56 protein-coding genes and 1 pseudogene (1 of these 57 cut by a window edge) are annotated in these 57,671 nt (G+C 39.7%); 42 read left to right on the forward strand and 15 right to left on the reverse strand.

The annotated features are described in order from the left end of the window. Positions 1-88 precede the first annotated feature (88 nt). Together J7W16_RS16320 and J7W16_RS16325 are read right to left on the reverse strand one after the other, a co-directional pair. Complete coding sequence (locus J7W16_RS16320; RefSeq protein WP_210598542.1) at positions 89-1,375, reverse strand: MFS transporter; 1,287 nt, start codon at positions 1,373-1,375, stop codon at positions 89-91. 845 nt (positions 1,376-2,220) lie between these two features. Continuing rightward, positions 2,221-2,484, reverse strand: a complete 264-nt coding sequence (locus J7W16_RS16325; protein WP_210598543.1) for a hypothetical protein — start codon at positions 2,482-2,484, stop codon at positions 2,221-2,223. 261 nt (positions 2,485-2,745) lie between these two features. On the opposite strand from J7W16_RS16325, the gene J7W16_RS16330 reads away from it, so the two are divergent. The 15 genes from J7W16_RS16330 (at position 2,746) to J7W16_RS16400 (ending at position 15,507) form a co-directional block, all read left to right on the forward strand. Beyond that, positions 2,746-3,468 carry a GntR family transcriptional regulator gene (locus tag J7W16_RS16330; protein ID WP_210598544.1) on the forward strand — a complete coding sequence of 241 codons (723 nt, stop codon included), beginning with the start codon at positions 2,746-2,748 and terminating at the stop codon, positions 3,466-3,468. A 70-nt stretch (positions 3,469-3,538) separates the two neighbouring features. Next, the gene (locus tag J7W16_RS16335) at positions 3,539-4,630 is read left to right on the forward strand and encodes a PhnD/SsuA/transferrin family substrate-binding protein (RefSeq protein ID WP_346726949.1); all 1,092 of its coding nucleotides are present in this window, start codon (positions 3,539-3,541) and stop codon (positions 4,628-4,630) included. Positions 4,631-4,658: 28 nt separating this feature from the next. Next, complete coding sequence (gene phnC / locus J7W16_RS16340; protein ID WP_210598545.1) at positions 4,659-5,447, forward strand: phosphonate ABC transporter ATP-binding protein; 789 nt, start codon at positions 4,659-4,661, stop codon at positions 5,445-5,447. Then, on the forward strand, positions 5,437-6,222 hold the full coding sequence (locus tag J7W16_RS16345) for an ABC transporter permease subunit (RefSeq protein WP_210598546.1): 786 nt from the start codon (positions 5,437-5,439) through the stop codon (positions 6,220-6,222). The genes phnC and J7W16_RS16345 overlap by 11 nt, the downstream gene beginning before the upstream one ends. 47 nt (positions 6,223-6,269) lie before the next feature. Then, complete coding sequence (locus J7W16_RS16350) at positions 6,270-7,091, forward strand: PhnE/PtxC family ABC transporter permease (RefSeq protein WP_246880077.1); 822 nt, start codon at positions 6,270-6,272, stop codon at positions 7,089-7,091. A 711-nt stretch (positions 7,092-7,802) separates the two neighbouring features. After that, the gene (gene phnG, locus J7W16_RS16355; protein ID WP_210598547.1) at positions 7,803-8,240 is read left to right on the forward strand and encodes a phosphonate C-P lyase system protein PhnG; all 438 of its coding nucleotides are present in this window, start codon (positions 7,803-7,805) and stop codon (positions 8,238-8,240) included. Beyond that, positions 8,227-8,841, forward strand: a complete 615-nt coding sequence (gene phnH / locus J7W16_RS16360) for a phosphonate C-P lyase system protein PhnH (RefSeq protein WP_210598548.1) — start codon at positions 8,227-8,229, stop codon at positions 8,839-8,841. The genes phnG and phnH overlap by 14 nt, the downstream gene beginning before the upstream one ends. Then, the gene (locus J7W16_RS16365; protein ID WP_210598549.1) at positions 8,829-9,956 is read left to right on the forward strand and encodes a carbon-phosphorus lyase complex subunit PhnI; all 1,128 of its coding nucleotides are present in this window, start codon (positions 8,829-8,831) and stop codon (positions 9,954-9,956) included. Before phnH ends, J7W16_RS16365 begins: the two co-directional genes overlap by 13 nt. 24 nt (positions 9,957-9,980) lie before the next feature. Then, positions 9,981-10,850: an alpha-D-ribose 1-methylphosphonate 5-phosphate C-P-lyase PhnJ gene (locus tag J7W16_RS16370; protein ID WP_210598550.1), complete on the forward strand. Its 870-nt coding sequence runs from the start codon at positions 9,981-9,983 to the stop codon at positions 10,848-10,850. Beyond that, on the forward strand, positions 10,822-11,664 hold the full coding sequence (locus J7W16_RS16375) for an ATP-binding cassette domain-containing protein (protein WP_210598551.1): 843 nt from the start codon (positions 10,822-10,824) through the stop codon (positions 11,662-11,664). The genes J7W16_RS16370 and J7W16_RS16375 overlap by 29 nt, the downstream gene beginning before the upstream one ends. A gap of 20 nt (positions 11,665-11,684) precedes the next feature. Next, positions 11,685-12,866, forward strand: coding sequence for a phosphonate metabolism protein PhnM (gene phnM, locus J7W16_RS16380; protein WP_210598552.1), 1,182 nt, complete (start codon positions 11,685-11,687; stop codon positions 12,864-12,866). Positions 12,867-12,880: 14 nt separating this feature from the next. Then, the gene (locus J7W16_RS16385; protein ID WP_210598553.1) at positions 12,881-13,504 is read left to right on the forward strand and encodes a DapH/DapD/GlmU-related protein; all 624 of its coding nucleotides are present in this window, start codon (positions 12,881-12,883) and stop codon (positions 13,502-13,504) included. Continuing rightward, on the forward strand, positions 13,501-14,214 hold the full coding sequence (gene phnL / locus J7W16_RS16390; RefSeq protein ID WP_210598554.1) for a phosphonate C-P lyase system protein PhnL: 714 nt from the start codon (positions 13,501-13,503) through the stop codon (positions 14,212-14,214). The genes J7W16_RS16385 and phnL overlap by 4 nt, the downstream gene beginning before the upstream one ends. Next, complete coding sequence (locus J7W16_RS16395; protein ID WP_210598555.1) at positions 14,211-14,657, forward strand: GNAT family N-acetyltransferase; 447 nt, start codon at positions 14,211-14,213, stop codon at positions 14,655-14,657. Before phnL ends, J7W16_RS16395 begins: the two co-directional genes overlap by 4 nt. Further along, positions 14,650-15,507 carry a PHP domain-containing protein gene (locus tag J7W16_RS16400; RefSeq protein WP_210598556.1) on the forward strand — a complete coding sequence of 286 codons (858 nt, stop codon included), beginning with the start codon at positions 14,650-14,652 and terminating at the stop codon, positions 15,505-15,507. The genes J7W16_RS16395 and J7W16_RS16400 overlap by 8 nt, the downstream gene beginning before the upstream one ends. A 411-nt stretch (positions 15,508-15,918) precedes the next feature. Here the strand turns inward: J7W16_RS16400 and J7W16_RS16405 are convergent, their stop codons facing one another. Next, on the reverse strand, positions 15,919-16,443 hold the full coding sequence (locus J7W16_RS16405; RefSeq protein WP_210598557.1) for a YpiB family protein: 525 nt from the start codon (positions 16,441-16,443) through the stop codon (positions 15,919-15,921). A gap of 127 nt (positions 16,444-16,570) precedes the next feature. On the opposite strand from J7W16_RS16405, the gene J7W16_RS16410 reads away from it, so the two are divergent. The 3 genes from J7W16_RS16410 (at position 16,571) to J7W16_RS22205 (ending at position 18,225) form a co-directional block, all read left to right on the forward strand. Then, entirely contained in the window at positions 16,571-16,993 is a 423-nt protein-coding gene (locus tag J7W16_RS16410; protein WP_210598558.1) for a GNAT family N-acetyltransferase, read from the forward strand. 93 nt (positions 16,994-17,086) lie between these two features. Next, positions 17,087-18,061 carry a Gfo/Idh/MocA family protein gene (locus J7W16_RS16415; protein WP_210598559.1) on the forward strand — a complete coding sequence of 325 codons (975 nt, stop codon included), beginning with the start codon at positions 17,087-17,089 and terminating at the stop codon, positions 18,059-18,061. Between the two features lie 29 nt (positions 18,062-18,090). Beyond that, positions 18,091-18,225: a hypothetical protein gene (locus J7W16_RS22205; protein WP_283246053.1), complete on the forward strand. Its 135-nt coding sequence runs from the start codon at positions 18,091-18,093 to the stop codon at positions 18,223-18,225. Positions 18,226-18,609: 384 nt separating this feature from the next. On the opposite strand, the gene J7W16_RS16420 is transcribed toward J7W16_RS22205, so the two are convergent. Next, positions 18,610-20,505, reverse strand: a complete 1,896-nt coding sequence (locus tag J7W16_RS16420; protein WP_210598560.1) for an alkaline phosphatase D family protein — start codon at positions 20,503-20,505, stop codon at positions 18,610-18,612. Positions 20,506-20,603: 98 nt separating this feature from the next. Between J7W16_RS16420 and J7W16_RS16425 the strand changes: the two genes are divergently transcribed. The 3 genes from J7W16_RS16425 to aguB all read left to right on the forward strand — a co-directional run bounded on the left by J7W16_RS16425 (position 20,604) and on the right by aguB (position 23,182). After that, a complete protein-coding gene (locus J7W16_RS16425; protein WP_210598561.1) occupies positions 20,604-21,185 on the forward strand; it encodes a DNA-3-methyladenine glycosylase in 582 nt (193 codons plus the stop codon). Positions 21,186-21,272: 87 nt separating this feature from the next. After that, complete coding sequence (locus J7W16_RS16430) at positions 21,273-22,292, forward strand: agmatine deiminase family protein (RefSeq protein WP_210598562.1); 1,020 nt, start codon at positions 21,273-21,275, stop codon at positions 22,290-22,292. A 14-nt stretch (positions 22,293-22,306) separates the two neighbouring features. Further along, a complete protein-coding gene (aguB, locus tag J7W16_RS16435; RefSeq protein WP_210598563.1) occupies positions 22,307-23,182 on the forward strand; it encodes an N-carbamoylputrescine amidase in 876 nt (291 codons plus the stop codon). A 746-nt stretch (positions 23,183-23,928) separates the two neighbouring features. Here aguB and J7W16_RS16440 read toward each other — a convergent pair. The 3 genes from J7W16_RS16440 to proV are packed head-to-tail and all read right to left on the reverse strand — an operon-like array spanning position 23,929 to position 26,938. Further along, positions 23,929-24,858 (reverse strand): glycine betaine ABC transporter substrate-binding protein, encoded by a 930-nt coding sequence (locus tag J7W16_RS16440; protein ID WP_210598564.1) that lies wholly within the window; start codon positions 24,856-24,858, stop codon positions 23,929-23,931. Continuing rightward, positions 24,858-25,703, reverse strand: a complete 846-nt coding sequence (locus tag J7W16_RS16445) for an ABC transporter permease (RefSeq protein WP_210598565.1) — start codon at positions 25,701-25,703, stop codon at positions 24,858-24,860. Before J7W16_RS16445 ends, J7W16_RS16440 begins: the two co-directional genes overlap by 1 nt. Continuing rightward, positions 25,703-26,938 carry a glycine betaine/L-proline ABC transporter ATP-binding protein ProV gene (gene proV, locus J7W16_RS16450; protein ID WP_210598566.1) on the reverse strand — a complete coding sequence of 412 codons (1,236 nt, stop codon included), beginning with the start codon at positions 26,936-26,938 and terminating at the stop codon, positions 25,703-25,705. Before proV ends, J7W16_RS16445 begins: the two co-directional genes overlap by 1 nt. A 233-nt stretch (positions 26,939-27,171) precedes the next feature. Between proV and J7W16_RS16455 the strand changes: the two genes are divergently transcribed. Next, positions 27,172-27,714 carry a GbsR/MarR family transcriptional regulator gene (locus J7W16_RS16455; protein WP_210598567.1) on the forward strand — a complete coding sequence of 181 codons (543 nt, stop codon included), beginning with the start codon at positions 27,172-27,174 and terminating at the stop codon, positions 27,712-27,714. Between the two features lie 575 nt (positions 27,715-28,289). On the opposite strand, the gene J7W16_RS16460 is transcribed toward J7W16_RS16455, so the two are convergent. Further along, a complete protein-coding gene (locus J7W16_RS16460; RefSeq protein ID WP_210598568.1) occupies positions 28,290-28,595 on the reverse strand; it encodes a DUF3817 domain-containing protein in 306 nt (101 codons plus the stop codon). Between the two features lie 193 nt (positions 28,596-28,788). On the opposite strand from J7W16_RS16460, the gene J7W16_RS16465 reads away from it, so the two are divergent. From J7W16_RS16465 to pssA, 4 genes are all read left to right on the forward strand, one after another. Then, a complete protein-coding gene (locus tag J7W16_RS16465; protein ID WP_246880065.1) occupies positions 28,789-29,688 on the forward strand; it encodes an SDR family oxidoreductase in 900 nt (299 codons plus the stop codon). Between the two features lie 107 nt (positions 29,689-29,795). Then, positions 29,796-30,134: a CHY zinc finger protein gene (locus J7W16_RS16470; protein ID WP_210598648.1), complete on the forward strand. Its 339-nt coding sequence runs from the start codon at positions 29,796-29,798 to the stop codon at positions 30,132-30,134. Positions 30,135-30,228: 94 nt separating this feature from the next. Further along, on the forward strand, positions 30,229-31,890 hold the full coding sequence (locus tag J7W16_RS16475) for an EAL domain-containing protein (RefSeq protein WP_210598569.1): 1,662 nt from the start codon (positions 30,229-30,231) through the stop codon (positions 31,888-31,890). A 207-nt stretch (positions 31,891-32,097) separates the two neighbouring features. Beyond that, the gene (gene pssA / locus J7W16_RS16480; RefSeq protein ID WP_210598570.1) at positions 32,098-32,790 is read left to right on the forward strand and encodes a CDP-diacylglycerol--serine O-phosphatidyltransferase; all 693 of its coding nucleotides are present in this window, start codon (positions 32,098-32,100) and stop codon (positions 32,788-32,790) included. A 169-nt stretch (positions 32,791-32,959) separates the two neighbouring features. Here pssA and J7W16_RS16485 read toward each other — a convergent pair whose 3' ends face one another. From J7W16_RS16485 to J7W16_RS16500, 4 genes are all read right to left on the reverse strand, one after another. Continuing rightward, the gene (locus J7W16_RS16485) at positions 32,960-33,439 is read right to left on the reverse strand and encodes a CBO0543 family protein (protein WP_246880066.1); all 480 of its coding nucleotides are present in this window, start codon (positions 33,437-33,439) and stop codon (positions 32,960-32,962) included. A 117-nt stretch (positions 33,440-33,556) separates the two neighbouring features. After that, positions 33,557-34,015, reverse strand: coding sequence for a hypothetical protein (locus J7W16_RS16490; RefSeq protein WP_210598649.1), 459 nt, complete (start codon positions 34,013-34,015; stop codon positions 33,557-33,559). Between the two features lie 10 nt (positions 34,016-34,025). Continuing rightward, the gene (locus J7W16_RS16495; protein ID WP_210598572.1) at positions 34,026-34,793 is read right to left on the reverse strand and encodes a hypothetical protein; all 768 of its coding nucleotides are present in this window, start codon (positions 34,791-34,793) and stop codon (positions 34,026-34,028) included. A gap of 166 nt (positions 34,794-34,959) precedes the next feature. Beyond that, on the reverse strand, positions 34,960-36,339 hold the full coding sequence (locus J7W16_RS16500; RefSeq protein ID WP_210598573.1) for a bacterial transcriptional activator domain-containing protein: 1,380 nt from the start codon (positions 36,337-36,339) through the stop codon (positions 34,960-34,962). Positions 36,340-36,457: 118 nt separating this feature from the next. Between J7W16_RS16500 and J7W16_RS16505 the strand changes: the two genes are divergently transcribed. From J7W16_RS16505 to J7W16_RS16520, 4 genes are all read left to right on the forward strand, one after another. Then, positions 36,458-37,651 (forward strand): class I SAM-dependent rRNA methyltransferase, encoded by a 1,194-nt coding sequence (locus J7W16_RS16505; RefSeq protein ID WP_210598574.1) that lies wholly within the window; start codon positions 36,458-36,460, stop codon positions 37,649-37,651. Between the two features lie 18 nt (positions 37,652-37,669). Further along, on the forward strand, positions 37,670-38,497 hold the full coding sequence (locus J7W16_RS16510) for a glycosyltransferase family 2 protein (RefSeq protein ID WP_210598575.1): 828 nt from the start codon (positions 37,670-37,672) through the stop codon (positions 38,495-38,497). A 15-nt stretch (positions 38,498-38,512) separates the two neighbouring features. Then, a complete protein-coding gene (locus tag J7W16_RS16515; RefSeq protein WP_210598576.1) occupies positions 38,513-40,693 on the forward strand; it encodes a DNA topoisomerase III in 2,181 nt (726 codons plus the stop codon). 170 nt (positions 40,694-40,863) lie between these two features. Further along, entirely contained in the window at positions 40,864-41,259 is a 396-nt protein-coding gene (locus tag J7W16_RS16520; RefSeq protein ID WP_210598577.1) for a VOC family protein, read from the forward strand. Positions 41,260-41,510: 251 nt separating this feature from the next. On the opposite strand, the gene J7W16_RS16525 is transcribed toward J7W16_RS16520, so the two are convergent. Then, a complete protein-coding gene (locus J7W16_RS16525; protein WP_346726951.1) occupies positions 41,511-43,055 on the reverse strand; it encodes an FAD-dependent oxidoreductase in 1,545 nt (514 codons plus the stop codon). A 253-nt stretch (positions 43,056-43,308) separates the two neighbouring features. On the opposite strand from J7W16_RS16525, the gene cshA reads away from it, so the two are divergent. The 4 genes from cshA (at position 43,309) to J7W16_RS16545 (ending at position 49,859) form a co-directional block, all read left to right on the forward strand. Next, positions 43,309-44,826 (forward strand): degradosome RNA helicase CshA, encoded by a 1,518-nt coding sequence (gene cshA, locus J7W16_RS16530; RefSeq protein ID WP_246880067.1) that lies wholly within the window; start codon positions 43,309-43,311, stop codon positions 44,824-44,826. Positions 44,827-45,512: 686 nt separating this feature from the next. Next, positions 45,513-46,874, forward strand: coding sequence for a type I glutamate--ammonia ligase (glnA, locus tag J7W16_RS16535; RefSeq protein WP_210598578.1), 1,362 nt, complete (start codon positions 45,513-45,515; stop codon positions 46,872-46,874). Positions 46,875-47,220: 346 nt separating this feature from the next. After that, on the forward strand, positions 47,221-48,399 hold the full coding sequence (gene rodA, locus J7W16_RS16540) for a rod shape-determining protein RodA (protein WP_210598579.1): 1,179 nt from the start codon (positions 47,221-47,223) through the stop codon (positions 48,397-48,399). 128 nt (positions 48,400-48,527) lie between these two features. Beyond that, the gene (locus tag J7W16_RS16545; RefSeq protein ID WP_210598580.1) at positions 48,528-49,859 is read left to right on the forward strand and encodes a hemolysin family protein; all 1,332 of its coding nucleotides are present in this window, start codon (positions 48,528-48,530) and stop codon (positions 49,857-49,859) included. A 593-nt stretch (positions 49,860-50,452) separates the two neighbouring features. Here J7W16_RS16545 and rarD read toward each other — a convergent pair. Then, positions 50,453-51,400: an EamA family transporter RarD gene (gene rarD / locus J7W16_RS16550; protein WP_210598581.1), complete on the reverse strand. Its 948-nt coding sequence runs from the start codon at positions 51,398-51,400 to the stop codon at positions 50,453-50,455. Between the two features lie 90 nt (positions 51,401-51,490). Here rarD and pgmB point away from each other — a divergent pair, with 90 nt between their 5' ends. From pgmB to J7W16_RS16590, 8 genes and pseudogenes are all read left to right on the forward strand, one after another. Continuing rightward, on the forward strand, positions 51,491-52,168 hold the full coding sequence (gene pgmB, locus J7W16_RS16555) for a beta-phosphoglucomutase (protein ID WP_210598582.1): 678 nt from the start codon (positions 51,491-51,493) through the stop codon (positions 52,166-52,168). A gap of 15 nt (positions 52,169-52,183) precedes the next feature. Next, positions 52,184-52,906 carry a uracil-DNA glycosylase gene (locus J7W16_RS16560; RefSeq protein WP_210598583.1) on the forward strand — a complete coding sequence of 241 codons (723 nt, stop codon included), beginning with the start codon at positions 52,184-52,186 and terminating at the stop codon, positions 52,904-52,906. A 555-nt stretch (positions 52,907-53,461) separates the two neighbouring features. Continuing rightward, positions 53,462-54,730 (forward strand): ammonium transporter, encoded by a 1,269-nt coding sequence (locus J7W16_RS16565; protein ID WP_210598584.1) that lies wholly within the window; start codon positions 53,462-53,464, stop codon positions 54,728-54,730. Between the two features lie 3 nt (positions 54,731-54,733). Then, positions 54,734-55,750 (forward strand): DUF294 nucleotidyltransferase-like domain-containing protein, encoded by a 1,017-nt coding sequence (locus tag J7W16_RS16570; protein WP_210598585.1) that lies wholly within the window; start codon positions 54,734-54,736, stop codon positions 55,748-55,750. Further along, entirely contained in the window at positions 55,747-56,496 is a 750-nt protein-coding gene (locus J7W16_RS16575) for an exonuclease domain-containing protein (RefSeq protein WP_210598586.1), read from the forward strand. The genes J7W16_RS16570 and J7W16_RS16575 overlap by 4 nt, the downstream gene beginning before the upstream one ends. 26 nt (positions 56,497-56,522) lie before the next feature. Beyond that, positions 56,523-56,789 (forward strand): annotated as a pseudogene (locus J7W16_RS16580) (MerR family transcriptional regulator); the annotation flags it as partial. A 64-nt stretch (positions 56,790-56,853) separates the two neighbouring features. Continuing rightward, entirely contained in the window at positions 56,854-57,123 is a 270-nt protein-coding gene (locus J7W16_RS16585; protein ID WP_210598587.1) for a DUF5327 family protein, read from the forward strand. Positions 57,124-57,168: 45 nt separating this feature from the next. Further along, a complete protein-coding gene (locus J7W16_RS16590; RefSeq protein WP_210598588.1) occupies positions 57,169-57,537 on the forward strand; it encodes a DUF423 domain-containing protein in 369 nt (122 codons plus the stop codon). A gap of 43 nt (positions 57,538-57,580) precedes the next feature. On the opposite strand, the gene gerQ is transcribed toward J7W16_RS16590, so the two are convergent. Next, positions 57,581-57,671, reverse strand: the 3' end of a protein-coding gene (gene gerQ, locus J7W16_RS16595) for a spore coat protein GerQ (RefSeq protein WP_210598589.1). It continues 434 nt past the right edge of the window; only the last 91 of its 525 coding nucleotides appear in the window; the start codon falls outside the window, past its right edge; the stop codon is at positions 57,581-57,583.

The raw sequence follows: 57,671 nt of genomic DNA on the forward strand, positions 1-57,671 counted from the left end.
TATGTCCAAGTCTGTTTTTTCACTGTCTTAAAAGCATAACTTAAAAGGGATGAATCCAAATTCTTGAGATTCATCCCTTTTTGTTATACTATACCGCCGTTTCTTCTCTTATTGATTTACCATCCACTTTCGGTTCTGGAACGAAAGCAAGGATGATAATACCGATGATAAACAAAATGATTAAACTAAAGACACCACTGCTTGAATTTCCAGTAAGTTGTGCGGTTACTGCTACTAGCAGCGGGCCCATAATAGAAGCAAACTTGCCAAAGATATTATAGAAGCCGAAAAATTCATTAGCGTTCTTTTTAGGAATCAACTTGGCGAAATACGCTCGGCTTAGAGCTTGGATCCCACCTTGTGAAGTTGCAACAAGCATCGCAAGGATCCAAAAATCAAGGGTGGTTTTTAAGAAATAGGCGTAAATACAAACAATTGTATAAATGATAATACCGACATAAAGCATTTTCTTACCGGTAAAGCGCTCAGCTAATTTCCCATATAAAATGGCAAAGGGGGCTGCTACAACTTGTGTAACGAACAAAATAATAAGTAGATCTGTTGAACCAATTCCTACATCACTACCGTAAGCAGTTGACATCTTAATGATGGTTCCAACTCCATCGATATAAAAAAAGTAGGCAATTAAAAATAAAAATAATGCTCGATATTTTCGAATTTCCCTAATCGTGTTACCAAGTCGTTTAAAACTATTAATGACTGGTTTTGGTTCACGCTCAATATAATAAAGCTGTTTCACATGCTTAAGCATAGGAATTGTAAAAACACCCCACCACACTGCTGTAATGATAAAAGCGATTCGGCTAGCTAATGTAACTGAAATAGGAATCAGTTCACTTTGGGCTAGAAGAATGACTGCAATGCTAAGTAAAAAGGGAATTGTACTTCCAATATAGCCTAATCCGTAGCCACGTGCTGATACCTTGTTCATCTTTTCTTCTGGTGCAACATCCACTAAAAAAGCATCATAAAAAACATTAGCACCGGCAAATCCAATCGCGGTAACGGTATAGCAAATGAGTAGCAATAACCAGTTTTCACTAGGAATAAAAGCTAACGATGCGGTGGAGATAACACCAAGACCAAAAAAGAATAGGAAGAATCGTTTTTTAAATCCTTGGTAATCAGCAATTGTACCTAAGATTGGACTGAGCATTGCTAATATAAATGTAGCTAAGGCAATCGTATAACCTAAATAGGCTGTTGAATCAGTTGCACTTATCCCAGAGTCAGTAGCAGCGGCTTTATAAAACAGTGGGAACACAGCGGTGCTAATAATAATGGAATAGGCTGAATTAGCCCAATCATAAAGCACCCAGCTGTTTTCTGCTTTCTTAGGGTTTTGATTTTTCATTAGTAGTAGGCCTCCGACTATAAATTTCCTATATTGTACAGGAAAAAAACTTTATAATTGGAAACTATACATAAAATAAACTATAGTTTTACATTTGTTTACAAAACAACAGGTACTAGGCTAAAAACGATGCGAGACGCTTCGATTTCGCTGCCGGGATGGGGGGGGCACGCTTTCTGCAGGCGGGCGTGGAACTAACCGGATCCGTCGGTGGATTTCCACCTGCCCGTTCCGTCCTGCAGGAGTCGGCCCCATCCCGTCCGCTTTGGTTAGTGGTATACAAAAGAATTTACTTCTTTTCCATTCTTATCCTACTTTTGTATGTGGATGATACATGAGGTTATATAGAGATATTGCGGTTATAGATCTTAAGATTATCTTTTTTCTCCTTTAAGTTAATCTTATGGATTCAGTCTGATCTTCTAATTCCTTCTATATAAAGATAGTTATAAAACTTCTAGATAATAGACAAAACACCTTTAAGAAACTTCTTAAAGGTGTTTTGTCTATTATCTGGAGACCGTAACATAACTAAATTGTCTAACTGAAATATCGCATAAAGCAATCAGCGAAACCGTTGCATTGTCTTAAGGTTGCTATGAGTGGGTTTCTCATAGAAGGCGTGCAACGTGTGGAGCCATTGCTGCTTCCTCGAATCTGCTAAAAGGGACTTTTTCAGTGGCCTCATGCAAAGCCAAAGGTGAGACCCCGTAGTGCCGAGGCACGAGGAGGCTCACCGGCTTCCCGCGGAAAGCGAAGTAGATTTCAGGAGCGGTGACCTTGCACTATCTATTTTTGTTAGAGTTTTGATTCGGTCTAGAAATTGTTATCTTGGCCTTCTTACATTAATCCTGTTTTGAAATTGTTTTGAATGCTTGTCTTTCTTGATCTAGATCACCTTGTAGCATTTTTAAGGCATCTTGATTCTCAATATCTGATGCTTGTTGAACTGAGTGTTCTGCGTGCTCTAGTGAATTTTTAGCATGCTCAATTGTCTCTTCAGTCGGGTGTGACTGTGCTTGACTAATTGCATTGTGGGCATGTTCAATTGATTGCTGTGCTTGCGAAATAGAATTCTGTGTTTGAACACTTGTAATATTGTTTTTCATCTAAAATCACTCCTCTTTAATAATGAAGACATTACTAATTTGCTTAAGTGCCCCTGTTTGTATGCATTAAAGTAAAAGTTCTTTAGTCGATTGTAAAAAATACCCTCATTTATAAATGAATTGTTAATAAAACCTGTCCATCATTCACAATTCGTTTTCAAATTTAAAAGAACCATACGTTATTTTAATGGTAGCTTAACCCAATTAATCTTCTGACAAGGTACTCTTGTAGTAACGAAACAAGGAAGAGGAGAGGAACGAATGATTATTCGGGAGGAACCACTTCAACATCTTGAGATAGCAGAGTACTTAATTAATCAGGTTCAGAAAGGAATTATTAAGGCAGGCCAAAAGATTCCATCGGAAAATGACCTCTGTGAGCAATTTCATGTTAACCGGCATGTTGTTAGACAAGCCATTGCTAGATTAACGAATCTTGGCTGGGTAACCCCACAGCAAGGAAAAGGGTGTTATGTCAATTGTTTACCTAAACCGATTCTTTATGTCTTATCGTCACAAACTCGTTTTACTGAAAATATGGAAACTCAAGGTGTTTCCCATGAAAGCAAATTAATTCATTGGGAGATTGACCTGCCGGATTTAAATGAGCAAGAAAGCTTACAGTTGGATGAAAGAGAGTATGTTTATCGATTAGACATCCTGCGTTATATCAATGAACAACCACTCTCAATAACAACATCTGTTTTTCCTTGTTTAGAACTACCAAGATTAGAGCAGCATTTTGATCATTTTGACTCTCTTTATGGAATCCTACTTGATCATTATCAATTACGTCCAATACGTAGTCATTCGATGTTTCAAGCATGCTTACCAACATTGAAGGATACAGAGCATCTAAAAATACCAGAAAATATCCCCATTATCCGTATTGAAAGTGTAATGAACCATCCGAGCGGATTTCCAATTGAGTATAGCGTCGCCCGTGTAAGAGGGGATATGCAGAAATGTGTAATTGAGTTTTAGTCCATCAATATGCAGTCCTTGATTGCATTGATGATAAATTATTTTTTATAAGACGAGAGGGGCAATTTAAGTGAAGAAGGTATTTTTGTTTTTATTTGCATTAATAACAATGACATTGGCGGCTTGTGGTTCATCAACAGACACAGGAACAGAGACGAATGGGGAAGCAGGAAGTGAAGAGGTAAAAACAAAAACAGCTGCTGAAACAGAGGAAAAAGAAAAATTAACAATGGTTTGGTATCCAAATGAATCAGGTGCTGATCTTAAAGATGCTCGTGATGAAATCGGAAGACTTATTGAAGAAGAAACTGGAATCAAGGTAGAGCACCAAACAACAACAGATTATATTATTGCGATTGAATCAATTGCACAGGGAAATGCTGACTTAGCATTTATGGGAGCTCAAGGATATATTGAAGCAAATAATAAAAGTGATAGTGTTCAACCACTTGTTGTTTCTAGTGGGAAATCAGGTACATTAGAAGATGCTGTTTACTATAGCTGGTTGAACGTAAAAAAAGGCAATGAAGATCAGTACAAAGACGGGGAAGAGTATTCTCTAGATAATATCGTTGATAAGAAATTCTCGTTTGTTTCTAACAGTTCAACATCTGGATTTAAAGTCCCTTCAACAGGAATTGTTTCTTATTTCTCTGAAAAGGACGAATTCAAGGATTTGACAACGGATGATCTATTAGAAGGTGGAGCTTTCTTTAGTGAAGTACTTTACGGTGGTTCTCACCAAGGATCAGCAGTCAATCTTCTTCAAGATCGTGCAGAAGTGGCAGCATTCTGTGATGTTTGTGTGAATAACTACATCGAATTAGTAGAAGGCGAAATGAATCGCCCAGGTGCCGTTTATCAAGTGAAAGATGACGCGGCTGAGCCTTTTAATACAGTTGCAGGTGAGCAATTTGTTTCAATCTCTGTAACTCCAGTACTTAATGCACCATTTGTTGTTAATGAAGAGACAGTTAGTGAAGAATTAATTGAGAAAATTAGAGCATTGTTCCTTTCTGATGCTGTTGCTGAAAATGAGAAAATCTTTATTCCTGAAGGATCTGAGTTTACTGGTTTGTTTAGTAAATCAGAAGAAGGATTAGAGCGTTTTGTTGAAGTAGAAGATGCTTGGTTTGACCCAATTCGCGAACTTTCAAAATAATTCATTATAGTGAAAAAAGGAGTTAACAATGACAACCTTACTGGAGCTAAACAATGTATCTAAGAAATATGGTAGTGATACATTAGCGCTGTCGGATGTTAACTTCTCTGTCAAAGAAGGAGAGTTTGTTTCCGTCATTGGTCCCTCGGGAGCAGGGAAATCAACTCTTCTTCGTTGCATTAATCGGATGATTGATGCAACAAGCGGAGAAGTCATTTTTGATGGTGTCAATGTTCAGAATTTAAATAAAAGAGAGCTTCGCAAAACAAGAACAAAAATAGGGATGATTTTTCAGCATTATAACTTGGTGAACCGCTTAAGTGTGATTGAAAACGTTCTTCACGGAAGACTCGGTTTTAAGTCAATAATCACAGGTGTGTTAGGCATGTATAGTGAAGCAGAAAAGAAGCAAGCAATTGAGCTTTTAACTGTACTCGGACTTGAGGATCATATGTACAAACGTTGTGATCAATTAAGTGGTGGTCAAAAGCAACGAGTGGGTATTGCACGAGCTCTTATCCAAAGTCCGAAAATGATGTTATGTGATGAACCAATTGCCTCACTTGATCCAAACAGCTCTAAAGTAATCATGGATCATCTAAGAAATATTTCAAAATCAATGGGCATTACGGTTGTCGTGAATTTGCATCAGGTTGATGTCGCCCTCTCTTATTCAGATCGAATTATTGGTGTTAGCAAAGGAGAGGTCGTATACAATGGTTCACCACAACAAATTACGTCAGAAGAAATTTATCAAATCTACGGCTCAGAAGCTGGCGAACTGATCATGGATGTAGGTGGGAAAAATGCAGGCTAATTATTTTGTAAAGAAGCGAATTCAGTCGGGGCTTATTTTAGGAGTCCTCCTTTTAGTCACATATGGAGCAATGATCCTGACTGAATTTGACTTTATTAAAAGCGTACAGTCTATTCCAGAAGCTATCAAATGGGGAGTTACTAACTTTTACCCAGATGCTAAGTCGCTTGAAAAGCTCCCGAATATTTGGGAGAAATTATTGGAAACGATCTTGATTTCTATTGCTGCTGCCACCATTGCAGGAGCTCTTGCTTTGCTATTCGCAATACTAGGATCGAATACTACTAGGGTTAATGTATTTTTTGGCACGATGGCAAGAGGAGTTGCTACGTTATTTCGTAATATCGATGTTGCAGCTTGGGCACTAATTTTATTATTTTCCTTTGGGCAAAGTTCATTGACTGGTTTTTTTGCATTGTTTTTTGTTTCCTTTGGTTTTCTTACTCGGGCGTTTATGGAAACGATTGATGAGGTCAGTAATAGTTCGGTAGAAGCTTTGCGAGCAACTGGTGCAAGCTATTTTTCAATTGTTGTTCACTCTGTTATTCCTTCAAGTCTACCACCAATGATTAGCTGGCTCCTATTTATGGTTGAAACCAATATTCGAAGTGCTACTCTAGTTGGAATTCTTACAGGTACTGGTATTGGTTTTTCGTTTGATTTGTACTACAAAAGTTTAAATTACAACGCTGCAAGTTTAGTTGTCTTGACGATCGTTGCGACCATTTTGTCAATTGAACTTATTTCAAATTACGTGAGAAGGGTGATTCTATAGTGGGAAATCCATCAAAAACTGTGACTCCACAACCGGGTGGCCATTTCCTGCCTTTATCACCTAAGCGTATTAAGGTGAAGCCTTTAACAAAGGAAAAACTCGTGATCCGTGGAATTTTACTTTTGCTTGTGCTGTTATCGGTCTATGGTTTTTATAGCTTTGATTATAAAGATATTACGCTTTTGAGTGGGATCACATCAACATTAGCTAATTTTAAGGTAATGTTCACTGAAGCTCACTTCGTTCACTTCACATTTTGGGATGCTGTCTACCAAGTGTTTGTGACATTAGGTTTAGCCGTGCTTACGACTTTATTTGGTGGGATAATTGCCTTGTTTTTTGCGTTACTTGCAGCTCAGAACTTATCAAGTGTGAGGGTATCAAATACGATTAAGGGGATTGTGGCCTTTATCAGAGCTGTTCCAACAGTCTTGTGGGTGCTTATCTTTGCAGTTGCAGCAGGATTGGGTAGTGTTGCAGCTGTTGTCGGTATGACATTTCACTCCGTAGGTTATTTGGTCAAAGCCTATTCTGAATCGTTTGAGGAAATGGATAATGGGGTTATTGAAGCATTAAAAGCAAGTGGTGCGAGCTGGTGGCATATCATTTTTCAAGCAGTGATTCCATCCTCAATTACCTACCTTGTATCATGGACATTTTTACGATTCGAAATCAACTTTGGTGTAGCTGTGGCAATGGGAGCTGCTGCTGGAGCAGGTGGAATTGGTTTTGATATGTTTATGGCAAGTGGCTTCTATTTAGATTTACGTGAGATTGGTACAATTACATATTTCATCTTAGTTGTTGCTGTTCTCTTAGAAGTGTTAGCCATTCAAATCAAGAAAAGGTTAAAGGTAACGAATATATAAAGGAAGCATTCTTTTTGGTGTCTCAGACCTAGACAAACAGGCAGGCGAAAATAATTTAAAACCTGAACAAAGATAGATAGTGTGTAGTGTCGGGACACCGCTCCTTAAATATACTTCGCTTTCCGCGGGAAGCCGGTGAGCCTCCTCGTGCTTCGCCACTGCGGGGTCTCACCCTTGGCTTTGTGTCCCGCAGGAGTCTACGTATATTTCATACGCTACATAAAGTGCTTTATTCGTAATTTTCATTCAGCAACTTCAGCTATGTACCAACCCTTTCAAGTCAATGACATCATTCCAAATCAAGTCTGATAATTAGTCATATCTAGATAGAATGGATTGAGCTGTCTCACATTTGTCCTAGTATTATGGAAGGTAGGTATACTCCTAATTATTCTCTTATTAAGCGGACGGGATGGGTGGGCCGACTCCTGCAGGAAATAAGGGCAAAATGGAAATCCACCGGCGGAGCCGGTTAGTTCCATGCCCTCCTGCGGAAAGCGTGCCCCCCATCCCGGTAGCGGAGTCGAAGCATCTTATCATGGCAACTCTCCTTAATACAACTTGTCGAATGTCTTTGAAAGAGATACTGTTGACAAGCTAAAGCATCCTCTTTGGGTGCTTTTTCTGTCTTTATCAAACCTTTACAAAGCCTTAACCTTTGTAACTTGTCGATAAGATACATTAAGGATAACGAGAAGGGAGCTGAGGGTGATGAAAAAGAAAAGATTGACGAAGATCCTTGTTGAGGGTAGACCTGAATTTCTGCAAAAGCTTGCTAATCAAATAGAGGATAAGCATTCTCCTAAGATAGAAAGAGAGCCTGAAACAGGTCTTGTGATGGTAAAGGCTCGTGACTCTGTATCGATGCAGCCCTTTTATATGGGGGAACTCCTTGTTACCGAATGTACGGTTTCAATCAGTGGGGTTTTAGGTTTTGGCATGATAAAAGGAGAGGAGCTTGAGCGAGCCTATCAACTTGCGGTCGTTGATGCAGGCTTTAATGCCAACATTCCAGAGGTGGCATATTGGCTTGATGAACTTGAGCTTGAAGAAGGCTTGATTGTCCAGCGTCATAAGAAAGAGGAAGCGATGGTGGCTCAATCTAGAGTACATTTTGATACGATGGAGGATTACTATGATAAAAGCTGATCAAACCTTTGATAAAGTACATGATTCACAAAGGACTTTTCGAGTACTTCTTGATTGTATGGCACGTCCAGGGAAAATTGGAGCACTACAGATTGAAGTAGAAGCAGAGTTTATTTCGAGTGGACTCCTCCAAATTGCGTTAACTCTTTTAGACCGTGAAGTCTCATTTTCGATTATGGCGAAAGAAAAAGAAAAAATAAGACGCTATCTAAAATGGAACACATTCAGTGAAGAGAGTGAAGCTTGCGATGCCGATTATCTCTTTATTGATACATCATTGACCTCTGTGCAAATTGCCGAGGTGATGAGGAATGCAAAGAGGGGAACCTTAGCTGATCCCCATCAAAGTGCAACGTTTGTTGTCTATATTGAGGAATTATTTGCAGAAGATATAGGTTTGCGTTTAAGTGGACCTGGCATTAAAAATCAGCGTCAGGTAGCTCTATCTAAACATATAGAAAGATGGTTAGGTGAGCGGGAGATGGTCAATGAGGAGTATCCACTTGGTGTTGATATGATTTTTGTTAATTCCGTTGGCGAGCTTCTTGCTCTCCCTCGAACGACAAAAGTAGAGAGGGTGGATGAACAGTGGGTTATGTAGCTGTAACAGGTGGCCAGACAGCGATAGAGCATGCTGAGAAGCTTGTGAAGGCCTATCGTCTTAAAGGCTCAGAACAATCGTTGGATGTAGATGATATTAGGCAGCAAATGCGATTACTTATTGATAAGGTGATGGGAGAAGGTGGACTGTATTCTCCTGATTATGCAGCCATTGCTCTGAAGCAATCAGAGGGAGATCCTGCTGAGGCAGCATTTCTACTAAGAGCCTATCGGTCAACATTGCCGAGAAACCATTATTCCTTAACGGTTGAGCCTAGTGAAATGAGAGTGATACGACGTATTTCATCCTCTTTCAAAGACATTCCAGGCGGGCAGGTTCTTGGGCCAACATATGATTACACGCATCGTCTATTAAACTTTGATATGCGTAATCAGAAAGAGTCATTTACAGATTTTCTAAAAGAGTTAGATCTTGAAGGAATGGACGAGACTGGTCCACAAACCTTTCAGAAGGTAACAGACTTGTTGAGAGAGCAGAATTTACTTGGAAACACACAAGCCTCAGAGACAGAGCCATTTGATATCACAAGGGAGAAGCTAACGTTTCCAACAACTAGATCAGCCAGGCTCCAAATGCTCACTAGGGGTGAAACCGGGACTATGACTGCTCTAGCCTATAGCAGCATGCGAGGGTATGGTGTTGTTCATCCAACAATCGGAGAATTACGAGTTGGCTATACCGAAGTTTATCTTCCTTACCCATTTAGTGATCAAGCTGACGATGATTCTATCTATATTGGTGAAATGCTGTTGACTGAGGTCGAAACGATTAACTCCTTTACACAGAATAAGCAAGGAGAGGTTGAGTTTGAGCTTGGTTATGGTCTGACATTTGGCCAAAACGAAGCTAAGGCGATTGCTATGGCCATCTTAGAAAGAAGTTTAGAGACGGAAGGTAGCACACCAACACAGGACGAGGAGTTCGTGCTACTACACATCGATAGTGTTGAAGCAAATGGATTTGTCTCACACCTGAAGCTTCCTCATTATATTACCTTTCAGTCAATGCTTGATCGAATCCGTCAAACGAAGCAATCTGATAAAAAGCCGAGTCCGAGCACAGCAGCGAATCCAGTTCGTTTTAGTCATTCATAATCTAATAGAAAGGAATGAGTTCACTTGCCGCAATCAAATTATAATTATGCCTTTTTAGATGAAGGTTCAAAAAAGGAAATACGTCGTAGTGCCTTAAAGGCTGTTGCGATTCCAGGTTATCAGGTTCCGTTTGCTTCAAGGGAGCTCCCGATTGGCAGAGGCTGGGGCACAGGCGGATTACAATTGACGCTATCTCTTATTGGGAAACAGGATACGTTAAAGGTCATCGATCAAGGTCATGATGATAGTGTTAATGCCGTCAGTATTAAGAAATTAGTTGAGAGTTGTTCAGAGGTTGAGACAACAACTAACTCAGAAGAAGCAACGATTATTCAAACTAGGCATCGTATTCCAGAAATTCCTCTACGTGAGGATCAGATTCTAGTACTACAAGTACCGATGCCAGAACCTCTTAGAAGAGTAGAGGCGAAAGAAAAGGAAACAAAACGTCTGCATGCGGAGATGGATTATAGTACGATGTGGCTCAGGCTTTATGAGGATATCGTTCGATGGGGGAAAATTACGATTGGTGCTGATTATCCAAGTATGGCCAATCATCGTTATATCTTTAATCCAAGTCCAATTCCTCGCTACGACCTATTGAAGCTTCATCAGTCAGATGGTTTATATCTATTTGGGGCAGGAAGAGAAAAGAAAATTTATGCCATTCCTCCACACACTGATGTTATTCCTTTGCAATTTGAGGATTATCCTTTTGAAGTGGAGAGCTTCTCAGGACTTTCATGCCATCTATGCGGTAGTCAAGAATCTTATTTGGATGAAGTGTACGAATCAGGAACGAAGAAGCATCAGTGTTCTGATACGGGCTATTGCCAAGCGAGGCAAAAGGAAAGGAGTACTGACGATGAACAAACCGTTGCTGCAAGTAACTAATGTGAACAAACGCTATGGAGCTGGTTGTTCACATTGTGAAGATTCTAAATCTATCAGCGTTGAGGATAATCGTTGTACTGTTTGTGGAAGTATTTGGGCATGTCTTGATGTTTCTCTTGACCTTCATAAGGGAGAGATACTTGGAATTGTTGGTGAAAGTGGGTCTGGAAAAAGCTCACTAGTGAAAAGTCTCTATTTTGATGATGAGATTACGAGCGGTATCGCGACAATTTCTACTTATAAACAAGGGGAAGAAAATATCTTTACTGAATCAGCTCAACAGAAGCGCTACATTCGGAATCACTTAATGGGCATGGTCTACCAGAATCCTTGGCTTGGCTTAAAGATGTCCTTTTCAAGTGGAGGGAATATTGCTGAGAAGCTAATTGCCTCAGGGACTTACCATGTTGGAGCGATTCGCGAGCGTGCAACAGAACTTTTAGATCATATGGAAATTCCACTACCACGGATGGATGAACTTCCACGAACCTTTAGTGGTGGGATGCAGCAAAGGGTTCAGATCTCAAAGGCACTTGCAAACAACCCTCCGATTCTGCTCTTAGATGAGGTGACGACAGGGCTTGATTTATCAGTCCAGGCAAAGGTCCTTGATCTAATTCGAAAAATACAACGAGAATTACATATTGCGATGATTGTTGTTTCACATGATCTTGGCGTAATCCGAATGCTTGCTGATCGAACGCTTGTAATGAGGCATGGACGAGTGGTGGAGCAAGGCTTAACAGATCAGATTCTAGAAGATCCACAGCATCCATACACACAGCAGTTAGTTCATTCGCTCTTGCACGTCTAAAAAATAATAGAGGTGATCAAATGAGTCAGCTTACTTATATTTATAATGCGAATATCGTTACCCCGTCAAAGGTGATTGAGAATGGATCGATTGTGATAGATGGTGAGACGATTATCGCGATTGAGGAGCATTCAAATCATGAAATAGAAGGAATTAATGCAAATGGGAGCTGGGTCTTGCCAGGTCTAGTCGACTCTCATAGTGATGCAATTGAAATGGAGATGGAACCAAGGCCGAGCAGTGCATTTCCAATTGAAGTTTCTTTTTACGAATTGGAGAAAAAGTTAGTCGGTGAAGGGATTACAACAATCTATCATTCAATGAGTCTCTATGAAGAGAATGCACAAAAATGGATAAGACGGAATGATACAGTACTAAATGCGATCAAAGATATTAAAAGACTAGCACAAGGACAGCATCTTATTCGTCATAAAACCCACTTACGTTATGAGATCACCAATGTAAGTGCAGTGAAAGCTGTTCAAGAATTAATTGAACAGAAACTAATTGATCAGCTTTCCTTCATGGATCATACGCCAGGCCAGGGCCAATTCAGGGATATGGAGGTTCATAAGAAGCTCTTAATTGAACATCGACGTTATACAGAGGAGCAGGCAAACGAATTGATTAATGAGAGCAAGCAGCTAGCGAAGATCGAGCCCGCTGTTCTCCAGCAACTAGCAGCTCTTGCGACTCAATACGGAATTGCCCTCGCTTCCCATGATGATGACACGGTAGAGAAGTTAGTATTAGTGAAAAGCTGGAATGCCTCGATTAGTGAATTTCCAATTGAACTCGAGGTAGCAAGAAAGGCGAAAGAGTTAGGACTCTATGTAGTGATGGGTGCTCCAAATGTCTTACTCGGGAAATCTCACAGCAATAATCTATCTGCAATGGAGGCAATTGAAGCTGGACTTGTTGATATTTTATGCTCGGACTACTACCCTTCTTCATTGCTGCATACAGTCTTTAAGCTGTATCACCTTGGAATGCCAATCAATCAAGCTGTAAATATGGTTTCATTGAACCCGGCAAGAGCACTGAATATAGATTATGAGGTTGGCTCGATTGAAGTTGGCAAGAAGGCAGATTTGCTAGTAATCAGTGAAATGGATCAGCGTCCAGTGTTGGAAAAGGTCCTCCTAAATGGACAAATTGTTTGTGAAATGAAATACCACACTCCTCTATTGGTTAACCAGTAGAAAGGAGCTACGCTATGAGCCGAAAGATGTTAAGTGAAGAGCCGACGATTCATCCAACTAGTACGGTCAAGGAAAGCGAGCTAGGCAAATGGACAGAATTAGGACCGAATACACATATAGAAGAATCATCATTTGGCGATTATAGCTATACAGCAGGTGATGCCCAAATTATCTATGCGACGATCGGGAAATTCTGCTCAATTGCCTCGCATGTCAGAATTAATCCAGGCAACCATCCGATGTGGCGAGTGACCCAACACCATTTAACCTATCGCAGGGAGCAATATGGTTTTGCGGAATGTAATGATCATGAGTTCTTTCAATGGAGAAAAGAAAACTCGGTTACAATTGGCCATGATGTCTGGATTGGTCATGGAGCAATAATCATGCCTGGAGTTGAAATTGGCACAGGTGCAGTGATTGGAGCTGGGGCCGTTGTGACGAAGGACATTCCCCCATATACGATTGCCGTCGGTGTGCCGGCAAAACCGATCAAAGAAAGATTTCCGGTGGATATTGCCAATGAATTAATAAACATCAAATGGTGGAACTGGGATCGTGAAAAAATAGAGCAGTACTTTGAGCAATTAAATGATGTTGAAAGCTTTCTCAAAAAAGTGAAGGAGGCTAGCCAATGAAAGAGCTAATCATGGTCGACAATTTGGAAAAAACGTTTACCCTGCACCATAGTCAAGGAAAACAGATTACTGGCTGTAAGGACATTAGCTTCTCGATTAATCATGGTGAGTTTATGGGGATTACAGGAAAAAGTGGTGCTGGCAAATCAACCATTTTGAAAAGCTTGTATCGTACATACAAACCTACCTCAGGGAGGATGGTGTACAATTCCACTCAGTTCGGGCCGATTGATCTCGTATCTGCTTCAGACAGAGAGATCCTGAGTATCCGGAAAAATGAAATTGGCTACGTTTCGCAGTTTTTGAATGTAATGCCACGAGTAACCGCTATTGATGTTGTGTTAGAAGCAATTATTGAAATGGGAAGCGATGGAGTAAAGGCTCGGGAGCAAGCGAAAGACATGCTTGCCCATTTTAAACTTCCTGAGACATTATGGGATTCCTTTCCTAGGACATTTAGTGGTGGAGAAAAGCTACGTCTAAATTTGGCTCAGGCTATGGTAAAAAGACCGAAGCTTCTCCTACTCGATGAGCCAACTGCATCTCTTGATCAAAAATCAAAGGAAGCAGTTAAGGATATGATGATTGAATTGAAGCAAGGAGGTACTAGTATGATTGGTATCTTTCATGATTTAGAGTTTATGGAGACCGTTGTCGATGTGGAATATCATCTAGCAGATGGTCAATTTAAAAAGGTTGAAAAAGTATGATCAATATCATGGAGCTAGAAAAGAGTGATTTATCTTTGTATCTAGTTTTGTTAAAGGAGCTAGATGAGGAAAATAATCTTACCCTCCATGATAGCGAGGAGTTACTAAAAAAGACGAGGCAGTACCCTTTTTATAAAGTGTATAAAATGGTTCTTGATGAGATAATGGTCGGGACATTTTCGCTCCTAATCTGCGATAGCTTTAGTCATGGTGGGAAACGCTTTGCAATTGTTGAGAATGTCGTTGTTCATCCTAATTTCCATCGTCGTGGAATCGGGAAGGAAATGATGAGAAAAGCGATAGAGATTGCAGGCTTGAATAATTGCTATAAGCTGATGCTATCAAGTAATGAAAAGCGTAAAGAGGCACATGCGTTTTACGAGGCACTTGGCTTTCAAAAGCATGGAGTAAGCTACCAAACGGAGGTGATCCAAAATGATTGATCTTCATTGTCATACAGCTATTTCAGATAATTCTTTTACAATTGAGCAAGTCATTCAAATGGCAAAGCAAAACGGCATCAAACACTTAGCAATTACCGACCATGATACGACGGTTGGACTCGAGCGAGCAATACAGATTGGAAAAGAATTAGCTGTGAACATTATCCCGGGTATTGAAATCTCAGCATATGACTACAAAAGAGGTCGTCGTGCTCATATTCTTGGCTTAAATATTATTCCAGGACATGAAGCAATTACGAAGCTTTGTCAGCCACTTATTGAAAGAAGACATCAAGCATCCTTTCAAATGGTTCAGAAGTTACGTGAGAACGGCTATACCCTAACTTGGGAAGAGGTTGAACACCTAGCGAGCGGGGGAACTGGTGTCTATAAGCAACATATCATGCATGTCCTTTTGAACAAAGGCTATACGGATCGAATATATGGTGAACTGTATAAAAAATTATTCGCTAAAGGAACGAACATAGAAAATCAAGGCCTAGCTTATGTCTCCATTGATTACATCGATGTTTACGATGCCATTCGTGTGATTAAAGAAGCCGGGGGTGTTGCAGTGCTCGCTCACCCAGGTCAATTCAATAATTTTGAAGCAGTAAGCGAGTGGACAAAGGAAGGTCTAGAAGGGATCGAGGTTAAGCATCCCCTCCACACAAAGATTGATGAAGAGAAGGCTCTAGCGTTGGCAGAACAGTATAACCTAGTTAAAACAGGGGGCTCTGATTTTCACGGCTTCTATAGCGACACCGGTTCTGACGTCGGATCTGTAACGATAGCTGAAGCTTGGTTAGAGGAATTAATGGTACGACAAGAAAAAACGCAAAGAATATAAGCAAAAAAAGAGACTGGGACATAACTAAAGTGTCTAACTGAAATACCGAATAAAGCAGTCATGTAGCGGATGAAATATACGTAGACTCCTGCGGGATCAAAAGAGGCCAATGAAAAAGGTATGATTTTCACCTTTTTATATTGGCCTTTAAGCAATGAGCGGAACCGTTGCATTCTTTTAAGCTTGCTATGAGTGGGTTTTTCATAGCAAGCGTGCAACGTGTGGAGCCATTGCTGCTTCCTAGAATCTGCTCAAAGGGGCTTTTTCAGTGGCCTCATACAAAGCACGAGGAGGCTCACCGGCTTCCCGCGGAAAGCGAAGTATATTTCAGGAGCGGTGTCCCCACACTATCTATCTTTGTTCGGGTTTTGAGTCGGTTCAGATACTTTTTCGCCGACCTCTTTCATAGTTTCATCGCTTTTCAAGTTGCTGTAACTGACTAACTAACGATTTAAACAAATGCTCATCTCGTTGATCTAATGCCTCATTTATTCTTTCCTTCAACAAGGCAATGTCAATGATGGTATCAGCATCCTCTGAATCCCTCTTGAATTGTTTGTAGCGTTTGAATGAATCCCTACGTGGTGTTTCAACGAGCTGTTGATAGCGATGGTTTAACTGTTTTCCGTAGAAATGTAGAATGAGATACACCTTATCTGCCGGATTAGCCATTAGATCTCCCATCGCTTTTGAGATATCTTCTGTCTTCTGGTTATGATAGTAATACACAAATCCAACCTCATCGGAATTGACACTAGAAATCACGATGGTTCGTTCCTTTACTTGAATCGTCTCAGTTAAAGAAAGGTTCTCTAGAATATGGTGCTTTTTTAATATGTGTTCTAGAAGCATTCGTGCATCTTTATGTTTGAGTTGATGTTGATCAAGAAACCATCTTAAAAACTGACCCTTTTCTACGTTCGATACCCAGTTCATAGAACCCCACCCTATATGATTCTTTTTATCTATCATAACATGCTAGCAACAGGGAGGGGGAATAAGACGATAACAAACTTCTCTCTTTTTGAATATTGTAAAAGGAGAAAAGAGAGGAGCGTCAACTATGATCATACGAGTAGCGACAGAGGAAGATCTTACTTATATAAATAGCTTTGCAACCATTGTCCAAAATGAAGCAACAGGAGGCTATTTAAAAGGGATAGACGGTTCTAAATTAAATGGGCCTGGGATAAAGGAATATTGGGTATTAGAAGAAACAAATCAGGTGTGTGGTTGGATCCTCGTTGGTGAATCGAGGGCCCCTTTTACAGGTGAAGCTACGGCCATGATCTTTGAACTATACGTTCTGCCTCAGTTTAGAGGAAATGGATACGCCACGTTTTTAATGAATGCAGCAATAAATCATTTTAAAATAAGAGGCTACACTAAAGCCCATTTAAATGTATTTGCACAAAATCCTGCAAAGCGTATTTACGATAAATTAGGATTTTATGATGTTGCAACTGTAATGGAAAAAATTTTATAAAAAAACGAAAAGGAGTGCTTGCAATCAAAGGACTCCTCCCTCATCATAAAATGTAATGATAGCGCTACCAAAAAAGGTTGGAGGGGAAACATAATGACTTTAATGATTGGGATTGTTGGGACAGGTGGGTTCAGTAAGCTACACGCAGACCTCTTGGATAATATGAATGATGTAATGATCAAGGCTATTTGTGGTACAAGTGCAGAAAAGGCTGGTAAATTAGCATTGAATTACAAGAACGCCAAGGGATATGACGATTTTGGCCAAATGATTGACAACGAAAAGTTAGATGCTGTTTATATTTGTGTACCGCCATTTGCCCACGGTGAGATTGAAAAGAAGGCAGTGGAAGCTGGAATCCCCTTTTTTGTTGAAAAACCTCTAGGCGTTCAACTTCAAGAACCGTTAGACATTCTCGCAAAGGTAAAAGAACGAGACCTCATTACATCAGTCGGCTATCACTTTCGCTATCAGCCAACGATTCAATACATAAAAGAGCAATTACAGTCGAAGAAAATAGGGATGATTAGTGGAAAATGGATGGGGAGTATGCCAAAGGTTGGATGGTGGCGGAAACAAGCAGGCTCTGGTGGTCAATTTATTGAGCAAACGACACATATTGTTGATTTGCTTCGCTATGTTGCTGGCGAAGTAGATGAGGTGTATGCAGCCTTTGCCAATCGGGTTGTTCATGAGCAATATGATGGTGTGTCTGTTCATGATGTTGGAGCTGTAACGCTCAAGTTTAAAAACGGCTGTATTGCTTCTCTAATCAACACCTGTGTCCTACCTGGAACGAACTTTGAAGCAGGATTTTCCATTTATACAGATCAAGGCGTGTACGATTGGGATTTGAACCGTCTTGAGGAGCGGATAAATGGTAAGGTGAAAGAGCAACAGCATTTCTTAAACCCTTATCAACTCGAGAGTGAAGCCTTTATTCATGCGGTTAGGACGGGAGACAGGTCAAAAATCCGCTCAAGCTATGAGGATGCCTTTAAGACCTTTCAGGTGACGTATAAGGCGTTACAATCTGCGGAGGAAGGCAGACCGATAGAGATAGAATAGGAAGAGTTAGGTAGGTGTCTGACTAGGCTATGAATGAAGTTAATAATGAAAGCTTGTCGACATTCGACAAGCTTTTTGAGTATGGTCATGATAAGGTGCTTCGAATCCGCTACCGGGATGGGGGCACACTTTTTGCAGGTGGAAGAGCCTCATACGGTTTGTAGAATTCTTTATGGACATATGATCCCTTAAATCTCAATAATTCCGCTTCCTTAACATGTTTACGGACATCTGATCCGTTATTTCATATAAATCGTAAAGAAATGCCAGTCATAATGGTGAATAACGGATCAGATGTCCGTTACTACACAATTTTTCGTTTTTTTCATTGTTTAGCGGAACCAATGTCCGTAAGCAAGTTTTATAAATTTGAGAAAAAATAAGGTCTCCACACGCTGCACGCCTGCTATGAGAAAGCTACTCATAGCAGAACTCAAGTGGTCTCAAACAAAAGACATTGGTGAGACACCGTAGTGCAAAGCACAAGAAGGCTCTCCGGCTTCCCGCGGAAAGCGAAGTATATTTCAGTAGCGGTTTACCTCCGTCAACTATCGATTTTTTGTCCTGGCCTCTTGGTCGTTAAAATAAATTGGCGGATAAGTCTTAAAAGGAGTCTTTTCATCTGCTGTAAGAAGACGAAGAACAGCCCTCTTATGATCCATTGATAATAAGCTAATATGGTTATTTGTATGAAGGAGATCGCCTTCTGTAGTTAGCAAATAATCTACATGCTCATTTACTAGCTGGTCATCGACGATGGTTTTCTTTTCAAATGAACGTTCATTTGAGGCAATTAATTTAAATAATGTTGAGACGATTCCACGAAAGCTTTTATTATGGATAGGACTACTAGTGAATTGATACAGCTGATGCTCGGTCTGTTCACTTGAGATCGTTGAATGCAATGAATAGGAACAATGGGCATCTCCTGATAGGATAAAGCAGTGACTGGTGTTAAGGTTTTTCACAAATTGAAGGAATTCATAAAAGCCTGCCTCGTTATAGCTCCATGATTCCAGATCGAACTTTTCGTGAACGGGTAAGCCTAATTGACGCAGTGGATAAATGGACTCATTTAAGAATGAACCAATCGATGGTACCCCGTATAAAGGAGCAGGTGAAACAATAATGAACGGTTTTCCTTCCTTCCATCCACTTTCCTTCACTTTCTCGGAAACAACCTTCCAAGCAGATTGCTTTAATAATTTTGCCCCCTTTTTTAGAGTCTTTTGATCGGTTGACCGCTGTGTTCTTGTGTCTAGAAAGAGAGCAGCTGGGTTGGTTGGGGTCGTGAAGTGCCATTGGTTAAATTCAAGCAGCTGTTTCTGCCAATCTCTATATTTTCGTCCTTTTATTTTAAAGGAGCTAAAATAAAGGCGCATTTTGTGGATGAACTCCTGATTAAAACAATCAGGGTCATTCCCCCAGCCTTGGAATAGCCAGTAAGCGGCTAATCCATTTGACACAACATGCGTCCCGAGCGGGGATTGTGCTACTTGCTCCTTCCACTTTTGCGTGAGATTCCAATCATCGGTTGTATCATGATCATCGAAAATCATATACGTAGGAATATTGGCTAAGACCCTTCGTACTTGCGGCAATGCTTCAATAAAATCTTCAATATCAGTCTCTGAGTCAATAGCATCAATCCACAGATCAGGATTCCAATTTAACAAATACATCGCTGCAAATTCGCGGAAACGAATTAAGTGATTCGTTGCAGCGGTGGATGTGAATGAGCAAAGGTCGTGTATAAGGTCTTTTCTGCTACCAATTTGATCGAGTGAGGAAGCATAAGGTTCATCAAGTAATTGCGGTTCAATTTTAGCTAAAGATTCGCGTAACTGATTCCCAAAAATAGTTGAGACTAAGCTCTGTATCGTTGTCATAACAGAATCAGCGATATCATCAGCATAAATTTGATCACCAATAAAAAACAAATCACTTGGACGTTCAGTTAGATTCATACTTGTTTCATTAAGTAATGCATCGACATTGGCGAGTGAATCCTTTCCTTTCCCATGTGGTTTACGACAGGAGCCAAATAAAATGTTTGATTTGTTGCCTTCACTAGGAATAGAGAAAGTAGGATAGGCTAAACCATCATAGGTAATGGATCGCTGACTGTCTGATGATAATAAATTAAAGCTATCTAAATTAAGAACAGTGTCTTCATCCTCAAAGTACAAATTGTAGCCAAGCAGTTGATCTGTTGGAAGTGTGCCTGTTTCAGTTGTAAGTTTAACTAAGCTTACAAACAATCTGTCATCAACAGCAATGGTTTCATAGCTTGAATTAGTATTTAACTCCTTATTTTCATCAGTTCCCATTTCGTAAAGCTGGCCATGTATCGGGATTTCATTACTTAGTGCAATCCAAATATAAATATGTGATTGTTCAGCCCGGCGAAGAATCGGTCCTGATAAAATTGTAGGAATACTCATAATGCCTCACCACCCGTAATTTTTAGAAGGTACAATAGTCTATTCATTTATTGGGCACATTGTGTGTAAACGAGTTTCGAAGGGAGGCGGATGTTGAAATGAACCCAATTAACGAGTCCTTTTATCAGAAACCAACACTAGAATTGGCTAAGTCTTTTCTCGGAATGTTGCTAGTTCATGAAGCTGAGGATGGAATCACTGCAGGCTGGATTGTTGAAACAGAGGCGTATATAGGACCTGAAGACCGGGCTGCTCATAGCTTTAATAACCGGCGGACAAAGAGAACTGAGGTCATGTTTGGGAAAGCTGGATACGTCTATACGTATGTAATGCATACACATTGTCTCGTCAATATCGTTAGTGGTGAGGTCGGTCATCCTGAGGCTGTGTTGATTCGGGCGATAGAACCATATATCGGCCTAGAGAAAATGTACGAGCGAAGAGGGTTTGATAAGAAAGAGCAACAGTTGACTAATGGTCCTGGGAAACTAACGAAGGCGATGGCGATTACTCAAGAATTATATGGGCATCCTATTTTCCAAAACCCTCTCTACCTCGTTGAAGGAAATGTTCCTAAAACGATCGAATCTGGACCGCGAATTGGGATTGGAAATAGTGGGGAAGCGAGAGAATACCCTTGGCGTTTTTGGATTAGTGAAAATCAGTTCATTTCTAGATAAAAAACAGGATTGTTACTAGGATTATTATTGAGAGAATTGCTAAATTAGTATAAGATGATGCTTGCAAGTATTTAATGAAAGAAAGAGATGAATGGAATGACATTAACATACAAAATGCCGGCAGAATGGACGCCACATAAAAGAACACTAATTTCATGGCCAGTACAAGATTCAATGGTCTTTCCAGAAGATTATGAGACCGTTACGCACGGATATAAAGAATTAATCAAGGCAATTGCTGAATTTGAACCAGTTGCTGTCTTAGTTAATTCAAATGAAATTGAGAAGGTTAAGTCTTTTTTCGCAGAAAAGAACATTGAGTTTCTACCAATTGATCATAATGATGCTTGGTTACGTGATAATGGACCAACCTTTATAACTACTGATACAGGTGAGGTTGCAGGAATCAACTGGAGTTTTAATGCATGGGGCGAAAAGTATTCCCCGTGGGATCTAGATGATGAGGTCGCAGCGAAGGTTCTTGATCACTATAATGTTAAGCGTATCGATGTACCCCTTTTTATGGAGGGTGGCTCGCTACACGTCGACGGCGAAGGAACGTTACTAACAACGGAAGAATGTCTGCTAAACCCAAACCGCAATCCGGAATTAACAAGGGAACAAATTGAGGATTATTTAAAAAAATACTTAGGCGTTAGTCAGGTGATCTGGCTGAAGCGTGGCTTAAGTGGCGATGAGACAGATGGACATGTCGACAATGTCGCTTGTTTTGCTGAACCAGGTAAAGTCATTATTCAAGTGTGTGAAGACCCTGAGGATGACAATTACGAGATTACCCAGGAAAATCTTGAGATTCTCGAAAAGGCAACAGATGCTCGTGGAAGAAAGCTAGAAATTATTAAAATTGAACAGCCGCCAGCTGATTATTTTGAAGACAGTCGTTTAACATTAAGTTATTTAAATTTCTACTTTGTCAACGACGGGATCATCCTGCCTGTATTTGGCGGAACTGCTAGTGAAACTGATCAGCGAGCAGAAGTGGTTCTGAAAAAGGCATTTCCAGATAAGCGGATTCGAACAATAGATGGACGAGCCATTATTAAAGAAGGCGGAAATGTCCACTGCACGACACAACAAATGATCTAAAAAGAGGTGAAAGAATGAGAAAAGTCAAAGTAGCAGCAACGCAAATGAGTTGCTCTAACAATATTGATGAAAACATTAAAAATGCAGAAGCAATGGTTCGAGAAGCCGCATCAAAAGGAGCACAGATCATCTTGCTGCAGGAGCTTTTTGAGACATTGTATTTCTGTCAAAAAGAAAAGCCAGAGTATTACGCAATGGCAACAGAACTAGAAAAGAATAAAGCCATTGCTCATTTTAAAGAAATTGCAAAGGAATTGAATGTAGTCCTTCCGATTAGTTACTACGAGAAGAAGAACAATGCTCGTTACAATTCTTTAGCCGTTATTGATGCAGATGGAACGATTCTTGGTAGCTATCGTAAAAGTCATATCCCAGATGGTCCGGGCTATGAGGAAAAGTATTATTTTAATCCAGGTGACACAGGCTTTAAAGTGTGGGATACGAAATACGGAAAAATTGGTGTCGGTATTTGTTGGGATCAATGGTACCCAGAAGCAGCCCGCAGCATGGTATTAATGGGAGCAGAAATTCTATTCTATCCAACTGCGATTGGCTCTGAGCCTCAGGATTCATCAATTGATTCCAAGGATCACTGGCAAATGTGCATGCTAGGACATGCTGCGTGTAATCTTGTGCCAGTGATTGCATCGAACCGAATTGGTATAGAAGAGGATGATGATTCAGCAATAACCTTCTATGGTTCTTCCTTCATTGCTGGTCCACAAGGTAATAAAATTCAGGAAGCGAACCGCACTGATCAAACGATATTAATTGAAGAGTTCGATTTGGATGAGCTAGATGCAATCCGTGCTGAATGGGGAATTTTCCGCGACCGCAGACCTGAGCTTTATAAAATTATTACATCGTATGATGGTGAATTACGATTATAGATTAGGATAGGAAACTGCTGAGAGGGTTTACTCTCAGTGGTTTTTTTGTTTGGATTTGTGGAGGTGGTGGGCTGAGCTGAGTAGCGGATTCGCTTCGGCTGAGGCTCATAATAGTGTTGTTTTGGCTCATAATACAGCTAATTCGGCTCATAAGTTGCTGGCATTGGCTCATAAAATAGCAAATCCCGCTCATAAAGAGCCCCCCTCATGAAAAAAGTAAGTTCTGGCCGCTGCTGAGACCCGCTTCGCCGAGAAAATGTGAGAAGTTGGCTGAGATTTGGGTCAATTAGTACTTTTTAAGAGAGCATATTGAATAAAAAGCCATCCACTAAGTGAAAGATCATAATCTAAATTAACAAAATTCAGATTTTTAATTAATCCAACGGCTAACTGTCAGCTTGTGTATCAGGAAAGATGGTGGTTCGGCTGAGGCTCATAATAGTGTTGTTTTGGCTCATAATACAGCTAATTTGGCTCATAAGTTGCTGGCATTGGCTCATAAAATAACAAATCCCGCTCATAAAGAGCCCCCCCCTCATGAAAAAAGTAAGTTCTGGCCGCTGCTGAGACCCGCTTCGCCGAGAAAACGTGAGAAATCGGCTGGAATTTGAGTCACTTAGCTCTTTTTAAGAGGGCATATTGAATAAAAGCCATCCACTAAGTGAAAATCACCCTTTCTAGCGTTTAAATATGAAGTTACTGCCCAAAACAAAAGCCCTCACACAAGGTGAGGGCTCTAAACTTAATTACTCTGCATCTGTTAAATCTTCAATTGAATCAATATCCATATACGTTGGAACAACTAGACCAAGTGCTGTACCGTGTAGGTTAGAACCTAGGTCCTCGAATTGACCTTCAAATTCAGCATAGTAGTCAGCATGTGTTGTTGGTAACCAAGCACCAACTAGTGCATCACCACTACCACTAGCAACACCAGCCCACATTGGACCTGCATCAACTTGTACTAGCTCTACTTCATAACCAACTGATTCTAGAACGTTTGCGACAACATTTGTACCTGCAATTACATCATCCCAAGCAACATAAAGAAGGGAAAGTTCTTCACCGTCAACTGAATTTACACCTTCAGTCCAAGTGCTTACTAGTTCTTCATTTTCTCCAACCCATTGTGCTGCTGCTTCTTCTGGGTCCATTCCATCATTAATTAATGCCATAACATCTTCAATATTGTTTGGCTCCCATTGGAACTGATCAAGAAGTGTATAAGCATCAGGATGATCCTCAGCCAATCCTAGACGAGCGATTGTATGAACATCCTCAGCTCCACCGTAAACACCTTGTGGATCTTCTAAATATTTCAGATCAAAAGCTGAGAACTTCCAGTGTGGGCTCCAGCCTGTTACGATAATTGGCTCTTCATTTTCATAAGCACTTGTTAGAGCCGCGGCCATTGCTGCACCTGAACCTTCAACAATTGTCCAGTCCTCTAAACCATAAGCTGGTACAGCGTCATTAATAGTGATATTCATTAAACCTGCACCAGGATCAATCCCGATAATCGTGTGATCAACCTGTTCTCCAACTGAAACCGTTTCAGTCTCTGTCTCAGTACCTGTTTCTGTATTCGTATCTGTTCCTGCTTCTTCTTCCCCACAAGCTGTTAAACCTAATGCTAATGTAGCTGCTGCTGTAAAACCTAAAATTTTCTTAAACATTAATGTGTTCCCCCTTGTTTTTTCTTTCCTATATTTTGAGTAATCCGGTCTAAAATGATTGCAATAATAACAATCGCTAGACCAGCTTCAAAACCAACACCAGTCTTAATTTGTGTAACGGCACGGTATACTTCTGTTCCTAGACCAGGTGCACCGACCATTGCAGCAATAACAACCATTGATAGTGCTAACATGATACTTTGGTTGATTCCCGCCATGATTGTCGGCATTGCTAGTGGAAGCTGAACTTTTCTTAACCGTTGCCCAGTTGTTGAACCGAAAGCCTCTGTGGCTTCGATAAGGTCACCTGGGACTTGCTGAATGCCAAGAATCGTTAGACGAATCGTTGGCGGCATTGCAAAAATAACTGATGCAAATACCCCTGGTACCACTCCAATACTAAAGAAGAAGATGGCTGGAATTAAATAGACGAAAGCAGGCAATGTCTGCATGACATCTAAAATAGGTGTGAGTACCTGTTGCACCATTTTTTTCTGTGATGCCCATATGCCAAGTGGAATTCCAATGACAATGGTTACTACAACGGCTGTAAGCACGAGTGATAATGTTTGTAACATGCCTTCCCAATAACCAAGATTCCAAATAAGCAAGAGTCCGATTACAGAGAACAAGGCAATTCTCCATCTACTTGTCTTCCATGCTATGAGTCCAATTACTAGAATTAATAGAATGGGTGGAAATAAGACTAATACCCATTCAATTCCATCAACAACACCTTTGAGCCCGACACTAATGACATCAAAAAATCCACCTAGATTATTTGTTAGCCATTTGACAAAGGCATCAATCCAATCAGCTAAAGGAAGCTTTGGGATATTCTCCATTACAGCACCTCCTTAGCATCCGGTTGATCTAACATGTTGATATATTCTTCGTTTCCAGCAAGTGCGCCAATAACTGCACCTTTAACAAGAATTCCTTTTAAGCGGTTTTTCTCATCCATAACGGCAACAGGGATGATTGCATCTGACACTTTATCAAATAAATCTGTTAGCACCGTTTCAGGATCTACAGTTGTAAAGTCTGTTGTCATGATCTCTTGAATAGAAAGATTCTTATCAGCAGCCTCTTTCGCATCACTTGCAGAGATAAAGCCAAGCAGGGTCTTCTGCTTATCAACAACATAGATTGAAGAAATCCCTAGATCTCTCATAAGCTTAAGGGCAACACGAGGACCTTTGTCAATTTGTACTGATTCTGCTCTCTTCATTACATGCTTAGCTGTAAGGACCTTCGCTAAATCGACATCTTCAACAAATCGTTCAACATACTGATTTGAAGGATTCATAAGAATTTCTTCAGGTGTGCCAATTTGAACAATGTTTCCATCCTTCATTAAGGCAATTCGATCACCAATGCGTAAGGCTTCATCTAAATCATGCGTGATAAAGATAATTGTCTTTTCCATTGTTGATTGAAGCTGTAGTAGCTCATCTTGCATATCTTTACGAATTAATGGATCAAGTGCACTAAATGCTTCATCCATTAAGAGAACATCGGGATCGTTAGCAAGAGCACGTGCTAAACCTACACGCTGCTGCATTCCACCACTCAGTTGGCTTGGATATTGATTCTCATATCCTTTTAGACCAACTAGCTCTAACGACTCCATTGCTTGCTTCGTGCGTTCTTCCTTCGGGATCCCCTGAATCTCAAGTCCGTATTCAGTATTTTCAAGAACGGTATAGTGCGGTAGCAATGCAAACTTCTGAAAGACCATACTGATTTTCTTTCGACGAACGTTACGCAATTGCTCCTTTGACATTTGTACGACATCTTTGTCATCAATTAATACCTGACCAGAGGTTGGATCAATCAGTCTGTTAAGTAAGCGAACAAGTGTTGATTTTCCACTTCCTGATAATCCCATAATGACAAAAATCTCTCCCGAATGAACATCAAAGCTTGCTTGGTTGACTCCGACGGTACAACCTGTTTCCTTTAAAATCTCAGACTTCGACTTTCCGCTTTCTAGCTTTTGAAGAGCCTGTTTAACATTTTTACCAAAGATTTTGGTGACATTGTCTACTTTTATTTTGATTGTTGACGCTGTTTCCATTCTCTCACCTCGCTGACTTAATTAATTATAGAGATAACTCATACAATTACACAAAGCCCATAATCAAGCAAAAACCGAACGTATTAAACGTACAGTAAAAACTGTACGTTTAATACAGATGGTATGCGTACAATTCCTCAAGAATACGCTTTAATCCTATACTTTTGTTATTTTTACTTTTAAATTTAGTGTGATAATCTATTATTATAAGATCACATAGGGAAGTGATAGGGATGAAAGAGGAAGAGAAATTAGAACAAGCTAGATCCCGATGTATTGATTCTTGGGCCCAAAATATGAACCTTTATGGAATTACACCCTCGGTTGGAAGACTGTATGGTCTTCTATATTTCAATGAGGAGTCAATGACATTAGATACAATGAAGGATGAACTCGGTATGAGTAAAACGAGTATGAGCACATCAGTAAGGCAGTTACAAGAGCTTAAAATGGTAGAAAAGGTTTGGAAAAAGGGGAACAGGAAGGACCATTATCAGTCATTGGATGATTGGTATCAAACATTTAGTGACTTATTCTCAGTGAAATGGCGCATTGGAATTTCCAATAATATAAGTACAATTGAAAAATCATTAGCTGATATTGAAGAAATTATTAATAGTCCCGGTGTGTCAAAAGAGACAAAGGAAGCAGCTGAAATTGACCAGAAGAAGCTTCAGTACTCTTTAGAATATTATGATTGGTTAAATAGGTTTGTTGATAGTATAGAAAGCAAAGAGATCTTTGAATTCATACCGAGGAACAAAAAAGATGAGTAAGTTGTAAGTAGTTACGCTCTTTGTTAATTCATATAAATCAAGCGACAGACTTAGTGTTTTAAATAGCGGTGTGGCAATTCTTTTGTCATGCTGCTATTTTTTTTGTAAATGTAATTATATTTGGATTTTATGTTGATATTGATGGGGTATACCAAAATATATGCAATTATCTTTTAAAGGAAGGTTAAGTGGAAGTTAATATTGCAGTGATAAGGTGCTTCGACAAGCTACCGGGAAGGGGAGCACACACCCGCCGGAGGGCGTTGAACTAATCGCACAAAAGGCTAGGACATCTAAAGTGTCTAACTAGAATATTGAATAAAGTAACAAGTAGCGGATGAAATATACGTAGACTTCTGCGGGATCAAAAAGAGACCACTAAAAAAGGTGAAAATCATACCTTTTTCAGTGGCCTCATCAAAAAGCCAAAGGTGAGACCCCACAGTCGTAGACGAGGAGGCTCACCGGCTTCCCGCGGAAAGCGAAGTATATTTCAGGAGCCGCTTACGTCCGCCAACCATCTTTGTTCGGATTTTCTATTAGTTAAATCACTTTTTTCCCGGCCTCGTTTTTTATTATAAAGCTCGTGTTGGTGGAGCTTCGTCGTTGAGCATTTTTTTATCGAAAATGAATGGTCCAAATGGGACGACAGAAGCGATGACAGCTAGAAGCCCTTTCGCGAATGACCATTTAAATGCGATCATCATATAACCGACGGCAAGGATATACAAAACAAAAAGTCCACCATGAAGTGCACCTGTAATTGTAACAGGTAATGGCATATCGAGTAGGTATTTTAATGGCATGGCAATTCCAAGTAGGACAAGGAATGATAAGCCTTCTAGATAGCTAATGAGACGGAATGCTTTTAATGTTTTCATAATAGCCTCCTTATTTAAATCATACTTCTACTAGTATATCAAAAGAGTGGACAAAACTTACCATCAAATTATGAACAACCTTTTAACATTTTATTGCGACACATATCCTCCTCATTTTTCATAGTCTATACGGTTAACAGCCTAGTTAATTTGAGATCACTGAAAAAGGTAGTGAAAAGAGGAGGTTTTTTATTTGTATCCGATGTATCCATATTATGATAAAGAATTAAACTGTGAGGAGCAGCTAATTTCGTTCCCACCACAGGAGCAGCCGAGACAGCCAGGCTTGGAGTATGTGATGGAACCAAACCCCATTTCTGAAAATCCTCATTATCAAGGTGCGGGGAAGCTTGAGAATAAAGTAGCGATTATTACCGGCGGGGATAGTGGAATTGGCCGAGCGACAGCCATTGCCTTTGCAAAGGAAGGGGCAGATGTAGTAATCGTCTATTTAGATGAACATGAAGATGCACTTTCAACGAAGAAAAGAGTCGAAGAGCTTGGTCGAAAATGCCTGCCTATTGCTGCTGACTTAAGAGTGGAGGGTAATTCAAGAAAGGTTGTTGAACAAACAATTGACAATTTTAATCGAATTGATATTTTGGTAAATAATATTGCGATTCAGATTGTTCAAGAGTCCATTTTGGATATTACAAGTGAACAGCTAGAAAATACGTTTATGACAAATGTCTTCTCTTATTTTTATATGACTAAAGCGGTTCTCCCTTACTTACAAGAAGGTGACTCAATTATAAATACAACCTCTATTACATCGTATGAAGGACATGAAAAGCTAATTGATTACTCTGCGACAAAAGGGGCAATAACGACATTTACACGTTCACTATCTCAGTCTTTAGTTGATAAAGGCATTAGAGTGAATGCAGTTGCTCCTGGACCTATTTGGACGCCGCTTATTCCTTCATCCTTTTCAGCTGAAGAGGTGAAAGTGTTTGGTACAGATACACCAATGAAACGAGCGGGCCAACCGTTTGAATTAGCACCGACGTATGTCTACTTAGCCTCAAGTGACTCAAGCTATGTGACTGGTCAAGTTCTCCATGTTAATGGTGGAGTGATGGTCAGTTCATAAGTTCTGAAACATTCCTAAAAAGTCTCTCCTGACCTTTTAGGAATGTTATTATTTATATAGAAGCAAGTTTTTTAATATAAAAAGAGGCGAGGTGGATAGTAGTGTTAATAAATGGAATAACTATAAAGGGGATTGACGTTGACTCTGAAACAAGATGTGCACATTACCACACGAATAAAGATATCATTGCAATTAAGTTTGCCTGCTGTCAGACCTATTACCCTTGTTACCAATGTCATGATCAATTAGTAAATCACGAAAGAACGGTCTGGCAAAAGGAACAATATGATAGTAAGGCTGTTCTCTGCGGAGTTTGTGGAACGGAGCTAACGATACAAGAGTACTTCTCTTCTGCCTCGATATGTCCGCATTGCTCTTCTGTATTCAATGAAGGATGTAAAAATCATTATCATTTGTATTTCGCGACAGATACTCTTACAAAATAGAGAGTTTATTAAATATGCTGATATCATGCTAAAATAATATAACCTTTGGGTTTAAGATAGACAGGCTTCTTAGGGGTTAAAAGGGAGTTGGTACATGTTGATTGAAATACCTATTCAAACACTACTTAAATCGTTTGAACATTTATATAATGTTGTTTTTCTAATGAAAGAAAGCAATGGACAATTTATATATGAGTATGTAAGCCCAGATGCTCAAAAGCTAGCTTCGTTAGATCAATCGTGCATTGGCAAAACTCTTGAAGATATGTACCCAAGCTATATGGCTGACCATGTAAGCTCCTACTATCGAGAAGCAAAAGAAAAGAGAAGCCCTGTTATCATCCAGGATAAGTTTAATATGGAAACCCAAAACGAGACAGCGAATCATGTCGTCATTCCGATTATTGAGGCTGATCAACAGATACGATACTACATTTGCTACACTCAGCAAATATACACCCAAAATACCGCATATGTTGATGTATCAACTGGGTTTCATAGTCTGCCATCCTTTAGTAGCTATGTTCAGCATCATTTGCTTAAAATGAAGGCTTCAGCAACTCCTAATATGATCTGTTATATAAAAGTTCGTTTGAATAAAATTGCAATGGATCAGCGTACCCTCTATTTAAATGAAATCGCTAGACGAATGAAACAGTGGTTTTCAAATGGACAATACATAGCACGTGCAGTGGAAGATGAATTTATTATTTATATGTCCTCCGAAGAGGCTAAGCAAAGAATTCATGAACTTCAAGCTTGGTTATCAAAACCTGTGTACTTAGGAGAAAGTGAGACTGTTCTTACTACAGCAGTTGGGACAACAAATGTTGAGAATGATGGAAAGCCAATTAGCACGGTCATTAACGAAGCATATCACGCCATGCTAAGAGCTAAACAGCAAGAAGGCAACTCCTTAGTGTGCTTCGATATCGACAGCCAGTCCAAGGACGTGAAACAAAATACAGAGCAAGAGCTTAAGAAGGCAATCAGTAATAATGAATTTGTCCTCTATTTCCAACCGATTGTACATATGAGTACGGGTGATGTTCACTATGAAGTGTTACTTCGTTGGTTTAGTTCGAAGCTCGGTCCTGTTCCACCAGATGTATTTATTGTCGTCGCAGAAAATTGTGGATTTATCGAGGAAATTGATATGTGGGTATTTGAAAGAGTATGCGAGAAATTAGCATCTGAAACAAATGAACTCAAACGAGTCTCTATAAATATGTCGACCAAAACCTTTGGATTACCTGAACTTGAGCGAGAGCTGGCTGCGATATGTAAGAAAAACGATATTGATCCGAAGCGAATTGAGCTTGAGCTAACAGAGCACTCATTGCTTGAAAATGCAGATGATTTCACGGAAAAGCTTATTAGGTTGAGGAAATCTGGATTCAGTGTTGCGATTGATGATTTTGGGATGAGTCATTCGTCCTTTAATTATTTACGAGTCTTACCTGTTGATAAAATTAAAATTGATAAAGCTTTTATAAAAAACCTCAAAAAAGATTCTAGAGAGTTTCATATTGTTTCCTCGATTCTTTCACTTGCTGAAAAAATCGGTGTTACGGTTACGGCAGAAGGAGTGGAAACGAGCGAACAAGCCCTTTTATTAATGGGGACAACTTGTGAAGAACTACAGGGGTACTTCTTTAGTAAACCTTCTTCGTATGAGACGATTGTAAAAGTTAATAAAGAAACACATGAGAAATGGCAGCAGTTGTTGCTTGATTGGGAGAGTAATAAGAAATAAACAACATTGCTCTCCTCATAATTCACACTAGTAAGTAATTTACATGTCTCCGTGCTATTGGGGGACATGTTTTCCTGTCTATATTTATCCTCATCGATCATACATATTACTTCATTCTACTAAAAGAGAACTTTTACTAAAGTTTAGTTCAATGTTAACATGAAAGGAAACAAGCGTTATCAATTCAAAAAAAATGAGAGTGGAAAAATGAAATATTTAAAATTGATACCTAATACGATGACATTAGGAAATTTGTATTGCGGTTTCTTGTCTATTGGTTATGCGGCTAATGGCCAATATAAAAATGCTGCTATTTTAATTTTGATCGGTATGATGTTAGATAGTATGGATGGATGGCTTGCTAGAAAGTTAGATGCTGATAGTGACCTTGGGAAGGAGCTTGATTCGTTAGCTGACATTGTAACATTCGGTGTAGCACCATCATTTTTAGTGTATTACACACACTTTTTTCAATATGACATATTAGGATTTGCAATCGCTGGGTTATTTCCTTTATTTGGAGCCTACCGCTTAGCTCGGTTTAATATCAGTGCGAGTAGCAATCAGGTAAATTACTTTACGGGAGTACCTATTACAGCTGCTGGTGGTATTGTTGCATTGCTAACATTATTTGGTGCGTTCATTCCTAATATATTGATAAGTGTTATATTTACAGCTTTGTGTTTTCTAATGGTCAGTAATATCAAAGTACCAAGCTTAAAAGAAGTTCCACTTCCAAAATATGGGACGATTATTACTGTATTTATCGCATCTGCAATATTTATGGTGTTCGTTGGTAAATACGGTCAATTTCCATATTTAATATACATTGCAACCCCAGTTTATATTGGTTATTTATCTTATTATTTTATAAAGAAGAAAGGAAAAGATGAGAATTAAAAGGGTGAATTACAAGAGCTCCTTTTAAGAGTAATAAATTTATCTAGCTATTTGAAAGGCCACTGAAAAGGGGATGTTCAACCATCCCTCTTTCAGTAGCCTTGACGACTGATAAATGAAGATTTTGTCGTTTAAAGACAGCACATAAAATCCATTTATCTAGTGATTATTATTGGTTCGCTGCGTATTGATTTATCATTTGTTTTTTATCTATAGCTCTTACCAATCCGATAAATAATCTGGTTACCGAAGACTTAATCGTAATACTAATTAAGGTATGGTACCATGCCCATCCCTTTTTCCAATCAACTAAATCTGTTTTTTTTGCAGCCCAAAGCTCAACAAATAGCATCGGAATTGAAAAAAATAACAATTTGTAAAATATGGTAATAGGTTTATCTTTAGACGTTACTTGATTATAGAAAATTGTTATCGTTGGATACACTAAATAGTCAAATACTATATGTTTTTTAAATAGCTTTGGTAATAAACGTACAGGATACTTAACGATTTTTTGCTTTGCTATAATTTGATCAATGAATCCGTTCGAGATTGCATTAAAGAAGTAAACGAGCAACCAATCCTTTATAGGTGGTTTCCTTAGAAACAATGGCAATAAACCTATAGTCACTGCAACCAATATTCTCAAGAAAACCTTCTGAGTTTGATAATTATTCATGGAGGATCAATCCTTCCTTTCCGTTGGATAAATACTAAGAACAACATGTAGTTAAATTCGAACTTTCCATCCCTTCCATTGTGAAAATCAATCTACTGTTGCAACCCCAAGAGCGAGGTTTTCCCATAGAATCTTTTCGACTTTTTCAACTTGGTCCTTTGTGCAATTTATAATCAATACTACTTCTGATTTCTTCCCTCTTATTTGTCTTTTCCTTTTATGAATTACTTTAAAGATAAGATAATCAATGATAAATCCAAGCATAAATCCACTTGCTGCGCCAATTAATCCCCAATAAATTGGCCCCCATTCTAATTTAAATCCAACACTTGCCCCTATGACTGAAAAGGCAGTTCCAATCGCTGCACCTTTGTCGAATAGACTAATTCCATCTGCACGATGTAACGTGTCAAATAAACGTCTTTCCTCTACTCGATTGTTGAGAGATACGGCAAGTATCTTTTCATTTTCGATGCCGATTTCCTCCAATGCTGTAATAGCTAGTTCTAGATATGTAGAGTGTTCATAAGTTGAAAAAATCTGCAACATTCTCACCTCAAACTTTCACTCTGTACTGTTGGTAATTTTCAGTTAAGAATTTTTTTTGTTCTCTTTCGTATAGTTTGTTATTTTCCACTGTATTTACATAAGAGTCATACATGGCAAATCCAATATGGGATGGAATGAACAGTAACCATTGGGGATCAAGTACTTGTGTTGCTTGAGCTATTTCTCCTAAAAAAAGATAGTAGACAGCGACAAGTAGGTTTGAAAAATAAACAAAAACAATCGTCCATATAGTAGTAAATAAAGCTGTCACGATACGATGAATGTAGAGTTGTCCTAGCCCTGGTGTGAACAATGACCATAAAACGGCCATAATTGGCCTTCTTTTATCTAAGTAGTTTATTTCTAAGGCTCCTATGCTGTATGTATTGAAATCAGCATTCTCCCGATCGGCAAGGATATAAACTCTATTCATATCAACCGTTGTTCGATAACTATCCCATATCCCAAATAGATAGACAGGGATATAGAGCAAGAACCACTGGGGGTCAAGAACTTCTTTAGCCATATCGATATTTCCTGTAAAGGAATGAACCATTGATAGGTTTAGATTTGTCATGTTGTTAATGAGAATTTCCCAAATAAATAAGGTGAAACCTCTAAGGTATTTAGACAGTAGTAAATGACCAAAACCAGGAAAGGCAGCTGACCACCATGCAATGATATACGGATTTCTCAGATGTAGTTGCGTTGTACCTAATGTGCTCACGTGAGCAATATACCGTCGTTCCTGATTTGTTGCTTTGAAGTTTTTCATGCTCCAAGTCCTTATCTATTTTTGATTTACTCTTATTATTAGGATTTGCAACTTCTGGGATTTTATTTAGTTATTTATTTGCTTTTATAGAAATAGAAAGAGACCAAATATGATTTGGTCTCTTTCTACAGACAAGGAGTGCCTGGTTTGAGAACGATATTAGTTCCTATGACGTACGCTGTAATTGTGTCATCAATTGCTGATAAGCTAGGGCGTCATCCTGTTTTCCTGCTTGCTGATAAGCCTTGATAAGCCAACGTAAAGGTTCTTGTGATTGTGGTGCTAGCTCTGTTTCCCAAACAAAGCAATCAATGGCACGTTCGAAATCATTAAGCTCATAATATAGCTTTCCAAGCTCGAATTGCTGCTCTGGTTCATCAATAAGCATTTGAATTCGTTTTAGCTTTTGGTAGCTCGCAAGTTCAGTTGTCTCTGCTAATTGCTTTTCTAACCAGATAAGCAGTTGCTGTAAGCCAAGTGATTTGTTGAGGTATGGCAAAACGGTTTGAATGACTTGGTCGAGTAAAATGGGTTGTTTATCTAAAAGGAGGATGCGTTCTAATAGTATGGTTGGTGGGACGGATATTGTTGATAAATCAACAGATTTGATTAATGAAGGAAACTGTTGCTTTTGTTGCTCGGTTAATGGGAAGGAGTATGTTAGTAAGAAATTTAGAGCTTGCTCAGAGTGCTGTTGCTCAAGAAGCAATTGGTATACATTTTCATGTAAAGTTGTCGCTGGATCAACTTGTGCGCAAAGTGGTAGTAAACATTGAATAACTTCCTCTTTTGATAAATGCAAAGAGAGTTCCTCAAGAAGGTCTACAAAGGAATAAGGCTTTTTGGACCAGCCGGATAGAGCTAGAGCGATTGCATCAACATGACGAGATTCGTTTTTGTAGATCGTTGAAAGAATGAGCTTTGAAGGAGTACTGGCATGCTTAGTAAAAGCTTTTTGCTCAGCGTAGATTGGATTTATTGTTAGGAGTTGATCTTGGTCTGTTTTGTAAAGCTTGGTTACTTTCGCATAGTCGAGATGTTTAGTGACATCCTTCACCCAGCTTTCTTTATACCCGGCGGCATATAGAGTGATTGCCAGATGATAAGCAAGTGCAAGCTGACCATTACGACGATAAGCTATGTGGAAGTCTTTAAGCAGTCGATCTAATTTGGCAGCTGAAAGATACGCATCAAAGTAACTGAAAATTAATGCAGTCTCTTGAATCGAGTAGTTTTTCTTTAGGTTAGCTAGTAGTTGATTAAATGGAATCATCTCTAATTTGGATACAGGCTCTAGCAACATAGAAATCAGCGAACTAGCTCCTTCGAAATGAACACCTTTTTTCTCAGCAACGGCAAGAAACGTTGAGGGCTCAGCTTTCTTCCATTCTCTAGCTGTTAGAAACTCGTTTTTATAAAAAAAGAGTCGATAACGCGTGTTTGTCTCACTGACACATTCAACTACCTTGCATTGTTGGAACCAAATTAACTTAGTCGGTTGCACGATATGCTTTTCGTTACGGTCAAACAACGTCCATTCGGTCATAACCAAGCCTCCTTTTTTCTAATTGTAACATAAATGAAAGGTCGCCGTTGTTTTCTGGTTTTCTGGGGAGCATGATATACTCTAATTATATTAAGACGTAGCAAATAGGATGATGATAATGACAAATGAATTTACAATTAAATTGAACGAACGTGAAAGTGAGAAGGTGAGAAAGGGCTATCCATTAATTGAGAAGGATGCCGTGAAAAGCCAAGCATTACCTAATGAAGAAGGTGCCTTACTCAAGATTGTTGACCAATCTGGAGCCTTTTTAGCCAAGGGATATTATGGAATACAAAATAAAGGAATTGGATGGATCTTATCAACTAGAAAAGAAGAGATCATTGACAGAGATTTTTTCGTCAGAAGAATAAATGAGGCATTTTCAAAACGAGAGCAGCTTTTCGAAGATGGGAACACTACGGCCTTTCGGGTGTTTAACGGGGATGGCGATGGTATTGGTGGGATTACGATTGATTACTACGATGGCTACTATGTCTTCACATGGTACAGTGAAGGCATATATCATTTTCATAAGCAACTCTACGCAGCATTTGAACAAGTAACTTCCTTTAAAGCAATTTATGAAAAGAAGCGATTTGCAAAGCAGGGCAAATATGTAGAAGATGATGATTTTGTTATGGGCTCAAGAGGACAATTTCCACTTCTCGTCAAAGAAAATGGCATTCATTTTGCAGTCTACTTAAATGATGGTCCAATGGTGGGAGTGTTCTTAGACCAACGCCAGGTGAGAAAACGGATTCACGATCAGTATTCGGAAGGGAAGACCGTGTTAAACACCTTCTCTTACACAGGAGCATTTTCGGCCGCGGCTGCTCTAGGTGGGGCAGTTAAGACAACGAGTGTCGATCTTGCTAAACGCAGTCTGCCAAAAACAATTGAACAATTTAGTGTGAATGGAATTGACTATGAAGCACAAGACATTGTTGTGATGGATGTGTTTAATTATTTTTCCTATGCTAAGAAAAAGAATAAGCGGTTTGACCTTATTGTCCTTGATCCGCCTAGCTTTGCACGTTCGAAGAAGCATACATTCAGTGCTGCAAAGGATTATACAGGGCTTCTTCAGGAAGCGATCGAGATTACCGAGCGACAAGGAGTGATTGTTGCTTCAACAAATTCTAGTGCCTTTTCAATGAAGAAATTTAAGGGCTTCATTAAGGAAGCCTTTCGTCAAAATGGAAGGAAGTATAAAATCGCCGAGGAGTATAGTCTACCTGATGATTTCAAAACAACGAACCATTTTCCTGAAGGTGATTATTTAAAGGTGTGCTTCATTCAGCTTGATTAAAATTAAGGAGAGAAAAAGGTGACTGAACGTCCACTAGTTTCAATCATTATTCCTACCTATAACAGGCATAGTCTTTTAGCTGAATTACTAGAATGTCTTGTTAGACAAACGTTTATAAATTTCGAAGTAATTATTGTAAACGATGGTGGACGTACTGTTGATGAGATTGTACGTCTTTATCATGAATTGAACTGTACAATTATTGACTTCCCAATTAACCAAGACCATGTTCATGCAAGGAATACGGGTGTAGAGATTGCCCGTGGTGAGTACATCATGCCAATTGATGATGATGACTTAATTGTGCCATCACATCTTGCACGAATGCTCTTGAACATTCAAGAGGCAGATCTCGTCTATTCTGATGTCGAAATCATTGACTATGAGCAGCTCGGTGGAAATAGGAACGTACGGAGTAGACAGTTATTTGCCTATCACCATTCATACGCTCATATGAGAACATTTTCAACCTTTGTTCCGTCAGGCTGTTTGTACAGACGTGTTATACATGAGCAAATTGGTTTATTTGATCCAGAGGTCAAGAATTATTGGGACTGGGATTTTTATTTAAGGGTCGCACAAACGTTTCGTATAAAAAGAGTCGAGGTTGCAGGCGTCCTTTATAATTTTTCAACTACAACAAATAATGCTTCAAAGGACCTTTCAAGTATGCGAATGTACCTAGACCGTCTTAGTGCCAAGCACGGTCTAGGTGAGCTACCTACAAAGAATTTTTTCCTTTTATTAGAAGAACCAGAGATGAAGGCAAGAGAAGCTAAGAGTGAAGTCATCTGGGATGGCATTGTTCATTCCTCGAGACTTACACAAGAACCATTAGAGATGTAATTAGGAGTTGTCATAATGAAAAAAGCAGTTGTATTAGCAGAAAAGCCCTCCGTTGCACGTGATATTGCAAAGGTATTAGATTGTCATCATAAAGGAAATGGATTTATTGAAGGTGACAAGTATATTGTTACGTGGGCACTAGGTCATCTAGTTACCTTAGCAGAACCAGAAAGCTATGGTGAGAACTACAAGACATGGGATTTGAGTGAACTCCCGATGCTTCCGAAATTGAACACTGTCGTTATTAAGCAGACGAGCAAGCAGTTCCATGCAGTGAAATCACAGCTACTTCGACCAGATGTAGGGGAAGTGATCATTGCTACAGATGCTGGAAGAGAAGGTGAGCTTGTCGCAAGGTGGATTCTTGATAAAGTTCATAATAAAAAGCCGCTGAAAAGATTATGGATTTCCTCTGTAACAGACAAAGCCATCAAAGAAGGCTTTCAAAAGCTACAGGACGCAAAAAAATATGAGGGTTTGTATCATTCAGCTGTTGCACGAGCAGAGGCTGACTGGTATGTCGGAATCAATGGAACGAGAGCACTTACGACTAAGTTTAATGCCCAGCTTTCCTGCGGACGGGTTCAAACACCGACACTTACGATGATTGCTAAGAGAGAGCAAGAAATTCGCTCATTTACGCCAGTTTCCTTTTCGCAACTATCGGTTGAAACGAAACAGGGTGTTCGCTTGCAGTGGCAGGACAAAGTAACACAGGAAAAACGACTATTTAGTGAAGCGAAGGTAGATGAATTACGTACAAAGCTTGAGAAGGGCAACGTTCTTGTTGATGATGTAAAAACAGTGAACAAGCAGATCCCTGCACCGCTTTTGTATGATTTAACAGAGCTTCAAAGAGAAGCGAATCAACGTTTTGGCTACTCGGCTAAAGAGACCCTCTCAACAATCCAACGTCTATACGAACAACATAAAGTGATTACATACCCACGTACAGATTCAAGATATCTGTCATCAGATTTAGTTGAATCTCTTGCTGAAAGAGTGAAGGCATGTGATGTTCAGCCGTTTAGAAAAGTAGTTTTACAACTTAAAAATAAAACCTATTCGTCAAGGCTTGCCTTTATCAACGACCAAAAAGTTTCGGACCATCATGCCATAATTCCGACAGAACAAGCAGCTGTTTCACAGTTAAGTGAAAAGGAAGCAAAGCTATACCGCATGATTGTGCGACGTTTCTTAGCTAATCTGCTACCTGCCTATGAGTATGAGCAAACGACCGTCGTTGGAACGATTGCAGGTGAAACAGTAGTTGCTAAAGGACAAAGACCACTAGCACAGGGCTGGAAAGCTGCTTACCAGGATGATCCTAGTCTCGATGATGAAAAGGCCGAATCAGCTCTGCCAAAGCTAGAAAAGGGGCAAGAGTTCGCAGTGGCTCGCATGGAGATACACGCAGGTCAGACGAAGCCCCCGGCGAGACTTACAGAAGGTACACTATTATCGGCAATGGAAAAACCAGCAACATTCTTGGAAAAGCAAGATAAGCAGCTTGCTCAAACATTAGGGAAAACAGGTGGAATTGGTACAGTTGCAACAAGGGCAGATATTATTGAGAAGCTGTTGAACACGCATCTTATTGATAAAAAGGGAAAAGAGCTTTTTCTGACAAACAAAGGAAAGCAATTGCTTGAGCTAGTACCTGAGGATTTGAAATCGCCTGCATTAACAGCAGAATGGGAGCAAAAGCTCGAGCAAATCGCAAATAACCAATTGCGTAAGGATACCTTTGTCGGAGAAATGAAGGATTATGCGACTTCAATTGTATCTGCAATCAAACAAAGTAACCAAACATTCAAACATGATAATGTGACAGGCTCACCATGCCCGGATTGCGGAAAGCTACTTCTTGAGCTTGATTCAAAACATGGAAAACGAAGAGTGTGTCAGGACCCAGCATGTGGATATAAGAAAAACATCTCGAAAGTCACAAACGCCCGCTGTCCAAAATGTAAAAAGAAGCTTGAATTACGAGGAGAAGGCGAAGGGCAAATGTTCGCATGTGTCTGTGGTCATAGAGAAAAGCTCTCCACCTTCCAAGAACGTAAAAAGAACAACCAACACAAAAAAGTATCAAAACGAGAAGTAAACAACTACATGAAAAAACAAAACAATGACGACAACTTCACAAACTCCGCCCTAGCCGACGCCCTAGCCAAACTGAAGGGCGACTTATAAAGTCGCCCGAAGCAATGAGCGAAGCCGCTACATCTTTTAAGCAAATTAAGAGTGCCCTTCTCATAAATTGCGTGTAGCGAGCGTAGCCATTGCAACCGGTTCTGAGCAAGCCAAGGCTCAAGATTATTAGGAAATACTCGTAAACTCTATTTTAAGAAGGAGTGTTAAGTATGTTTAAAGTAGTTAAGCTTCATCACGTTAGTCTAGTAAGCTCTAATATAGAGAAATCGAAGACGTTTTATCGTGATATCCTTGGATTAAAGGAACTAGAAAGGCCTAATTTTGGCTTTGACGGGGCTTGGTTTGCAATAGGAGACGAACAATTGCATCTCATTGTTGATAAAGAGATGAACAGTCGACCAGATCGAGAGTTGAATTCAAGGGAGGCTCATTTCGCGATTAGGGTAGCAGATTATCACGAGACAATTAAATGGCTTAAGGATAACAACGTGAGAATTATAGAAAAGCCCGATAGTCAAAGTGGATTTGCTCAGATCTTTTGCAGTGATCCAGATGGCAATTTAATCGAACTTCATGTTGAACAGAAGGATTTTAAAAAGCAATAATAAAAGGCTGGGACATACAAAAGTGTCTAACTGCAATACCGAACAAAGCAATCACATAGCGGATGAAATATACGTAGACTCCTGCGGGATGCAAAGCCAAGGGTGAGACCCCACAGGCGTAGCCGAGGAGGCTCACCGGCTTCCCGCGGAAAGCGTAGTATATTTCAGGAGCGGTTTACGTCCGCTAACGATTATTGTTCGGATTTTCTATTAGTTAAATCGCTTTTTCCCAGCCTTTTTATTAAGACAACTTAATAATCAACCTTCTTAAGTGGTTTCTTTGCTGGTCCTTCAACAACTTCACCTGTATAGGAGAAGCGAGAGCCGTGACAAGGGCAATCCCATGTGTGTTCACCTTTGTTCCAATGAACCTCACAGCCCAAGTGGGTACATGTCGTATCTAGTACATGGAGGGTACCTTCTTTATCTCGATAGGCACCAGCTCGCATACCGGAGATCGAAACAACGGCAACCTCTTCTTTCTTTAGATCCTCTGGATGACGGCTTTCTCGATCAAACTTCCCTTTGAGAAATTCTTTTGCGACATCGGCATTTTGACTAATGAAATGTCTGATGCTTGGATCAGCAATAAAACGAGAAGGACGGTAAAGTGCTTCAAATTTATTCTTCTTACCTAAAATAAGGTTTGTTAATAGAAGAGCAGAAGCTGTTCCGTTCGTCATCCCCCATTTACGGTAGCCTGTTGCGACAAAAATAGATGGATGCTGCTTTGAGATCTGGCCAATGTATGGGACTTTGTCTAATGTAGTGAGATCTTGTGCTGACCATTTATAATCCACCTTGAAATTCGAAAACATATCCATTCCGAATTGTTCCAAGGCATCATAGTGGTAATCGGTGTCAACCTCTTGACCGGTCTTATGCGACTCTCCACTTATAATCGCCATTTTTTCCCCATCGACCATCGTGTACCTTAATGATCTAGTTGGTGTATCAACACTATAGTACATCCCGTCAGGACATTCTTCTTGGCTAACCTTCCCGGCAACAATATAGGAGCGTTCAGCATACATTCTTGAGAAATAGAAGCCACCCCCATCGAAAAATGGGAAATGTGAAGCGGTAATGACAGAATTGGCTTTAATGAGATGTCCCTCTCTAGTTACAACGGTTGGACCATCCTTATCTTGTATATCTTTTGCGACAGTGTGTTCATAAATGGAAGCACCGTTTCTTTTTGCTTCTGTTAGTAAAAAGGAAAGGTACTTCAATGGATGAAATTGAACTTGGTTTTTCATCGCTAATGCTGCCTTAACAGGAACATTTCGTAGAGGCACAGAATCTAACCATTCGCACTCAATTCCAAGCTTTTGATATGCCTCATGTTCTTTTTTCAGTTTTCTTATTCCGTTGTCGGTTGTTGTATATAAAAATGAGTCCTCAACAGATAAATCGCAATCAATATTTTCCTTTTCAACAAGCTGTTTAACGAAATTCATTGCATCAGTTGTAGCTTCATAATAGTTCCTGGCTCCGTCCTCACCTAAATGGGAGATGAACTCATCATAAATAAATCCATGCTGTGCCGTAACCTTTGCAGTCGTATGGCCGGTTGTCCCGTTTAAAACGACGTCTGCTTCAAGTAAGGCGACCTTCTTTCCTTCCTTTGATAAAAGATAAGCAGCAGTGATGCCGCTAATTCCCCCACCAACGATCGCAACGTCGACATTAATATCTTCATTTAACGCTGGATAGGACTCTAGATCTACCGAACTTCTCCAGTAAGGCTCCGGTTGGTTTGGCATCGTTGAATCATGTATATGTGCATCTGTCACAAAAAGGCCTCCTTCAATTCATTTACTCCTTCTAATGTAACCAATCAAAAAAATTCCATGTATAAAGATATGATAAAAAATGAGTAAGGTCAGCGGAAAGTCAGTGTATGCCATTAGCTAAAAAGGATAAAATAATTAATGAAACATCCTTAATTAATAATAGCTATTGTTACTTACCTAAATACGTGTTATTATTAAAGATGTTTTAAATTTTGAAAACTGGTGAAAATCACCAATAAAGGAGATTATATATTTGGCAACTTTTTATGATTTTAACTTGGACGCTAAGGTAGTCCGAGCCGTTACAGAAATGGGTTTTGAAGAAGCGACGCCGATTCAAACAGCGACGATTCCTACAGCTCTTGAAGGTAAAGACATAATCGGGCAAGCTCAGACTGGTACTGGTAAGACGGGTGCATTTGGAATTCCGTTAGTTAACCGTATCAACACTGAGGAAGCACATGTTCAAGCACTTATCCTTGCCCCTACACGAGAGCTTGCGAATCAAGTCGCAGAGTCACTCGTTACTTTTGGTAAGCATAAAGGCGTTCGTACGGTTGTCGTGTATGGTGGCCAGGACATGCGTAAGCAAATCACTGATTTGAAACGCAAGCCACATGTGGTTGTAGCAACACCTGGTCGTTTAATGGATCATATGAGACGTAAAACGATTCGTCTTCAGCAAGTCGAAATGGTTGTTCTAGATGAAGCAGATGAAATGTTAAATATGGGCTTCATTGAAGACATCGAAACAATTCTAAAAGAAGTACCAAACGAGCGCCAAACATTATTGTTCTCAGCAACAATGCCAAAGCGTATCGAAAAGCTTGCTCAAACGTTCATGAAAAATCCTGAGACGATTGCAGTTAAGTCAGCAGAAGTAACAATGGAGAATATTGAACAAGGCTATGTTGAAGTTCACGAAAAAGAGAAGTTCGATGTTCTTAGTCGCATGATTGATATTCACACACCAGAGCTTGCAATCGTCTTCGGTCGTACAAAGCGCCGTGTAGATGAACTAGCAGAAGCTCTTGGTAAGCGTGGATACCGTGCAGAAGGAATTCACGGTGACTTAAATCAAGCGAAGCGTGATAGTGTTCTTCGTAAGTTTAAGAGTGGTCTTATCGATGTACTTGTTGCGACAGATGTAGCAGCTCGTGGATTAGATATTAGTGGAGTAACACATGTATATAACTTTGATCTTCCACAAGATCCAGAAAGCTATGTTCACCGTATCGGTCGTACAGGTCGTGCTGGTAAGTCCGGTGTTGCGGTAACATTTGCAACTCCAAGAGAAATGGATCATGTAAAAGCGATTGAACAACTGTCAAAGAAGAAAATGACGAAGCTTAAGAAGCCAACTCATACAGAAGCAATGGAAGGTCAACAGCAATTAGTTCTTGAGCAACTAAAAGAGCTAATTGGTAATGGAGATGCCGACAGCTACCGTGTTGCTGCAAAGGATCTTCTGCAAGAGACAGACGCAACTACAGCATTAGCTGCTGCCCTAAAGCTATTAACGAAAGAGCCTGACACAACACCAGTACGCCTAACAGCAGAAGCACCATTACGTGTGAAGAAGCGTCAAGGTAGTGGCGGTGGAAGCGGAAGTGGGAAGCCATACCGCGGAGGAGGTCGTCAACGTGACGATCGTCGTCGCTCACAATACCGCAAAGATGACCGCAGCACAGGCGGAGGACGCCGTCCAAGCAACGCAAGCGGCCCACGCCCAGGCGGAAGCCAACGCAGCAAGCCATCAAAACACGCATAAATAAAAAATGAACACCTTTGAGAAAAGTTTTCTCGAAGGTGTTTTTTTGTTGTTGAAACAAAATAATTTAGACATTAAAGACAGTTCTAATTTCAAGAATTTAAAAAAAGAAATTAGATTCCGATGTTCCTCTCATAAAGCGGACGGGATGGGGGGCCGACTCCTGCAGGAAATAAGGGCAAAATGGAAATCCACCGGCAAAGCCGGTTAGTTCCATGCCCTCCTGCGGAAAGCGTGCCCCCCATCCCGGTAGCGAAATCGGAGCCTCTCAATCTCGCTATGTGTTTAAATAACTACTTTTTCCTTTTGTAAAGATAATTGAGTTATTGTTAAGAAATAGGACAATCGGTTGTAGAAGCTCCAAGTTACTGATACATTGTACGTATGGTGCGAAACATCGTATCCCCCTTACCTTTTGAACTGGACAAGTTGTTCAGTTCTTTTTTTGTTCACATTTCAGACACAATTGAGGTTGTAATTAGCGAAATAAAGTAAGCCTTTTCATTGGCATAACTATGCGGTTCTTTCGGCGCTATATTCTGAATCTTTCAATAGTATATAAAATTATAACGATATTTCTTTGTCAGATTATCTTACATACTCATTGCGAAAAAATGGTGAAAATCATAAAGTAGACATAACAAGTTGATGTCACAAAACATTACATGAAAAGGAAGTGTTTGGGGATGGCAAGTGTATCTACACCAACAAGAGAGAGCTTAGTTGAATCAATAAAAGAGACAATCAAGGAAAAAAATGTAGAGCTTCTACACGTTCAGTTTGTTGATATCGAAGGAACGTTAAAGCATGTAACAGTTACAGCTGAGCAAATCGACCAAGTGGTAGAAGGAAGAGTTATGTTCGACGGTTCTTCTATTGCAGGTTTTACACCTATTAATCAATCAGATCTATACTTAGATCCAGATCTAACAACATTCGCAGTTTTACCATGGACTGAACAAGAAGGTTATTCTGAAGCTCGTTTCATTTGTAGCGTAAAGAAGCCTGATGGTTCTGACTTTGCTGGAGATCCGCGTAATGTTCTAAAAAAAACAGTTAAGCGTGCTGCAGACCAAGGCTATTCAATCAGCGTAGGTCCTGAGCTAGAATTCTTCTTATTCGAAACAGATGATTACGGACAACCAACACTACGCACTCAAGATGTAGGTGGTTACTTTGAAACATCACCAAAGGATTTTGGTGAAAAAGTTCGTCTTGAAATCTATAAAGCTTTGAAAATGATGGGCTTCACAATTGAAGCATCTCACCACGAAGTAGCAATTGGTCAACATGAAATTAACTTTAAGTATTCAGATGCTCTAGGAGCTGCTGATGCTGCAACAACATATAAGTGGGTCGTTAAAACAGTTGCACAACAATTTGGCTACTTTGCGACATTCATGCCTAAGCCACTTGCTGGTGAAAACGGTAGTGGAATGCACGTTAACATCTCTTTATTTGATACAGAGAAGCAAGAAAATGCATTCTATGATGAGTCTGATGAGCTTGCATTATCAGAAAAGGCTTACCAATTTATAGCTGGTCTTATGGACAATGTAAAGGATTTTGTTGCTGTAACAAACCCATTAATTAACTCATATAAGCGTCTAGTGCCTGGTTATGAAGCACCTTGCTATATCGCTTGGTCTGCATCAAACCGTTCAGCATTAATTCGTATCCCGGCTTCACGCGGGGCAGGTACTCGTGTTGAAATTCGTTGCCCAGATCCATCTGCAAACCCGTACTTTGCATATGCAATCATCGCAGCTGCAGGTCTTGATGGGGTTGAACGTGAGTTAACACCGGTTCCATCTGTAAATGCAGATATTTTCCACATGACTAAGGATGAGTTAGATTCTCGTGGGATTGAAAACCTACCAACTAGCTTAGAAGCAGCGGTTAATCGTTTCGAGGCAGGAGAAATTGGCTTGAAAACATTAGGTGAGCATTCATTTGGTGAGTACGTTGCACTTAAGCGTGCAGAATGTGATGCATACCGTCTTGCTGTAACAGATTGGGAAGTTAAGAGATACCAATCTAAGTTTTAATAATCAAATTAGTTTAGCTTGTCGACAAGTCTCTATTATGAGAAGTCGACAAGCTTTTTTTTATTGATGAGAATTGCGGTGAGAGGTGTTTCGAAATCCTTATTAGGTAAAATAGTTTCCCTTGATTACCGGTTTCTAATGTAGGTCATCTGTGTTTCCAATACTATCTTTAATTCTATGAACAGTGTCCTAATATTTTCAAGAATACTATAGAGAAAATATCTATATTATTCAAAGTAAATATGCTACATTTTGAAGAAGTGTAATAAAAGGAAAGAAGTTGAAGCCTTCTCCTTTTATTTGAATGTTAGGAATCATACTTGAGAGGTTTTAGGTGGAGGGTGCAATGGACACTGGCAAAACATATATGCAAAAAATTGATTATTCGATTTTATTTTTTATTTTCCTATTAATGTGTTTTAGTCTGTTAGCGATAAATAGTGGTTCTGGTCAATACTATAGCAATGATCCAACGTTCTTTGTTAAAAGACAAGTGATTTGGTTCGTAATTGGTTTCTTTGCTGTTGCCGGGATGATGATATTTGACTATGACTTGTACAAAAACCTTACATACACAATGTATGGGGTTGGCTTGTTGTTATTGCTTCTCGTCGCCTTTTCTCCACTCGGTGTCTATCAAAATGGTGCACAGTCATGGCTTGATATTGGGATTGGGACATTTCAACCATCGGAGTTTATGAAGATATTTCTTATACTGGCATTAGCTAAAGTAATGAGCTCGATCACACGGCGGAAGGAAATAAGCTTCAAGTCAGATGTAATGATTGTTATGAAAATTATGGCATTGTTTATTCCGCCTTTCTTATTAGTGTTGAGAGAACCAGACCTTGGAACGGCATTAGTGCTCACAAGTATTGTTGCAACAATGCTGCTCATGTCAGGTATTACTTGGAGAATGTTAACGTTACTATTTACACTTGTCATTGCTGGGCTAGGAACTTTAGTGTGGTTGTTTTTTTATAGGATTGATCTCTTTTCTCTATTTATTAAAAAGCATCAGCTCGATCGTTTCTATGGATGGCTTAGTCCTGAAGAACATTCGGCTGGCTATGGCTATCAGTTAGTCGAAGCGATGAAGGGGATTGGCTCTGGTCAGCTTTATGGGAGTGGCTATTTACAAGGGATTCAAACTCAGACTAATCGTGTTCCTGAATTGCATACTGACTTTATCTTCACAGTGATTGGAGAAGAATTTGGTTTCGTTGGTGCGACAGTCTTAATTATCATTTACTTCCTAATGTTTTATCGAATGATTATCATTGCTGCGACCTGCAATAATCTATACGGAACATACCTTGTTTCAGGGATTATTGGCTTTCTAGTTTTTCAAGTATTTGAGAACATAGCGATGACAATTGGGCTGATGCCAATTACCGGTCTTCCGTTGCCGTTTGTTAGCTATGGTGGAACCTCCTTGTTGACGAATATGGTTGCGATTGGCCTTGTTTTAAATGTAGGAATGAGGACGAAGCATTATATGTTTCAGGTTGATGAGGACAACTAAGTTGGTTTAGGTCAAACTTTTTGTATGTACACAATGTTTTCATTTGGTATTAGGGATATTTTGTATTACAATAGAGATAAGCTAGGTATTACTTAGCATTATTAAAACAAAACACTGGAGGAATATCGTTGTCTATTGAAGTTTTTATACTTGTTTTTCTGATTATCCTTAATGCATTTTTTGCGGCGTCTGAGATTGCTTTAATTTCATTAAATGATAATAAAGTAAGACTAATGGCGGAATCAGGAGATAAAAAGGCAATCTTACTACAAAATCTATTATCTGAACCAAGCCGTTTTTTAGCAACAATTCAAGTAGGTATCACGTTAGCTGGATTTTTAGCGAGTGCTTTTGCTGCAGGTAGCTTTGCCGGTCAATTAGCAACTTTTCTTTATGACTTAGGTATACCACTTTCATTACATTGGTTGGAAAACATTTCCGTGGTATTGATTACCTTAGTGTTATCCTATTTCACATTAGTCATCGGAGAATTGGTTCCGAAAAGAATCGCGATGCAAAAGCCAGAACCGATAGCAATGTTTGTTGTTAGACCGCTAACTGTTTTATCTAAAGTTACAGCTCCTTTTGTGAAATTACTGACACTATCTACAAATGGAATTGTACGATTATTTGGAATTGATCCAAATGCAAATGATGAACAAGTGACAGAGGAAGAAATCAGGATGATGGTTGATGTAGGTGAAGAAAGAGGAGCCATTCAAGATAATGAAAAACGAATGATTAATAATATCTTTGACTTCGATAATACGACGGTGTCGAGCATCATGATTCACCGCACAAATATTACAGCTATTCCTGTTACCTCAACCTTAAAAGAGGTAGTGCGCTTCATCAATATTGAAAAATACACAAGATTTCCTGTCTATGATGAGCATATTGATAATATAATCGGTGTTCTTCATGTTAAGGATGTTCTACAATACATGGAAAATGGAATTGAGGAAGACTTTAGTTTAGAGAAGCTAATTAGGGATCCGTATTTTGTTAACGAATCTAAAGTCGCTGGTGATCTTTTTAATGATCTCCAAAAAGACAAAATCCATCTAGCTGTTGTCATTGATGAGTTTGGTGGAACGGCAGGGATTGTCACACTCGAAGATCTATTAGAGGAACTAGTTGGTAATATTTTTGATGAACATGACGAAGAGATATTTGAATACAGTCAATTAGATGAGAATACGTTGCTAATTAATGGGACATTGAGCCTGCACGAGGTAGGAAAGCTTTTGCGAGTTCAGTTTCCAACAGAGGACTTTGATACACTAAGTGGATTTATTGTAGGGCAGCTTGGTTATATCCCAGTTGAACCTGAGGATAATAAGAGATCAATTGAATTCAAAGACTATCTTCTCACCGTTGAGGAAGCTGATGAGAAAAAAATTACTAAAGTTAAAATAACAAAAGTCACATCCCCACAAATCGACCCTGAAGAAGAGTAGCAAACTAAGATGAGCAATGATCTTAATATTTCAGGAGAACCTTATTACACTTAAGGTAACTAAAAATAAAATAAAAAAAACAGGCTGGGACAAAAGTGATTTGATAAAAGAAAACCGAACAATGATAGTTGGCGGAAGCAAACCGCTCCTGAAATACACTTCGCTTTCCGTGGGAAGCCGGTGAGCCTCCTCGTCTACGCCTGTGGGGTCTCACCTTTGGCTTTTTAATCCCACAGGAGTCTACGTGTATTTCATCCGCTACGTGAGTGCCTTGTTCGGTATTTCAGTTAGATACTTTAGTTATTCTCAACCTGAATAAACCACCTTTAAGAAATACTTGAAGGTGGTTTTTATTTAGTTTTATCATTGTAAAAAATAGTAGAAGTTGTATGAGTTTTATAAGTAAAAGAAAAGAAGTAGATTCCTCGTTTCTCCTCTAACAAAGCGGACGGGATGGGAGGGCCGACTCCTGCAGGAAAAAAGGGCAGATGGAAATCCACCGGCGGAGCCGGTTAGTTCCATGCCCTCCTGCGGAAAGCGTGCCCCCCATCCCGGTAGCGAAGCCGAAGTTTCTTATCGTAGATTCTAACTAGCTAAACAGCCTTCTTTATCTTAGTTGATGCCTTAGAAAATCGATTAACGAATCTCTGAAATACTTGAGTTTTAGCAGTCGTAAAAATCAATAACCCGATCCAAATAAACAGAAAAGCGATAAATTGAATCCCGCTAAACGGTTCTTTATATAAGAAGATTCCCAGAAAAAGCATAATAGTCGGACCGATATACTGTAAAAATCCAATAAGTGACAGGGTAATGCGTCTCGCCCCGATTGCAAATAGTAGCAAAGGAATCGCAGTTACTGCCCCTGCCCCGATCAAAAGCATTGTCACATCTATTTGCTCTACGCCAAATGAGCTAGAATTAGCAGGTTGCCCGTAGAACCACATTAGAAACAAGAGAGCAAATGGAGTCATAAGTAATGTCTCGATGGTAAGGCCTGTCATTGCACCAGCATTGACTAGTTTCTTCATTAAACCATACACACCAAAGGAGAAAGCTAGAATAAAGGCCACCCATGGTACGACACCGTAATAAACTGTCAGAATCAACACACCGATTGAAGCAAAAACCATGGCAATTGTCTGCCAACGTGTGAAGCGTTCCTTTAGGAAGAGCAGTGCGAGTAAGACATTGAGAAGGGGATTAATATAATAGCCTAAGCTAGCTTCAATCACCCGATCATGGCTAACTGCCCAAATAAAGACAAACCAATTTAATGTAATAAAGCAAGAAGCGAAAATCATTCCGAGTGCTGGTTTTAAATGAGAAAAAATATAGCGAAATTCAGTAAAGGCTACTCGTAACTGGCCTCTACATGCTAAGATAATGATCATAAAGACAAGCGACCAAATGATTCGGTGGGCTAGAACCTCACTAGCAGAAACTGATTCAAGCAGCTTCCAGTAAAGAGGGAGTACACCCCAGAGGATATAGGCGCCGATCGCCGCAAATACACCTAATTTGTAATCCGATTGTTGCATGTTAGACGTCCTTTCTAATGACAATATTTCCATCTTACACAACTATACAGAAAAAGCCTAACGTATATACTTGGAAAAAGGAGAATTAATATGAAAAAAATAAACGCAGTTATTTTCGATATGGATGGTGTCATTTCAAACACCGTGCCACTTCACTTTGAAGTAAATAAAAAGGTCGCAGATGAAGTGGAGATTGCCTATACAACGGAATGGAATCAACAGCTACAGGGCTTAAGTCGCCGAGAAACAGTCAAACAGATTGTTGAGAAATCTGGCAAACAACTAACAATAGAAGAATTCGATCAACTATGTGAAAAGAAAAATACATACTATCGAACATTACTAGAGTCGCTCACCGTGAGCGATGCCCAACCGGGGATGCCTTCTTTTATTAAAAGCTTGTATGAAATGGGAATGCCAATGGTTGTTGCCTCAGCAAGTCAAAATGCCTCATTTGTGCTCTCGCAGCTTGACCTCCTTCAGTATTTCAAGGCGGTTGTTGATGTAACGAAGCTAAAGAAGGGAAAGCCTGATCCTGAAATCTTTTTGAAAGCTGCAAGTCTAGCTGGGGTAAATTCTGATGAATGTGTTGCAATTGAAGACGGAGAACCAGGCCTAACCGGAATCCTGCAAACAGATATGTATTCAGTTGGAATTGGTCAGGAAGAGCATCTCAAACGAGCGAATGCGCATTTCTTATCCACTCAAGAATTAACGATTCCATCATTAGAAAGCAAGCTAAACGAGAAGAATATGACACTGTATTAGGAAGGTGTGGGGAAGTTGACGTTACTACCAGATCAGATTCATGAATCCTGGGTTCCATTTTTAACAAAGGCTAGACAAGAGGAGATCGCCGAAATTGAACAAAAGATAGGCGATAACTACAATCCAACAGATCCAAGTGTTATTTTGCGCTTCCTCACCGTTAATTTGGATCAAGTCTCAGTTGTGTGGCTTGGACAAGACGTCTATCCGATGGAGGGCGTTGCAACTGGTCGTGCCTTCGAGGTAGGGGGATTAGCGAGCTGGAATCGACCATTTCGTCAAGTTTCATTGAAGAATATTATTCGATTAATCCATAAAACAACAAATGATATTGCTAACTATGAAGAAATCAAATCATTTAAAGAGATTCAAAAGGAGCTCGAGGAAAAGAGATTTTCACTAGCCGCACCCAATAAGTGGTTTAATAAGCTGGAAGAACAGGGTGTCCTATTCTTAAATACCTCCTTTACTTGTGAGGTAGGTATACCAAATAGTCACAAGGATATTTGGGCCAACTTTTCTCAAGCAGTGTTACAGTACATTTCAAACAGAAACCCAAACATTATCTGGTTCCTATGGGGGAAAGAAGCGATCTCGAATAAGCAATACATTAAAGCTGGTATCTTTTATGAAAGTAGACATCCAATGATGTGTAGCTCAAAATATCCAGACGACTTCCTTAAATTCGAAGGGTTCAAGGCGACGAAAGAAAAAATAGACTGGTTAGGAAATGTGTAACCGAAGGCAACCCCCAAAACGCTAATAAGTGTGTTCTAAAGACCTATGCGGACATATGATCCCTTAATTTCGGGTAAACTCTCATTCTAGTATTTTAAAGGACATATGATCCGTTATTTCATATAAATCTTGAGAAAAAGACTGTTATGGAACCGAATAACGGATTGGATGTCCGATCACTCCATTCTAACCCGCCCTTTTCATTGATTAGCGGATCATATGTCCGCAACTAACCATGTCACAGGATTACTAGCTCTCTTCTTCCCTTTCTCAAAAATCATCCCCCCTTTAAGACTCGATATTTAACCAAACCCTCTTTTTGACACCACCCAACCAATAAAAAAACAACCTAAACTATAGTTATCTGAAAATTCCGCTATCCATACTCTCCCTTTGAAGTAAGCCTTTTCAGCCCAAAAGCCGTAGTTAATTAGTATGTAAGCTAATCTTACAACAAGGTGGATTCAGAAAATTTAGAACGTATAATAAAGACTAACAAGAGATGTTAGCTTCTCTGACGCTGACATGTCTAACATTCGAGGGGAGAGATTTTACATGCCGGAATTAGCACTTATGGATAACGTATGGATTATGATTTGTGCAGTACTTGTACTTTTTATGCAAGGTGGATTTATTCTTTTAGAAGCAGGTTCAACAAGAATGAAAAATGCTGGACATATTGCTGGTAAAACAATTTTCACTTTAGGGATTGGCTCTCTGGTCTACTGGGCAGTTGGTTGGGGCTTTTCATATGGTGAAGGAAATGCCTTCATCGGATTATCAGATTTCTTCTTTGGAAACTATGAAACAGCAGATGAAGGATTAGTTGGTTCAGTTGATTTCTTCTTCCAAATGATGTTCGCACTCATTGCTTTAACAATTGCGTTTGGTGGATTTGCAGAACGTGCAAAGTTATCTGCTTATGTGATTTTCGCAGTTTTATTCTCAGCTTTTGTATACCCAGTTGTTGCTCACTGGATTTGGGGTGGCGGTTGGATTTCAGAACTTGGTAAGCAGGATTTTGCAGGTTCAACGGTTGTGCATTTAACAGGGGCTGCAGCAGCACTTGCAGCGACAATTCTATTAAAGCCGCGTCTTGGTAAATACAACAAAGACGGTTCATCAAATGATTTAGCTGGACATAACCAAGTATTCACAGCTCTTGGTGTATTGATCCTATGGGTAGGTTGGTTTGGATTTAACGCAGGTAGTACATTAGGGGTAGCCGATGCATTCTTTGGTTATGTTGCTCTTAATACGCAATTAGGTGCAGCTGGTGGTGCTGTCGCAGCATTATTTATTGCTTGGGCACTTACAGGGAAATCAGATGTTCCAACAATGTTAAATGGAGCATTAGCAGGTCTTGTAGCAATCACTGCATCTTGTGCATTCGTAGCACCTTGGGCAGCGGTCGTTATCGGTCTTGTTGGTGGATTAATCGTATTCTTCAGTATGAAATTATTTGACAAAGCTAGAATTGATGATCCAATCTTCGCATTATCTGTTCATGGTGTTGCAGGGGTTTGGGGTACAATTTCAACAGGTTTCTTCGCAACTCCAGAATTGTCTGAAATGGTTGCTGGTCGTCCGGGATTATTCTACGGTGGTGGTTTTACACAGCTTGGGGTTCAGATCATCAGTGTTGTAGCAGTAGCGGTTTTCGCTTTCGTTGTATCTTACATTCTATTAAAAATTACAAGTGCAATCACTGGCGGTCTTCGTGTATCTGAAGAAGAAGAGATTGTTGGTCTAGACCTTAGTGAGCACGGTAGCTATGGTTATCCTGAAAGCATGCCAGGTCAAGACACAAAGACAGGCGCATAAGAAATGAGAGAGGCAAAGGATTATACTACCTACGGAGATCAAGAGTGGAATAAACGTTATCAAGAACTTTATGAAGAACGTCTAAGCGTCATTCATGATCGGGAGCATACCTCGGCCTCATTGCAAAAAAGTCATGATCTATTGATAAAGAAAGCGGTATGTCTCGCTCTTAAAAAGACTGAAAGTGAGTGGGGAACAGCTCCCACTCACTTTGCTTTCTTTTTAATGGGTAGCGGTGCAAGGCTTGAGCAATCGTTTTGGAGTGATCAGGATCATGGAATCATATTTGAAAGTTCGGGTGCAGAAGAGGAAGAATCTTATTTTCTTCATGTCGGGAAAGAAATTGTCTATGCACTGAAACGAGTAGGGTACGAACCTTGTGATGGGAAAGTAATGGCGTCTAACCCAAAATGGTGTCGCTCGTACGATCAATGGGAAAAGCAAATCAAAGGCTGGTTAAAAGACAACAAATGGGAGACCTTGCGTTATACCCTTACCTTTTTTGATTCAAGGACTCTTATCGGAGATCCGGAGCTGCTTGAACGACTTAAGCGACTTTTATTTAATGCAGTTGACATGGAACCATATTTACTCGAACGTTTTACTGAAAACACAGGCAGGCTTCGCAAGGGAGTAGGTCTCTTCAATCAATTATTGGTTGAAACAAAAGGAAAGCAGCAAGGCAAGTTTGATTTTAAACAGACGGTATTGTTTCCATATGTAAATGGTTTACGATTACTCGCAATTGAGCAGCATATTTATGCATCTTCAACGATTGAGAGATTCGAGCAATTACCTGAAAAATATCATCATATTAAGAAATTAAAGCCTTCATTTGAAAAGTTACTTGAAAAGCGAGTTGACTGGCAGAAGGACGTACAAAGCTATGAGCATGTTCATCATCTTGCTTTGGATCAATTAAGTCAGTCTGAAAAGAAGCAATTAAAAGAATGGATCAAAGAAGGACATCAGCTCTATCAAGATATTGAGAGAATCTTCAAGAAAGGTGAATCCACATGATCATGAATAACATGGTTCAATTGGTAAAGCAGCTATCAGGAAAATTGAGTCCAAATGTCTACACGTCACTTCAGCAGAAGTCTGGTGCAGCTAGGCTATCACAGCTCCGTCAAATTCAACGTGAATTAAAGCAGGAAGACATCCTAGATAGTCCTCTTACTGAACTACCATTTGTTATTTTTGATTTAGAGACGAGTGGGTTTTATCCAGATAAGGGAGATTGTATTCTTTCAATAGGTGCCGTGAAGATGAAAGGTGAGCAAATTCTCGATGAAGAAACTTACTATTCCACCGTTCACTGTCTCAATCCTTCAGAAGAGATTCTCGAATTAACAGGACTCACTTCGGAGGAACTTGAGCAATCTCCAGCTTTAGAGGATGTGCTTGGTGATTTCTATAAATATATCGGGAAATCGACCTTAGTTGCCCACCATGCTAGTCATGAAAAGAAATTTATGTCCCATGCGACATGGCAAACATTGCGTGCGACATTTCAGCATCGAATCATTGATACTTCTTTTTTAACGAAGGTTGTCCATCCAGAATTAAAATTGGTCACGCTCGATGAGTGCTGCGAACATTATGAGATTCCTATTTCTATTCGTCATCATGCGAAAGAGGACGCAATGGTGACGGCACAGCTATGGCAAAAGAACATTCAACTGGCAAAGGAATTAGGGTTCGAAACATTAAGAGATGTCTACACATATTTAGCGAAAGGACATCAAGCGGGCTCAACCCAATAAAAATACAAATCGAAGGAGGGGCGGAAGTGAAGTCAAATATTCCTCGCAGACAAGCATGTTTACCCATCAGAGTTGTGATGGAAATGACGAACTTGACAGCCCGACAAATTCGGTATTATGAAGAGCACGGGTTGGTGAAGCCGAGTCGTAACGATGGAAATCAGCGGATGTTTTCGTTGGAGGATATCGAAAAGTTTTTGGAAATAAAGGCTTTAATCAAACAAGGTGTGAACATAGCCGGGGTCAAAGCAATTTTTGCTTCTCGTCAAAAAGAAAAGGGGTCTGACCAACAACATGGTTAGTCCTTTTTTTCTGTGCTACTATAGAGGGAAATGAGAGGCGAGGAGGTTCACTGTTTTGAACATACCAGCAAAACAAATTGTTGAGCAATTAGAAGAGCAGCTCGAATATTTAAAAAGAGCGATTGATGACAATCAGTCAGGACTTGTAAAAGAAAAGGCGGCTGTCATTGAAGCTTATTGTCAGCTGTTAAAAGGTACGAACGCGGGTCGAGTGGAACAAAAGGAAGTCATAACTCAACCGGTCCGACCGATTGCACAAGTGCAATCCTATCAAGGTCAAGAGGAAGCGGTTGTGCCACCAAAGTCAAGCTTACTTGATTTCTAAAAGAGTATTTCATTTTGAATAGTAGGTACATAAGGAGTGAAGAACGTGGCAAAGATTTTTTTATTAATTGGGTGTATTGTTATGGGATTATCTGTCGTGATTGGTGCATTTGGAGCACACGGTCTTGAATCAAGATTGTCCGAGAAAATGATGAAGAATTATCAAACAGGCGTTCAATACCATATGATACATGGAATTGGCTTGTTGACTGTCGGTATTATTGCAATGAAAGTAACAAATTCAGCATTATTAAATGGAGCCGGCTGGAGCTTTTTAATTGGAATTATCTTATTCTCAGGAAGTCTCTACGTGATGGCACTCACAGGCATAACGAAGCTCGGAGCTATTACACCAATTGGTGGATTAGCTTTCATCGTTGGGTGGGTATTATTAGCGATTGCGGTTATTAAATAAAAGGAAGCGAGGGGATCATCCCCTCGCTTTTTGCTAAGTATTTTTATTCCTGCCCTTGTCTAGGCGGATATTGTGTTAATTGGAAGGGTGTTGACCCGCCATATGAATAATCATAATCAATTGGCTCATCAAAC

The organism is Halalkalibacter suaedae, assembly GCF_017939705.1.
Classification (GTDB): Bacteria; Bacillota; Bacilli; order Bacillales; family Bacillaceae_D; genus Halalkalibacter; species Halalkalibacter suaedae.

What these genes read in the sequence shown, in the direction of transcription:
- J7W16_RS16320 (WP_210598542.1), bottom strand. Translation starts at nt 1,375, where the DNA reads ATGAAAAATCAAAACCCTAAGAAAGCAGAAAACAGCTGGGTGCTTTAT.
- J7W16_RS16325 (WP_210598543.1), bottom strand. Translation starts at nt 2,484, where the DNA reads ATGAAAAACAATATTACAAGTGTTCAAACACAGAATTCTATTTCGCAA.
- J7W16_RS16330 (WP_210598544.1), top strand. Translation starts at nt 2,746, where the DNA reads ATGATTATTCGGGAGGAACCACTTCAACATCTTGAGATAGCAGAGTAC.
- phnC (WP_210598545.1), top strand. Translation starts at nt 4,659, where the DNA reads ATGACAACCTTACTGGAGCTAAACAATGTATCTAAGAAATATGGTAGT.
- J7W16_RS16345 (WP_210598546.1), top strand. Translation starts at nt 5,437, where the DNA reads ATGCAGGCTAATTATTTTGTAAAGAAGCGAATTCAGTCGGGGCTTATT.
- phnG (WP_210598547.1), top strand. Translation starts at nt 7,803, where the DNA reads ATGAAAAAGAAAAGATTGACGAAGATCCTTGTTGAGGGTAGACCTGAA.
- phnH (WP_210598548.1), top strand. Translation starts at nt 8,227, where the DNA reads ATGATAAAAGCTGATCAAACCTTTGATAAAGTACATGATTCACAAAGG.
- J7W16_RS16375 (WP_210598551.1), top strand. Translation starts at nt 10,822, where the DNA reads ATGAACAAACCGTTGCTGCAAGTAACTAATGTGAACAAACGCTATGGA.
- phnM (WP_210598552.1), top strand. Translation starts at nt 11,685, where the DNA reads ATGAGTCAGCTTACTTATATTTATAATGCGAATATCGTTACCCCGTCA.
- J7W16_RS16385 (WP_210598553.1), top strand. Translation starts at nt 12,881, where the DNA reads ATGAGCCGAAAGATGTTAAGTGAAGAGCCGACGATTCATCCAACTAGT.
- phnL (WP_210598554.1), top strand. Translation starts at nt 13,501, where the DNA reads ATGAAAGAGCTAATCATGGTCGACAATTTGGAAAAAACGTTTACCCTG.
- J7W16_RS16395 (WP_210598555.1), top strand. Translation starts at nt 14,211, where the DNA reads ATGATCAATATCATGGAGCTAGAAAAGAGTGATTTATCTTTGTATCTA.
- J7W16_RS16400 (WP_210598556.1), top strand. Translation starts at nt 14,650, where the DNA reads ATGATTGATCTTCATTGTCATACAGCTATTTCAGATAATTCTTTTACA.
- J7W16_RS16405 (WP_210598557.1), bottom strand. Translation starts at nt 16,443, where the DNA reads ATGAACTGGGTATCGAACGTAGAAAAGGGTCAGTTTTTAAGATGGTTT.
- J7W16_RS16410 (WP_210598558.1), top strand. Translation starts at nt 16,571, where the DNA reads ATGATCATACGAGTAGCGACAGAGGAAGATCTTACTTATATAAATAGC.
- J7W16_RS16415 (WP_210598559.1), top strand. Translation starts at nt 17,087, where the DNA reads ATGACTTTAATGATTGGGATTGTTGGGACAGGTGGGTTCAGTAAGCTA.
- J7W16_RS22205 (WP_283246053.1), top strand. Translation starts at nt 18,091, where the DNA reads ATGAATGAAGTTAATAATGAAAGCTTGTCGACATTCGACAAGCTTTTT.
- J7W16_RS16420 (WP_210598560.1), bottom strand. Translation starts at nt 20,505, where the DNA reads ATGAGTATTCCTACAATTTTATCAGGACCGATTCTTCGCCGGGCTGAA.
- J7W16_RS16425 (WP_210598561.1), top strand. Translation starts at nt 20,604, where the DNA reads ATGAACCCAATTAACGAGTCCTTTTATCAGAAACCAACACTAGAATTG.
- J7W16_RS16430 (WP_210598562.1), top strand. Translation starts at nt 21,273, where the DNA reads ATGAATGGAATGACATTAACATACAAAATGCCGGCAGAATGGACGCCA.
- aguB (WP_210598563.1), top strand. Translation starts at nt 22,307, where the DNA reads ATGAGAAAAGTCAAAGTAGCAGCAACGCAAATGAGTTGCTCTAACAAT.
- J7W16_RS16440 (WP_210598564.1), bottom strand. Translation starts at nt 24,858, where the DNA reads ATGTTTAAGAAAATTTTAGGTTTTACAGCAGCAGCTACATTAGCATTA.
- J7W16_RS16445 (WP_210598565.1), bottom strand. Translation starts at nt 25,703, where the DNA reads ATGGAGAATATCCCAAAGCTTCCTTTAGCTGATTGGATTGATGCCTTT.
- proV (WP_210598566.1), bottom strand. Translation starts at nt 26,938, where the DNA reads ATGGAAACAGCGTCAACAATCAAAATAAAAGTAGACAATGTCACCAAA.
- J7W16_RS16455 (WP_210598567.1), top strand. Translation starts at nt 27,172, where the DNA reads ATGAAAGAGGAAGAGAAATTAGAACAAGCTAGATCCCGATGTATTGAT.
- J7W16_RS16460 (WP_210598568.1), bottom strand. Translation starts at nt 28,595, where the DNA reads ATGAAAACATTAAAAGCATTCCGTCTCATTAGCTATCTAGAAGGCTTA.
- J7W16_RS16475 (WP_210598569.1), top strand. Translation starts at nt 30,229, where the DNA reads ATGTTGATTGAAATACCTATTCAAACACTACTTAAATCGTTTGAACAT.
- pssA (WP_210598570.1), top strand. Translation starts at nt 32,098, where the DNA reads ATGAAATATTTAAAATTGATACCTAATACGATGACATTAGGAAATTTG.
- J7W16_RS16495 (WP_210598572.1), bottom strand. Translation starts at nt 34,793, where the DNA reads ATGAAAAACTTCAAAGCAACAAATCAGGAACGACGGTATATTGCTCAC.
- J7W16_RS16500 (WP_210598573.1), bottom strand. Translation starts at nt 36,339, where the DNA reads ATGACCGAATGGACGTTGTTTGACCGTAACGAAAAGCATATCGTGCAA.
- J7W16_RS16505 (WP_210598574.1), top strand. Translation starts at nt 36,458, where the DNA reads ATGACAAATGAATTTACAATTAAATTGAACGAACGTGAAAGTGAGAAG.
- J7W16_RS16515 (WP_210598576.1), top strand. Translation starts at nt 38,513, where the DNA reads ATGAAAAAAGCAGTTGTATTAGCAGAAAAGCCCTCCGTTGCACGTGAT.
- J7W16_RS16520 (WP_210598577.1), top strand. Translation starts at nt 40,864, where the DNA reads ATGTTTAAAGTAGTTAAGCTTCATCACGTTAGTCTAGTAAGCTCTAAT.
- glnA (WP_210598578.1), top strand. Translation starts at nt 45,513, where the DNA reads ATGGCAAGTGTATCTACACCAACAAGAGAGAGCTTAGTTGAATCAATA.
- rodA (WP_210598579.1), top strand. Translation starts at nt 47,221, where the DNA reads ATGGACACTGGCAAAACATATATGCAAAAAATTGATTATTCGATTTTA.
- rarD (WP_210598581.1), bottom strand. Translation starts at nt 51,400, where the DNA reads ATGCAACAATCGGATTACAAATTAGGTGTATTTGCGGCGATCGGCGCC.
- pgmB (WP_210598582.1), top strand. Translation starts at nt 51,491, where the DNA reads ATGAAAAAAATAAACGCAGTTATTTTCGATATGGATGGTGTCATTTCA.
- J7W16_RS16565 (WP_210598584.1), top strand. Translation starts at nt 53,462, where the DNA reads ATGCCGGAATTAGCACTTATGGATAACGTATGGATTATGATTTGTGCA.
- J7W16_RS16570 (WP_210598585.1), top strand. Translation starts at nt 54,734, where the DNA reads ATGAGAGAGGCAAAGGATTATACTACCTACGGAGATCAAGAGTGGAAT.
- J7W16_RS16575 (WP_210598586.1), top strand. Translation starts at nt 55,747, where the DNA reads ATGATCATGAATAACATGGTTCAATTGGTAAAGCAGCTATCAGGAAAA.